This window comes from Streptomyces sp. NPDC001100 (genome assembly GCF_053598575.1).
Map to the genome: position 1 here is coordinate 1 of NZ_JBSFKO010000050.1, position 55,619 is coordinate 55,619.

A 55,619-nucleotide genomic window follows, 5' to 3' on the forward strand; every position below is an offset into this window, starting at 1 on the left:
GCCATCATCACCGTGCCCGCCACCGCGGCCAGCCGCAGCGCGACACCCGCGATCAACGCGACACCGATACCCAGCAGACCGAGCATGAACAGCCAGTTCACCCAGCCCGCACCGGCCCAGTCATGGAACGTGGACTCCATCGGACCCGCAGCCACACCGCTCAGGAAACCCTTCGTCGGCGAACCACCGTCGACCCAGCCCTTCCCGGACGGAGTCGCATAACCGAAGCCGAACGTCTTGTCCAGGAACGCCCACAGGAAGACGAACCCCGTCAGCAGACGCAACGACGCGAACGCGTAGGCACGCACCGTGGTGGTCGCCGTCGTCGTGTCGGCGGCGGCCGGTGCCGTCCCGGTCCGGTGCAGGGACGGGAAGTGGAATCGCAGGTGGTGTTGGGGTTGGTTGTGGACTGCCATGATGCTCATCCCTTTCGAGGGAACGATGCGCTGGATCGGAGGATTCTCGTTGCGCCCTCAATGTCTCGCTGCGGAGCGTGCGGGCGGAGGGGCTGCAAGGCCCGGAGCGAGGGGCCGAACGTCCCTGTCCGCCAGGTCAGTTGGCGGTGGGCACCACGATCACCGGGCTGTGGGAGCGGTGCAGCAGGGCGTGCGCCACCGGGCCCAGCCGCGGGCCGAACCGGTGGGTGCGGTGGTGCGCGCCGACGACCACGACGGCGCAGTCGCGCGTGGCCTCCAGCAGGGCGTGCGCCGGCCCGGTGCGCACCGTGCGGCTCTCGACCTGGACACCGGGGTGCCGCTCGCTCAGCCAGGACAGGGCGAAGCGCGGAACGGAGTCCTCCGCCCTTTCCCGCTGGGCGAGTTGCTCCTGGCCGGGGCTCGTCACCGAGACCGGAGAGGGCAGTTCGGGGGTGACGTGCCGGTGGATCCACGAGTGCAGGACGTGCAGCGGGACACCGCGCCGCTCGGCCTCCTGGAAGGCGTACAGCGCCGCGTCCTGGTCGTTGTCACCCTCCAGACCGAGCAGCACCGGCCGTCCGTCGTCGCACGGATGATCACCTCGGACGACGAGCAACGGGCTGTGCACCTGCGCGGCCAGCCGCAGGCTCACCGAGCCGAACAGCCGGCCGGCGATGCCACCCATGCCCCGGGTCCCCACGACGGTGAGGTCCGCGCCCTCGCTCTCCCGGACGAGCGTGCGCACCGGGCCGCCGACGGCGTCCCTGGTCACCACCGTCAGCTCGGGGTGACGTGCCTCCACGCGCGTGACGGCGGACGCCAGGACCGGCCCGGCTTCGTCGCTGTCGGGCACGGCGTACACCACGGTCAGTTCGACGCTGCGCCGCGCGGCCTCGTCCGCGGCCTGGTCCAGCGCCCGTACGGATATCAGCGAACCGTCCACTCCGACGACCACATGATGGATAGTCATGTCCCGTTTCCCTTCTGACTGTTGTGTGCTCACGCCGTTCGGCGAGAAAGGGCCGCCAAGGCGCACAACGGCTCCGGAGCCGATGCTCGTCCTGCGCGGACGGCCCGGGTGAGGGGCCGCAGGAACCTGATGACACGCCGTACGGCCCCTTCGTGAGGGGCCGTACGGTCCAGGCATCTTCCGGTGCGAACGAGCAGGCGTTCCAGCCGATCGCTCGGGCCGTCATCAGGTCGGGCCGGTGAGACCCACCCCGTACATCGAGCGCCCACCCACGAGTTCGCGTCCCGTCACCAGCTCGGGGTCGATGCGGACGAACACCTCCTGGGACCAGGGAACCCAGGAACTCGGGCCGCTTCGGAGCATGCGGTCGTGCTCGGCCGGGTCGGTCACCACGGTGGCCGACCCGGTGACGACGACGCTCCAGCCGGAGTGCGCGACGGGATCGACCTCGTCGGCCTCGAAGGCGACGACCGAGCCGTCGATCGCGCGCACCAGCTCCGAGGCCGCGGAGGTGCGCAGCAGCACCGCACCGTCGTGGTCCAGAGAGAAGTTCACGGGCAGGACGGCGGGCAGGGCCTGGCGGGTGTGCACGATGCGGCCGACGGGTGCCCGCCCCAGCCGGCGCAGGCACTCGTGTCGTTCCAGTTCGCGGAATCCGTCGTTGGAATACATCAGCCAGTCCGTCTCTCGCCCTGTACGCCGGTTTGTGGTGTCACTCCATGTTTCGCGGCGCGGGGCCGACGGATGAGGGGCCATCGGTCCCGCCCGCGCCGGAGACCGTCCCTCGCCGCGTGGCGATCCGGCGGCCGGTGAGGCTCAGCGGATCGATACGGACCCACTCCTCACGGTGTCCGCCGGCCCACGGCTCACCGAAGGCGCGCTCCGTCAGCCGCCGGATGTCCTGAGGGTCCGTCACGCTCCGGGCCCGGCCGAGCGCCAGCACGCTCCATCCCTCGCCGAACGCGTCGTCGAAGCGGTCGATCTCGAAGGCGACCTGGCAGCCCGCCGCCTGGGACGGTGTGGTGCCGGGAGCGGTCCGGTACACGATCGCGCCGTCGACCACGCTGTAGTTGACGGGGACGACGACGGGTCCCGAGACGGTGGGTACCGCGATCCGGCCCAGCCCGTGTGTCGACAGCAGCTCGCGGCACTCCTGGACGGTCAGCTCGGTGAACGTCGGGTCGGAGCCCGCCCGGCCCTGGCCGGGTGTGAGGTCGCTGCTGCCCCCGGCGAGGTCGGTCACGGTGGTGTCCAGGGCCGCGGCGAGCCTGAGGAGAACGCTCCGGCCCGGAGCGGCACCGGGAAACTCCTCCAGGTACTGGAGGTAGCTCGCCGCCACTCCCGCGCGGTCGGCCGTCTCCTCCCGGGAGAGGCCAAGTGCCGTGCGCCGTACGGCGATCCGGCGCCCGAGATCACCCGTGGGCGATCCCTCCGTCACGCTCAGCGGAAACGGGTCAGGCATGGCTCGTCACGTCCTCTTCTGCTACCGCGCGGACGGCGACTTCCTCGTGCCGCGCCCCGCCGAGCACGACCTTGAGGGCACCGGTGTCCGCGGCCTTGCCGAAGACCTCGTACGCCTCCTCCATGCGCTCCAGCGGGAAGGTGTGGGTGACCAGCTGCGAGGTAGGCAGCCGACCGGCCGCGGCCATCCGCAACAGGGTGGGAGTGGAGTGGGTGTCGACCAGGCCCGTGGTGATGGTGACGTTCTTGATCCACAGGTCTTCGAGATGCAGAGTCGCGGGCCTGCCGTGCACACCGACATTGGCGACGTGACCGCCGGGCCGCACCATCCGCGTGCACAGCTCGAAGGTCTCCGGCACACCGACCGCCTCGATGACGACGTCCGCCCCCATCCCGTCGGTCAGATCCGCGACCAGCTGCTCAGGGGCCTCACGGGCGTCCACCACCGCATCGGCACCGAACCGCTTCGCCGCGTCCAGCCGGGCAGCGGCCAGGTCCACGGCCACGACCCGCTCCGGCGAGAACAGCCGGGCCGTGGCGATCGCGGCCAGACCCACCGGACCGGCACCGACAACGGCGACGGTGTCGCCGGGCCGCACCTGTCCGTTGAGCACACCCACCTCGTACCCGGTGGGGAAGATGTCCGCCAGCAGCACCGCGTCCCTGGCATCCAGGCTGCTGGGCAGCGGATGGACGGAGAGGTCGGCGTGCGGGACGCGCACGTACTCGGCCTGGGTGCCGTCGATGAGGTGGCCGAGGATCCAGCCCCCGCCGCCGCGGCACTGTCCGTACATCGCCCTGCGGCAGTACACGCACCGCCCGCAGGCGGTGATGCAGGAGACCAGGACCCGGTCCCCGGGCCGTACGGTCCGCACGTCGGAGCCCGCCTCCACGACCTCGCCGACCGCCTCGTGGCCGAGGATCGTGCCGGGGCGCACCTCGGGCACATCACCCTTGAGGATGTGCAGGTCGGTTCCGCAGATGGTGACGGCGTCGACGCGCACGATCACATCGGTGGGATCCTCGATGCCCGGATCCGGGACGTCGTCCCAGGAGGACTGTCCCGGACCGTGGAAGACGTAGCCCTTCATGACGTTCCTTCCCCACTCGGTCGACTGCCCCCGCGTGTCCAGCGTGTCCGGGTCCGTCGCACCTCGCTTGGGCCGGTCGGCCCTCATCGGCCGGACGAACGGGCTGTCACGACCGTGCGGCCGCCGGCTGGGCCGAACGGCCCAGGTCGAACAGGTGGACGGGCCCGGTCGGCCCTTCCGGGCGGGACCACCTGGCCGGTTGGCTCGCACCATGACCGAGATCCACACCCCCGCCACCGCCCTGCGCTCCTCGGAACGTGTGATCGCCGGGACGACCGTCGTGGAACTGCACGGCGAGATCGACCTCCTCACGGGGCAGCCGTTGTCGGCACGTCTGGACGCGCTGACCGCGGTCCCGTGCCCCGATCTCGTACTGGACCTGCGCGCCCTGTCGTTCATCGACTGTGCCGGGCTGAGCGTCCTGTACCGGGCGCAGAACCGGATCGCGGCCAAGGGCGGACGGCTCCGGCTCGTCACCGGCAGGACGGCTTTCCTGCGGATCCTGCGCCACGCTCGGCTCGGCGGCGTCTTCGAGATCCACCCGAGGCTGTCCACCGCCCTGGCCGCCGGGCCGGATTCCGGCGGCGCATCCGCCACCGCGGGCTGAACGACCCGTCCGGACCCCGGACCGGGGTGCCGATGGGGTAACCCGGCGGCCCCTCTTCGGCCCATGTCACCCCGCATTCCGGACTGAGACCTTCGTAGGGGAGACCACGACGAGGAGGTGCGGACTCATGGGCAGGAACAGGCGACTGAAGAAGCGGCTGTGGCGGTTGCGGAGCAACCCGTTGCGTCGGCACGACGACATCGTCGAGGCCTGGATCGTCCTGGTGATGTGGGCGGTGGTCCTGGTCGGCGGCGCACTCTCCGGCCTGGTGACGTTCCACGCCGCCGACGAGGTGTTCTCCGCGCAGCGCGCCCAGCGGCACTCGATACAGGCGGTACTCCTCGCGGACACCCCGTCCCCCAGCTCGACGGTCGGCGGAGCACGGGACCTGACCAAGGCGGAGGTCCGCTGGACCACCGCCGACGGCACCAGCCGGACGGGCAGCACGCTGGTGGAGACGGGGAAGAAGGCCGGGTCCAAGGTCGTGGTCTGGGTGAACGCCGCGGGCAATCTCACGTTCGAACCCCCGAGCCGGACCGACGCGACTCTCGAATCCGCCGTCCTGAGCCTGATCGCCACGTTCGCCTTCGCCGGTCTGGCGTTCGGCACCGGGGCCGTCGCACGGTACCGGCTGGATCAGCGCCGCATCGACTCCTGGGGGACGGAGTGGGCACTGGTGGGGCCGAGTTGGGGCCGCAAGACGAGCTGACCCGAGCACACGGCACACCGCTCTCGCGGTGGCTCTTCCCCCTCGGCCGGCGGGATCACCTGACGCGGTCGGCGATGCGGGTCGTGCTGTGGAGCAGGTGTTCCAACGGGCCGCGACGGAACCGCCGGGTCCAGGCGGTCGCCAGGAGCATCGAGACGGCGATGAAGACGAGGAGCGACAGAAGTGCCGGGCCCGCCGACTCCTCCATGCCGACGGCACGGATCGCGAGGATGTGCAGCACATAGGCGGTCAGCGCGGTCGTGCCGACCGCGGTCACGGGGGCGGCCAGTCGGGTGAGCCGGGGCAGCCGGTGCGTCGTCCAGAGGCAGACGGCCACGACGGTGAGCGCGACGCCCGTGTTGCCGAGGACGGAGAACGTCGTCTGGCTGTGCGGTGCGGCCACCAGCAGCCAGGCGGCCGGGGTGTCGTCGCCGAGGTCTCCGACGGTGTCCGACCACCAGGCCGAGGATGCCGGACCGGCGTCCGTCGCCGCCCCGACCGCGGTGAGCGCGTGCGGGACGAGGTGCAGGGCCAGCCATGAACCGCCGTAGCCGAGCACCGTCAGGGCGCCCCCGGTGAGAAGCAGGCGGGCGCGGAGCCCGGCCCGGGAGAGGTCCAGGCGGGCCAGTGCCATGCCCGCGACCACGAACGGCATCCAGGTGAGCACCGGGTACGCGCCGGTGACCAGCAGCTCCATCAGGCCGTCCGTGCCGGTGACCCGGGCCAGTGGATCGGCGGCGACGAGGGCGTCGGCCCAGTCGCCGCTCTCGGCGGACTGCCGTACCGCGTACAGCAGTTGGGGCAGGACGAGGGCGCAGGTGGCGGCGACGGCAGCCAGTGTCCGTGCGCTCAGCCGGTGCAGCGGCAGCACGAGGAGGAAGAGAAGGCCGTAGCAGGACAGGATCACGTCGACGTCCGTGTTCAGCGCGGTCAGGGCGTAGCCCAGTGCCATCAGGACGAGGGCGCGGATGACGATCCGGCCCACGGCCTGCCGCCCCGCACGTCCGGTGCGGGGTTCCGGGCGACCGGTGATGAGCACCAGCGAGAACCCGGCGAGCAGCGCGAACAGCGCGGAGGAACGGCCGCGTGCCAGCTCCATGGCGAAGCCCAGTGGCCCGCCGACGGCGGGATCGGGGCCGACGTGCGCGGCGTACATGCCGAGGACCGCGAGTCCGCGGGCCAGGTCGATGGCCACGAGCCGTCCCGTCGGCGGTGTGCGCGAGGGGGGCGGGGGGTCCGGTGTGTGCGAGGGCGGTGCCGGGGGCGGATGGGGTAGGACCGGCGGCGCTGGTTGTGTCATGCGTTTCAGGATCGGGCGCGGCGGGCTTCCCAACCATCCGGCAGGTGACCGGAGTTGACCCCGCCGACCGGCGGGGCACCCCCGCCGACGGGCGGCGTGCGGAAGCACTCGCGGAACCGGTGGGCGGATCCCGGCGTCGTAGCGATCCGGCAGTGATCGGGCGGGGAGCGGTGCACACATGATCCGGGTTCTGGTGGTCGACGACGAGGCCATGGTCCGTACGGGCTTCCGGCACATCCTCGATGCCGCGGACGACATCGAGGTGGTGGCGGCCGTGTCCGGCGGTGCGGCGGTCCGTACCGTGCGGGAGACGGGTCCGGACGTCGTGCTGCTCGACATCCGGATGCCGGACGTGGACGGGCTCACCGTGCTGGCCGAGCTCCGCCGGCTGCCGGAGCCGCCGGTGGTCGCCATGCTCACGACCTTCGACATGGACCAGTACGTGGCGGCGGCCCTGCGGTCCGGCGCGTCCGGCTTTCTACTGAAGGACACCGATCCCGAGCAACTGCCGTACCTCATACGTTCCTTGGCCGACGGCGGGGTCGTCCTGTCGGCCAAGGTCACCCGCACCGTCGTCGGCGGTTATCTGGACGCCGATCCGCGCGGCCCGGCCGCCCTCGGCATCGGTCGGCTGACCGAGCGCGAGCGGACCGTGCTCGTGCTTGTCGCCGAGGGGTTGTCCAACACCGGGATCGCCGAGCGGATGCACCTCAGTTCCGCGACGGTCAAGGACCATGTGAGCGCAGTCCTGGCCAAGTTGGAGGTGAGCAGCCGGGTCCAGGCGGCGCTGCTCGCCGACCGCGCCGGCCTGCTCAAGGAATCGCCGCCGGCGCAGGAGGGCCGATGAACCCCCGCCGCCCGCCCGCTCCCTGGCTCGACGCCGCGCTGCTCGCCGCCGCCCTGCTGGACGTCTGGGTCCACGTCGACCCCGGCGACCGCATCGCCATGGCCTGCGCCCTGCTGGGCGCCTTCGCGCTCGTCCTGCGTCACCGACTGCCGCTGCCGACCTACCTGTTGGCGCTGCCGGCCACCTTCGTCACGGACTCGGTGTTCGCCACCCTCGCCGCGCTGTACACCCTGGCGTCGCTCTCCCGCCGTCGCGTCCTGCTGGCCGGCTGCGCGGCGGTGTTCACGGTCGGCGACACCACGGCGTGGTCGTGGCCGGTCCCGGAGTTCGCCGACCCGACGGACGCCGCGACGCTCATCACGATCACCTACAGCCTGGCGACGGCGACGGCCCCCGTCTTCCTCGGACAGCTCGTCCAGGCCCGTCGCGAACTGGGACTGCGCCTCACCGAGATCACCGAGGCGCGCGAGCACGAACGCCGGTTGCTCGCCCAGAACGTACTGGCCAAGGAACGCGCCCAACTCGCCCGGGAGATGCACGACGTCGTCTCCCACCAGGTCAGCCTGATCGCCGTACGGGCGGGGGCCCTCCAAGTGGGCAACAAGGACCCGGAGACGAAGGAGGCCGCGGCCGACATCCGGCGGCTCGCCGTGCAGACGCTGGACGAACTGCGCCACATGGTCGGCGTGCTGCGCGCCGCCGGCAGCCGCCCCACCGAACTGACGCCGCAACCGTTGCTCGCCGACCTGCCCCAACTGGTCGACGGCAGCGGCATCGAGGCCGAACTACGGGCCGAACTGCCCCAGGAACTCCCGCCCGCGGTGCAGCGCGCGGTCTACCGAACCGTCCAGGAAGCGCTGACCAACATCCGCAAGCACGCCCCCGGTTCCAGGGCCGCGATCCGTATCGGGCAGCAGGACGGGACCGTGCACGTCGTGGTCGTCAACTCCGCCCCGCAACGCCCCGCGCTCCCCCTCCCCGGCTCCCACCACGGCCTGGTCGGGCTGCGCCAGCGCGCCGAACTGCTCGGCGGCAGCGTCAGCGCGGGCCCCACAGCCGACGGCGGCTACGAACTGCGGCTGGAGTTCCCGGTGCGGGACGCGTCCTGAGACGGCTGATCGGCGGGGTTGCGTGGGCCGATCCGCTCGGTGAGGTGCCGCCGGTGGTTCGGGCACTGGATGACGTCCCCGTAGGGGCAGTTCGGGCGAGCCTCCTTCAGGAGGAGGGTGTCCGGAGAACAGGCGTCCCCCGCCCAGGAGTTGACGTCCGGGCAGTACCCGGTGGACGGTTGCCGACCTCGCTCACGGCCACCGGCCCGCCTCGCGCCGGGAGCCGATCTCGCCGACGGCCAGAACCATGTCTCCGCAGGTACAGGCCACCTGCTCGCTTCGCCGCGGCGCCGGCCTCGGCGCGCCGGCCATACCGACCACGAAGGTGAAGGGTCCGGTCGGCTCCGCCGCGGACTGCTCGACGATCCAGCAGGCGACATCACTCGCCGAGCCGATCCGCACCCGCCGTCGCCAGGCCGCACCGCGGCCTTCGGCCCGACCGGCCCGACGTATCCGTGACCCCGGCCGCCCTACCGACGTCAGCAGATCCCTCCGGACAACACACCCAGGGGACGTGCCGTCAGCCCGTGCTCCATTTCTGGTTGTCCCCGCCGGTACAGCTCCAGAGTTGCAGCTCCGCGCCGTCGGCGGCCCCCGCGTCGGTGACGTCGACGCACTTGTCGGCCTGGACGTTGACCAGATCGTGCGCGGCGGTGAGCCGGAACCGCTGGGCACCGGTGCCGTTGCAGGTGACGAGCTTGATCCAGGCGCCGTCCGTCCGTGAACCGCCGTCGACGTCCATGCACTTGCCCAGGGCGCGAACCGTTCCGTCCGACCCGAACCGCCACTTCTGCCGGGCGGCGCCCGTGCAGTCCCAGATCTGCAGGCGGGTATGGTCCACCGGCTCGCCTCCGGTCACGTCGACACAGCGGCCGGAGCCGTGCCCCCGGATCAGTACGCCCTGGGCAGCGGCGGCGGAATCGGCGGCCGGCGAGGAACTCCCGGACGGCGCACCGCCGTTCTTGGTGCCGCCCTTCGTAGTCGCCGTGGCGTCAGCGGTGTTCTTCCCTGTCGCCGACGAACCGGCCTTCGGGGTCGGCTGCCGGGTGGAGTCGGCTTCGAGAGCGGAGGATTCACCCGACGGCGAGGCTGAGTCGGACGAGCCGGTCACGTCCTCGTGCTGTCCGCTGCCCCGGACGGTGTCCGAACCGGTGCCGGCCGCCGAGCGTCCCTTGCCGTCGTCGCCGTCCATGAGCAACAGGGTGCCGGTCAGCAGGACGGCGGCGGTGGCGGCGACGGCGAGCAGCAGCCTCCTGCGGTGCTGTGCGGGGCGAAGCACGGACCGGCCCGGGGCGGGCCTGATGTCGGCTCGACGGCCGTTCGTGTCCCCGGCGAGGGCGTCGGTACGTCTGCCTGATGTCTCGGTGTCCGGCGCGCGTTCGGTGAATGCCGCGAACTCGGCCGCCGCCGCGGACATGGCCGGCGGAGGCACGGCCCCCGGGTCGGAGGCGGGAGCGGGTGCGGGTCCCAGCGCGGCGGCGGCCTCGGCGATCGCCGACGGTCCCCTCGACCGGCGTGGCAGGGGCAGCGGCGCGGTGTCGGGCCGGTCGGTCCGGGCGGCCGTGGCGGCCTCCGCAGTCGGATCCTCGGAGGAGGCCGTCATGTCGTCCTTCCGGTACTGGGCTGGTGGATTCCTGCGTGGCCGCCACGACGTCGAGGTGTCGAAGACGTCGTGGTCGTCCGTGGTCGCCTGTGCTGGTCCGCGATGGCCTTGAGCGGGCGCCGGCGATCACCGTCCTCACGCTCGACGGCGATTCTGTCGTGCTCACGACCCCCTGCGCAAAGGGCGACACGCGGGGGTCGTCCGGTGCCGGAAGTTCACAGAACCCGGTGTGCAGGAACCGGCGTTAGCGTGACCGAGTCGTTCGAAGATCAGGAGTACGACGCCCACCGCCCCGGACCGTACGAAGCGGCCTCCAGGAGCAGCCGCTGCCACAGGTCCAAGCGGTGCGCCTCGCACTGCGAGCCCCCGGAGAACCCCGCGTCGGGCAGGTCGATCCGGTCCGGGCCCGCCCTCGAACTGCTGGTCGGCCCGTTGCACTTCAGGGCCCTGCTCATCCGGCGGCCCGCCGAGGAGGACCGGATCGAGCGGATGGTCGACACGCTCCTGCACGGCTTGGCCGGACCGGGCTCCGCCCGCACGCGGCCCACCTCCCGGTGACACCGACGACCACGCGGGTGCGAACACGGCCCGCGTCACCGAAGGCGTCGCGCAGTTCAGGTCCCGTTGGCCGGTCCGAAAACTCGCCCTGATCTCCTGGCGTTCCGCACAGGCTGTCTCGCGGGAGGACTGAGGCATGGAGTTGCGCAGCGTCGAGGAGTTGATGGACCTGCTGTACGCCTGCCGGGGCGCCTGGGACACCCCGGACCGGAGCGGCGATCCGGTCGATCTGCACGACCACGCACTGCAGACGGCCGCGCTGCTGCGCCGAAGTCGTCCCGCCGACAAGGAACTCCAGGTCGCCGGCCTGGTCCACGACATCGGGCATCTGCTGCGACCCGGCGACGACGCCGGGCACGCCGACCACGCGGCGGGCGCGGTCCACGCCCTGCTCGGCGACCGGGTCGCCCACCTGGTCCGGCTGCATGTACCCGCGAAGCGCTACCTGGCCACCGTCTCACCGGACCACGACCTGTCCGCGCGGAGCACCCTGACACTCCGCGCCCAGGGCGGCCCCATGTCCCACGCGGAGGCCGCCGCCTTCGAGCGCGATCCGCTCGCCGACGACGCGATCACCCTCCGCCAGGCCGACGACGCGGCCAAGGTCGTCGGCCTCGACGCCGGGGTTCTGGAGGACTGGCGCACGGTCCTGGGCATCGTGGCCGCCCGGAACTCGCGTCTGCCCAACTCCCGCCTGGGGGCTGTCGACTGACGGTCCGTCATGAGATCGTACGGCGATGACGTCGTCGTCGTACGGTCTGCGGGGCCGGGCCGTCCTGGTCACCGGGAGCACGCGCGGGATCGGGCGCGCGGTCGCCGAGGCCTTCGCCGGGGCCGGGGCGCAGGTGTGCGTGAGCGCGCGGGACGCCGGTGAAGTGGCGCGTGTCGCCGAGGAGTTGGGCGGGGTCGGCCTGGCCGGGGATGTCGGCGACCCCGAACACCCGAGGGAGTTGGCCGAGTTCGCGCTGCGCGCCTTCGGGCGGATCGACGTGATCGTCAACAACGCGGCGACGAACCAGCCGTACGGACCGCTGATGGACGTCGATCCGGATGCCTGGCGGACGGCGTTCGCCGTGAACGTCGAGGCGCCGCTGCGGTTGGTCCAGTGCGCGTGGCAGGCGTGGATGCGGGAGCACGGCGGCTCGGTGGTCAACGTGTGCACAGAGGGCGCCGGGCATGTCGGGCCGAATGTGGGGGCCTACTCGACCAGTAAGGCGGCGCTCCTTCACCTCACGCAGCAGCTCGCGGGTGAACTCGCGCCGGGAGTGCGGGTCAATTCCGTCTCCCCGGGACTCGTACGCACCGAGATGGCGCGCTTCGTGTGGGAGCCGGGCGAGGCGGAGGTCGCCGCCGGGCTGCCGCTCGGCCGGATCGGGGAACCGGCCGACATCGCACGGGCCGTGCTGTGGCTGGCCTCCGACCGGGCCGAGTGGATCACCGGGGCGGATCTGCTGGTGGACGGCGGGACACGGGTGCGGGCGGCGTACACGTCGGGCGGGTACGCCGTCCACAACCGGCTGAGGTCGGCGGGGCCGCCCCGCCCGTAGCGGCTCCCTCACGGGATCACGGGAACAGGGCGATCCCTACGAGGATCAGCAGGACGATCCCGGCGACGAGAGCGACGGTGGCCCAGGTACCACGGTGCTTGATCGCGGTCGTGGGCCCGCCGCCGCGCGGGCGGTCCTCCGGCAGCACGGGGTGTGCCGGGCGGTCGCTCGCATAGAACTGGTCGTCGGTCGGGTAGTGGTTGCGCGGGTCTTCGAAGGCCCTCGGATCGATGCCGTGTGCACTGGCCATGGGAACTCCTCGCGCGGTCCTCATCAGGGCCGGGACCCGGCGGTCACCGGGGCCCGGGTCCGGAGCGGCGGGTTACCACTTGCCGGGCGCGTAGTCCTTCAGGAAGACGCCGTACAGGTCCTCGCCCTGCTCGCCGCGCACAATCGGATCGTAAACCCGCGCCGCCCCGTCGACCAGGTCGAGCGGTGCGTGGAAGCCCTCCTCGGCGAGCCGGAGCTTGTCGTAGTGGGGGCGTTCGTCGGTGATCCAGCCGGTGTCGACGGAGGTCATGAGGATGCCGTCGGTCTGGAACATCTCCTGGCCGCTGGTGCGGGTCACCATGTTCATCGCGGCCTTGGCGGCGTTGGTGTTCGGGTGTCCGGCGCCCTTGTAGCCGCGGCCGAAGACGCCCTCCATCGCGGAGACGTTGACGATGTACGAGCGCCCGCTCGTCGCCGTCCTCGCGGCGGCGGCCATGGCCGGGCGGAGCTTGCTGATCAGGATGAACGGCGCGGTGTAGTTGCAGAGTTGGGTCTCCAGCAGCTCGACCGGGGAGATCTGCTCGATGGTCTGCACCCAGGTGTTGGTGTCGACCACGTCGGGGACCAGGCCCCCGGCGTCGATGGCCGTGCCGTCCAGGTGCCGGGCGACGCTGGCGTTGCCCGCGACCAGGGCGAGGTCGGCGACCTGCTGGGCGTCGAGGCCGCTGATGCCGACGGGCAGCGCGGCGAGGCCGTCGACCGCGCCGGAGCCGAAGGCGCCGATGACGTGGTGGGCGGGCAGCTCACCGGCGGGCAGCGGGGCGCTCTCGCCGTCGACGAGGGCGGCGTAGGCGGAGGGCAGCCGCCGTACGGTCTGCGTCGCGTTGTTGATCAGGATGTCGAGCGGGCCCGCCTCTGCCATCTGGTCGGCGAGGGCGACGGCCTGGGCCGGGTCGCGCAGGTCGATCCCGACGACCTCCAGACGGTGCAGCCAGTCCGCGGAGTCGTCCATGGCCTTGAAGCGGCGGATGGCGTCCTTCGGGAAGCGCGTGGTGATCGTGGTGTGGGCGCCGTCGCGCAGCAGCCTGAGCGCGATGTACATGCCGATCTTGGCGCGACCGCCGGTGAGCAGCGCGCGCTTGCCGCTGAGGTCGGCGTGGACGTCGCGCTTCTCGCGGTTCATGCGGGCGCAGTCGGGACAGAGCTGGTGGTAGAAGTAGTCGACTTCCACGTAGCGGGTCTTGCAGGTGTAGCAGGAGCGCGGGCGCTGCAGTATCCCGGCGATCCGGCCCTCCTCCGTCACCGACGACGGGAGCAGTCCCTCGGTCTCGTCGTCGATGCGCTGGGCGGAACCGGTCGCGGTGGACTCGGTGACGGCCTTGTCGTGCGCGGTCTTCGCCGCCCGGCGCTCCTGGCGGCGGCGCTGCTTGACGCTGCGGTAGATGCCCGCGGTGGCCCGGCGCACGGTGATCGCGTCGGGGTGGTCGACGTCGATCTTCTCCAGTTCGTCGAGCACGCTGAGGCAGACGGCCAGCCGCTCGGGGTCGATGCCGGGCCCGTACACGACCTCGTCCGGGGTCGTGGAGCCGTTCTCTGTCACCGTCATCGCGCTGCCGTTTCCTTGGGTCGTCCGCGGCGGCGCTCAGAGCGCACCGGCCGTCGAACAGGGAATTTTACGGAGCGCCGGGCCGCAGCACCAAACCCGTGCCACGTCACGACCCGCAGGCGGTGATGAGTGTCTCCACCTCCTCGGTGAGGGCACGGGCGAACAGGTCGAGATCCGGTACGGCCGCCGCGTCCGCGACGAGGCCGTAGTGGACGTGTCCCCGGAACGTGGAGACGGCGACCGCGAGGGACTGGCCGCGGGCCAGCGGGGCGTACGGGAAGACCGCGGTGACCGGGTTGCCGCCGAGCTTCAGACCGATGCTCGGCAGCGGAACGCTGGTGACCAGGATGTCGAACCAGAGCCGGGCGGCCTGCGCGGCGAAGGGTCCGCCGAGCCGGTGGCCGAGCGCCGGTACGTGGTCGGCGAGCAGGGCGACGGCGCCCGCGCCCCGGTTGGGGCCGGCGTCCTTGTTGCGGTCCATGGCCGTGCGCACGGAGTCGAGCCGCCCGAGCGGGTCGGGGTCGTCGACGGGCAGCCGTATCAGATAGCCGGAGAGCCGGTTGCCCTGCGGCTGGGCGCTGCGCGGGCGGCGTTTGGAGACGGGGATCAGGGCGCGGGGCGCGACGCCCTCGCTGCTGTCGCCGCGTTCGTCGAGCCAGCGGCGCAGGGCGCCCGCGACGACGGCGATGAGCACGTCGTTGACGGTCCCGCCGACGGTCTTGCGGATGCGGTGCACGTCGTCGAGGTCGACGACGACTCCGGCGGTACGGCGGGTGCCCGACGGCTCGGAGGCCAGCGCCGCCGACGAGCGGACGTCGAGGGTCGAGCGGGCGACGGACGCCCCGATGTCGAGGGCCCGGCCGACGTCGGACAACGCGCCCCGCAGCAGCCCGGGCAGCTTGCGTACGTCGGGCAGCAGGCCGCGCGCGGGCTCCTCGGGGCGGGGCCGCCGCTCGGGCATGTCCATCGGGTCGAGGATGGCGGCGGCGAGCGTCAGCGCGCGCAGTCCGTCGGCCAGGGCGTGGTGGAACTTGAACAGCACGGCGAAGGAGACACCGTCCTCGCCGGGCAGCACATGCGCTTCCCACGGGGGCCGGCCGCGCTCCAGCGGGCGTTCCATCAGCCGGCCGGCGACCTCCTGGAAGTCGGCGGTGGGGGCGTGCAGCCGCACGTGGTGCAGGGGGTCGAAGTCGGGGTCCTCCTCGCGGGTGGCGCTCCCGAAGGACAGGGACAGCGGCTGCCATATGTCCCGGATGCGCATCCGCAGTCCGGGAACGGCGGCGGCGCGGGCGGCGAGGAGGTCGGCTGCGTGGGCTCCCGCGGTCGGCGAGTGCGCGGAGAAGACGCCGAGTGCGCCCAGGTGCATCGGGTTCCGGTCGGACTCGATGTTCCAGAACGCCAGGTCGAGTGGAGCGAGCAGGTCGGAAGTCAAAGGCTTGCCTCGCGTCGACTAGGGGTGAGCAAGCAGTCAAGCGCCGACAAGCGATTACGGTCAAGTACGATCAAGCTACGCACAGTTAACAGCAGGTAACGACTCGCCCCCGTCCCGCCCCCGTGGGAGGGGCGGGACTCCAGTGGCGCCTGAGATCACTTCAGTGCCGGTGGTCCCGCCTGGGGTGACGTACCCCACTCCGACGGGTGCGGGCCGACCGTGAAGTCCAGCACCCGCACGGAGCGCAGCAGGCCGGTCGTCAGAAAGGTGCGGTCGTACGGCGTCCCGTCCGTCCGGGCCGCCTGGATGTAGCGGTCGCCGGCGTCTGTGCCGGGCGCCTTGATGGTCAGGGCGCCGTGCGGGTAGTAGCGGCGGTCCAGGGTCAGGTCGACCCGGTCGAAGACGGGCGTGGACAGGCCCCAGGTGGCGTAGCCGGGCTGCACCGGGAAGATCCCGATCGACGACAGCACGTTCCAGGCGGACATCGTGCCGAGGTCGTCGTTGCCGGTCATGCCGGTCGGGCCGTCCGTGAACAGGGTCAGCGCCGCATGGACGACGTCGGTCGTCTTCCACGGCTGTCCGGTCGACAGGTACGTGTACGGGGCGATGAGGTCGGGCTCGTTCTGCGGGTTGTACTTGTCGGCGTTGTAGTAGTCGTAGGGCCCGTTGACCCACACCTCGCGGGCGGTCTTCGCGGGGTCGGCGAGCAGTTGGTCGTAGGCGAAGAAGGAGTCGAGCCGGGCGTTGGCCGCCTGCTGGCCTCCGATGAGGTCGACCATGCCGGGCAGGTCCTGCGGCACCAGCCACTGGTACTGCCACGACGTGCCCTCGTGGAAGCCCTCGCTCTGGGCAGGGTCGGCGGGACCGGCGAAGGCGCCGGAGGTGTCGCGGGCGCGGAAGAAGCCGGTCGACGGGTCGAAGATGTTCCGGTAGTTCTGGGCGCGGGCGGCATAGCGCGCGGCGTCGCCGTCGTGCCCGAGGTCGCGGGCCATCTGTGCGAGCATCGCGTCCGAGAGGGCGTACTCCAGGGTGGCCGAGGCGCCGTGGTCGTAGTCGGAGTCACCGGGCTTCGCGTGCGGGCGGTCCTTGATGTACGGCGCGAAGCCGTTCGCGATGTACTCCTTGTTCGCCTCCCGGCCCACGGCCGCCGAGTCGGCGGGCGGCACGCCGTCGGCGTTCTGCTTCAACGCCCGGTAGGCGCGGTCCTCGTAGCCCTTGAGCAGTCCCTGCTGATAGGCGTTCGTCAGGAACGGTGTGACCGGGTCGCCGGTCATGATGTTCGTCTCGACCGTGCCGTAGCCCCACTTGGGCAGCCAGCCGCTCTCCTCGTCGATCTTGATCACCGAGATCGCCATGTCCCGGGCCTCGCGGGGTGCGAGGAGGGCGAGGAGCTGGGACTGGGTGCGGTAGGTGTCCCACAGGGACCAGTTCTGGTAGTAGGTGAAGCCCTTCGCGCGGTGGATCTTCTGGTCCCAGCCGGTGTAGCGGCCGTCGGCGTCGCTGCCGATGTTCGGCGCGAGGAAGGACCGGTACAAGGACGAGTAGAAGGTCCGGCGCAGACTGTCGGAGCCTCCTTGGGCGCGTACGTCGTCGAGCCGGTCCTCCCAGGCCTGTTGGGCCCGGTGGCGCACGGCGTCGAAGGAACTCCCGCCCTCCGCACGGAGGTTGACCGCCGCGCCGCGCGCGTCGACGTACGAGAGGGCCGTGGTCGCCTCGACGGTACGGTCCTTGGTCGTGTCGAAGCGGACGTACGCGCCGCCGCTCCCGCTCCTCGAACCGGCCGTCACCGTTGGACCGTTCCAAGTGCCGTACGCGGCGAAAGGCCGGTCGAAGCGGGTGATCGTGTAGACGGTGTACGGCTTGGTGTCCTGGCAGAAGCCGCGGCCGGTGATGGTGGTGCGCACGGTCCGGTTGTCGAGGACATCGACCTTCGAGGAGACGCCGCTGTGCAGCGACTGGGCCGCGTTGAGCAGGACGTTGGCCTTGTCGGTGGCCGGGAACGTGTAGCGCTGGACGCCGGTGCGCGCGGTCGCCGTCAGTTCGGCCTCGATGCCCGTTTTCAGGCCGACTTGGTAGTAGCCGGGGCTCGCGTGCTCGCCGTCGTGGCTGAACTCGGCCGCGTACTGGGCGTAGTCCGTCTGCGTCACCTCGCCGGTCGTGGGCAGTACGGGCAGGTCGCCGCCCAGCCCGCAGCCGACGCCGGAGAGGTGCACGAGGGAGAAGCCGCGGATGTGGGTCTGGGAGTAGTCGTAGCCGGTGTTGTGGCCGGTGTCCGGCGAGAACTGCACCATGCCGAAGGGCACGGCGGCGCCGGGATAGGTGTTGCCGTCGTTCTCGGTGCCGATGAACGGGTTGACCAGGTCGGTGAGTTGACCGTCGGCAGAGGCTTCGGCCGCGGCGGGGGCGGCGAACAGCGCGGACACTGCCACCGCCCCCGCCATGCACAACCGCAGGCGCCGGGTCCATCTCATGGGTCCTCCAAGGGAGTTCAGGTGGTGGGGCACCCTGCGGGGGTCGCCTGCGAGGCGTCGCGGATCAGGGCCTGCTGAGCGGCCTTCACCCGTTGCGCGTCGGGCTTGAGCACCCGGCGGTCGTACGTCATCAGGCCATTCAGCTCGCCCTCGACGTCGGAGATCTGCGTGTAGACCGCGCCGTTGCTCCCCTGGCAGGTCAGGGCGTGCACCTCCGCGAGCTTGGCGAGGTAGTCGTCGGTGTAGGCGGCCGGGTCGACGTCGACGTACGACTGCTGGACAGACCACGCGTGTCCCGGCACCGCGAGCCCGAGACCGCCGTACTCCCCGCTGACCAGGGCGCGTTGACCGTCCGGGTGGGGTGGCAGGGCGGGGCTGGGATAGCCGTGCTCGTCGATGATGTCGCCGGTGCCGCCGTCCACGCCGAGGTTGATGCCGGACATGCTGTTGACGAGCCTCGTCGGGTCCCAGGCCTTGGCCTGGTCGGCGATGCGGGCCTCGTCGTACTGGCCCCAACCCTCGTTGAACGTCACCCACATGACGATCGACGGGCTGCTGATGTGCTGGTCGATCATCCGCTTCAGCTCGCGCTCGTACTCGGCGCGGGCGGCGGCGGACGGGTTCACCCCGGCGGTCATCGCCGGCATGTCCTGCCACACCATGAGGCCGAGCCGGTCGGCCCAGTAGAACCAGCGGTCGGGCTCGACCTTGATGTGCTTGCGCACCGCGTTGAAGCCCAACTCCTTGTGCACCCTGAGGTCATGGGCGAGTGCCTCGTCGGTCGGCGCGGTGTAGAGGCCGTCCGGCCAGAAACCCTGGTCGAGGGTGGCCATCATGAAGACGGGCTTGCCGTTGAGGACCGTGCGCGGGACGCCGTTGACCTTCTCGACGGCGATCGAGCGCATCCCGAAGTAGCTGCCGACCCGGTCCTTGCCGACGGTGACCTTCAGGTCGTAGAGGAACGGGTTGTCGGGCGACCAGAGTCGGGGATTCGTGATGGTCAGGGTCAGTGGGCCGCCGGTGCGGCCGTGTGCTGTCGCGACCTCGCGCTTTCCGTCGTACGCCGTCGCCGTGATCGGTACGCCGTCCCGAACTCCCTTCGCCTCGACGGTGAGTTGGCTCTTGGTGACGTCCGGGGTGAGTTTGAGGGAGTCGACGTGGTCGGGGGCGACCGGTTCCATCCAGACCGTCTGCCAGATGCCGGAGGTCGGGGTGTACCAGATACCGCTCGGGTCGAGGCGTTGCTTGCCGATCGGGGGGTTCTCGCCGTTCGCCGCGTCGGTGGGGTCGTAGACGCCGACGATCAGCTCCTGGGTACGGCCGGGCTTCAGGGCGTCGGTGACGTCGGCGCTGAACTTGTCGTAGCCGCCCTGGTGTTCGGTGACCTTCGTGCCGTTGACGTAGACCTCGGCCCGCCAGTCGACGGCGCCGAAGTTGAGCAGCAGCCGCTTGCCCGAGCCGACCTTCCAGTCGCTGGGGACGGTGAAGGTGCGGCGGTACCACATGCGGTCCTCGTGCCGTTCCAGGCCCGAGAGCTGGGACTCGACGGGGTACGGGACGAGGATGCGCTCGGCGAGGTTCCGGCCGACGGGCGGGGACTCGCCCGCTGTGGCTGCCGCGAACTGCCAACTGCCGTTGAGGTTGCGCCAGTCGGTGCGGGTGAGCTGGGGGCGCGGATACTCGGGGAGCGCATTGTGCGGGCCCACCTGGTCGGCCCACTGGGTGCGCAGTTCGTAGGTGGAGTGGTTCGGGCCGGTGCTCCAGAAGGCGTTGATAACGTTGCCATCGGCCGCGGCGAGGCCGGCTTCGCCGTCGTAGCGGATGTCGGCGGTGCCGGGGGCGGTGCCCGTCTTGTTGCCGACGACGGGTTCGGTGAGGGGGACGAGCAGGGTCCGCGAGTCCGCCGGGTCCAACTGAGCCGTCCCCAGCGGCCACTTGGCGCCGCCGATCACCGCTTCGAGGTGGTCGGTGAGGTCGGCCGGGGGTGCGGCGAGGGGCTGGGCGAAGTCGAGCTCGAGGGTGCGGCCGGTGCCGGTGACCGTGGTGGCGAGGGCGCCGTCGTAGTCGTAGCCGTCGGGGAGGCGGAAGGCCGACTGCGGGACGGGGACCTTGGTGCCGCCGGGTTCGGTCCAGCGGAGGTGGAGGTTGGAGCCTCCGTAGTGCTCGAAGTACTCGACCTTGATGTCGTAGGCCGTGCCGGCGGTCAACTCGACGGGGGCGGCGGTCTGTTCCCTGTCCCAGTCGTCGACCCAGTGGTCGATGAGGAGCTGTCCGCCGATCCAGAGGCGGAAGCCGTTGTCGCCGATGATCGAGAAGGTGTGGGGGCCGGACTTCGTCGGGACGATCTTGCCCGTCCAGCGGATGCTGACGTCGTCCGACTGGCCGGTGGTGAAGGCGAGTCGGGGTTCGAGGTTGTCGAAGTCGAGGTTCGGGTCGACGCCGGTGGCCTTGAGGCCGGCGAAGTCGAATGCGCCCGGGGCGGACTGGGTGTAGTACTCGCCCTTCAGGCCGTGGATCTGCACGGGGTCCTCTGCGGTGGTGGCGTTCGCGGTGGGGACGGCGGCCAGGGCGGCGATGCCGAGTACCAGCGCGAGGAGCAACGCGAGTCGGTCTCTGAGACGTCTGATGCGCACGGAACCTCCATAACAACGTTGTCATGGGCAGCAGTTGGCATGACAACACGGATTCCGCATTCCGTCCAGGGACATGACAAGCTTGGGTCATGGCACGGCAAAGCCCCGGTGCGGTCGGGACGCACCGGGGCCGATGTCCGCTGCTACGTGACCAGTTGGCCCTTCCCCAGGGCGATGACGCCGCCCTTGGAGACCGTGTACAGGTCGGCGTCGCGCTCCGGGTTGACGCCTATCGTCGCGCCGGGCGGTACCTCGACGTTCTTGTCCAGGACGGCGCCCCGGACCACCGCGCCCCGCCCGATGTGGACGTTGTCGTGCAGGATCGAGCCCTGGACGACCGCTCCCGGATCGACCACCACGCCCGGGGAGAGCACCGAGCGCGTGACCTGGCCGCGGATGAGGCACCCGGAGCTGATGATCGACTCGCTGGCCATGCCGCCGGCGTTGAAGCGGGCCGGGGAGAGCTGGCCGGAGTGGGTGTAGATGGGCCAGTTGCGGTTGTAGAGGTTGAAGGCGGGGCGCTCGGCGATGAGGTCCATGTGGGCGTCGTAGTACGCGTCCAGGGTGCCGACGTCCCGCCAGTAGCCCTGGTCGCGGGTGGTCTCGCCGGGGACGTGGTTGGCGCTGAAGTCGTAGAGCGCGGCCTCGCCCCGGTCGGTGAGCGCGGGCAGGATCGAGCCGCCCATGTCGTGCACCGAGCCGATGTCCTCCGCGTCCCGCTGGAGGGCCTCTATGAGGGTCTTGGTGGTGAAGATGTAGTTGCCCATCGAGGCGTAGACGCACTCCGGGTCGTCGACCAGGCCCGGCGGGTCGGCGGGCTTCTCCAGGAAGCGCTCGACCGTCTGGCCGTCCGAGCCCGGGGTGATCACGCCGAACTGCGAGGACTCCGCGCGCGGAACGCGGATTCCGGCCACGGTGACGCCCGCACCGCTGTCGATGTGCTGGGCGAGCATCTGCCGCGGGTCCATGCGGTAGACGTGGTCGGCGCCGAAGACGGCGACGTACTCGGGGCGCTCGTCGTAGATCAGGTTCAGCGACTGGAGGATCGCGTCGGCGCTGCCGAGGTACCAGCGCGGGCCCAGGCGCTGCTGGGCGGGCACCGGGGTCACATAGTTGCCGAGCAGGCTGGACATGCGCCAGGTGGTGGTGATGTGGCGGTCCAGCGAGTGCGACTTGTACTGCGTGAGGACGCAGATGCGCAGGACGTCGGCGTTGACGAGATTGGACAGCACGAAGTCCACGAGACGGTACGTCCCGCCGAACGTGACCGCCGGTTTCGCGCGGTCCGCGGTCAGGGGCATCAGTCGCTTGCCCTCACCACCCGCGAGCACGATTCCGAGCACCGAAGGACCACCACGACGCATGGCCGCTCCCCTCACCCTGGTTGATCCCAGCCTGCCCCTGAGCAGCGCACACTAAGCCTGTTTGAGGATCTCCGCGTAGAGCCGCGCGGTGCGCAGCGCCACGGCGTCCCAGCCGAACTCGCCCACCGCGCGCTTCCGCCCCGCCTCGCCCATGCGCTTCGCAGTCTCCGGGTCGGCGAGGACGGAGTCGAGGGCCGTCGTCAGGTTCTCCTCGAAGTTTTCCTCGACGGACACCAGCAGGCCGGTCTCGCCGTCCGCGACCACCTCGGGGATGCCCCCGACCCGAGAGGCGACCACGGCCGTACCGCAGGCCATCGCCTCCAGGTTGACGATCCCGAGGGGCTCGTAGACCGAGGGGCAGGCGAACACGGTGGCGTGGGTGAGGAGCTGGACGACCTCCGGGCGGGGCAGCATCTCGGGGATCCAGTGCACGCCCTCGCGGACCCGGCTCAGCTCCTCGAAGAGCTCACGGAACTCCCGGTCGATCTCCGGCGTGTCGGGCGCGCCCGCGCACAGTACGACCTGCGCGGCGGGGTCGAGACCGCGCACCGCGCGCAGCAGATGGGGCACGCCCTTCTGGCGGGTGATGCGGCCGACGAACAGGACGTAGGGGCGGTCGGGGTCGATGCCGAGCCGGGTGAGCACGTCGGTGCCGTGGTCGGGGCGGTAGAGCGTGGTGTCGATGCCGTTGTGGATGACCCGCACCGTGGCGGGGTCCAGCGACGGGTAGCAGGCGAGGATGTCCTCGCGCATGGCTCCGGATACGGCGACCACGGCGTCCGCGGCCTCGATCGCGGTGCGCTCGGCCCAGCTGGAGAGGGCGTATCCGCCGCCGAGCTGCTCGGCCTTCCAGGGGCGCAGCGGCTCCAGGGAGTGGGCCGTCATCACGTGCGGGACGCCGTAGAGGAGCTTGGCGAAGTGGCCGGCGAGGTTGGCGTACCAGGTGTGGGAGTGGACGAGTTCACGCCCTTCGAGGGCGGCGGCCATGGAGAGGTCCACGGAGAAGGTCCGCAGGGCGTCGTTGGCGCCGTCCAGAGTCGGCCAGGAGCGGTGGCGTACGACGCCCTCGGTGCGGCCCTCGCCCCAGCAGTGCACGTCCAGGTCTACCAGGGGCCTCAACTCCCGGGCCAGGAACTCCACATGGACGCCCGCGCCGCCGTACACATCCGGCGGGTACTCCCGGGTCAGCAGTCCCACTCGCACCCGTAACCCCTTGATCTCGGCGGCTGATTGCACTCATGGTCACCCAGAAGCGGCTTTCGCGGAAGAGCCGGGCGGCTGTGTGAAGGAGCAGTCCCCGCAGACCCCGCCGCCGGGGACCCGGTAGTAGAGGCAGCAGCTGCGGCGCCGGAAGGCGGTTCCGGTGAGGGTTCCGGTGCCGTCGAGGAGGGGGTGGGCGAGGAGTTCCGCGGTGAGGGCACGCGCGCGCGTGGCCACTTCCGGACGGCCACGCGCGCGTGCCCAGCGGTCGAGTTCGCGGGCCGCGCCCGCGAGCGCGGAGGCCGCGTTGCCCCACAGGAGGCCCGCGGACATGCGGTGGTGGGCGACCAGGGCGGCGGTCAGGGGTTCCAGGTGGCCGTGGAGCACGACGTCCGCCAGGGCGTCGACGGGCAGCGGGCGGACCTCGGCCAGCCACAGGTCGTCCGGGGCACTGCTGCCCGCGTCCCAGTGCAGCAGGTGCGGGTCGAGGTCCGGGATGCGGCCGTAGAGGGCGGCGCAGCCGAGCGCCGCCGACCACAGCCGGGCCGCGAGGGCCTGTTGTGCGATCGAGGCGGCAATGCGCAGCTCAGGGGCCTGGAGACGTTCCGCGACGGCATGGACACGGAAAGTCAGGGAATTTCGGTAAACATCCGACACCGGGTTTTCGTAGGTCGTCGCGAGTGTCGGCAGCGGGCCGTCCGGGGCTGCGCCCGTGCGTAGTACGAAGAAGCCGCCGAGGGGGCGGAGCGCGGCGAGTTCGGGGTCGAGGTCCACGAACAGCAGTAGTACCAAGGCTCCTAGGGGTTCCACCCAGGGGGTGTCCCCCTGGTGTCACCCACCTTGGGGAGGACAAGGGGGGTTTCGTACTCCATCGGCAGTACTACCCAATCGGTGCTCAGGTACGACGACGGGAAGAACATCGAGCGGCATCGTGTTCTGTATGAAAGCCGACCGTTCGCCGCGTGGTGCCAGAGGTGCCCGCCTGACGCAGAGGAGCTGCCGATGAGCGCCCTCGCGTTGTCCATCCTGCTGTCGCTCGTCTCCGCCGTGGCCTACGCGGGTGGAGCGATCGTGCAGGAGCGGGTCGCGGTGTCCTCTCCCGACCAGGAGTACGCGCCGCTGCGCCGCCCGAGCTGGTGGGCGGCGGTCGCGCTGAACGGCAGCGGCGGTCTGCTGCACGTGGTGGCGCTGGCCTACGGCCCGCTGAGCCTGGTGCAGCCGCTGGGTGCGCTGACGATCGTGTTCGCGCTGCCGATGGCGGCCCTGTTCGTCGGCCGCAAGGCCGGTTCCACCGCCTGGCGCGGCGCGATCATGGCGACGATCGGTCTCGCCGGTCTGCTCTCCCTGGTCGGCGCCTCCGACAGTCACTCGCTGAGCACCGCGCAGCGGGTGTCCGTGGCGGTGTTCACCGGCACGGTGGTAGCGACCCTGATGGTCGCGGGCCGCGCGGCACACCGGCACCCGGCGGTGCGCAGCGTGCTGCTGGCGACCGCGTCCGGCATAGCGTTCGGCATGTCCTCGGTGTTCACGAAGACGGTGACGGTCGACTGGGACAACGGCGCGATATCGGCGACCGACATCCCCTTCCTGGCCGTGATCGCCGTGTTCGCGGTGGCCGGTCTGATGCTCTCGCAGGCCTCCTACCGGGGCGCGGGCCTGGCGGCTCCGCTGGCCGTCCTGACGGTCGTGAACCCGGTGGTGGCGGCCGTCGTCGGCATCACGATGTTCGGCGAGACCTTCCGCTACGGCACGACGGGCACCCTGCTCGCCCTGAGCGCCGGAGTGGTCGCGGCCGGTGGCCTGATCCTGCTGACCACGGAGCGGCTGGAGAGCGAGCACGCACCGTCCGCCACGGCGGCTCCCGTCGCGCCCTCGCCCATCGAGGAGTTGCTCGACGCCCTCCCTGGACAGCCCGTCGACGTGAGCGCGAACGTCGACGCGCGCGGCACGGACCTCACGGTCGCCGCGCGAGCCGGCGAACTCCTCGTCCCGGCCCCCGCGGCGATCCCGGCCGGCGAGGGTTACGAGACCCTGGAGCCGGCCGGCAACGCCGAACCGCAGGGCTACTTCGGCCCGTTCCACGCCGGGCTGTACGTGATGATGCCGGTCCACGACCGGCATCGCACCCGAGTCAAATCCTGACGCCACCGGCCCGCAGATAGGCGAGCGGGTCGATGTCGCTACCGAAGTCGGGCCCCGTCCGCACCTCGAAGTGCAGATGCGGGCCCGTGGTGTTCCCGGTGGACCCCGACCGCCCGATGCGCTGCCCGGCGCCGACGGACTGCCCGTCCCGCACCGAGATCGCGGACAGGTGCGCGTACTGCGAGTAGCGCCCGTCGGCGTGCCGGATCACCACCTGGTAGCCGTAGGAGCCGCCCCAGCCCGCGGTGACCACCTGCCCCGCCTCGATGGCCTTCACCGAAGTGCCGGTCGGGACAAGGAAGTCGACGCCGGTGTGGTAGCCCTTCGACCAGGCGGAGCCCTCGGCGTGGTACGCCGTCCCGATGGGTGCGTCGACGGGGGCGACGAGGGAGCGACTCGTCGACTTCTTCGTGGTGGTCTTCTTCTCCGCGGTGTCCGAAGAGGCCTTCTTCGTCGCGGACTTGGTGGTCGCCCTGGTGGCCGGCTTCGTCGTCGTACGGGCCTTCGCCCCGGCCTTGGCGTCCAGGCTCAGCCGCTGGCCCGGCAGGATCAGGTCCGGGTCGTCGCCGACCGTCGTGCGGTTGGCGGCGTAGAGCTCGTGCCAGCCGCCGTCGACGCGCTCGGTCTCGGCGATCCCGGAGAGGGTGTCGCCGCGCACCACCGTGTACATCTCGACGGTGCCCGCGCGGGACTGCGGTGTGGTCTGCGGCTGTACGTCCTTCACGGACCGCTTGACGGTCTGCGTCTTGGCGTCCTGGGCCTTGGTCTTCGCCGTGTCGGTGGCCTTCGTGCCGCCGACGTGGATGTCGGGGGTGCCGCCGCCCCGGGTGAGCCCGGCGCGCACCGAGCACACCGGCCAGGCGCCGGGCCCCTGGCCCTTGAGCACCTTCTCCGCCACGGCGATCTGCTGGTCCCGGGTGGCCAGATCCGCGCGGCTCGCGTACGCCGTGCCGCCGTAGGCCTCCCAGGTGGACTGGGTGAACTGGAGCCCGCCGTAGTACCCGTTGCCCGTGTTGATGCTCCAGTCGCCGCTGGACTCGCAGGCGGCGACCTTGTTCCAGGTGCTCACATCGGCCGCCTGGGCACTGCCGGCACCGGCGCCGACGAGAGGGATCGCGATGCCCGCACCGCCCGCCGTGACCGTGAGCAGCGAGGAACGGTTGATCCTGTTCGGCTGATACCGGCGGTGCCGGCCGCGTACGGCCATGGAGAATCCCCCTACGACATACGTCAGGAGGGCCAAAAGTAAGCGCCCCGAACAGGCCATGACAAGACGGCAACCAGCCGCCCTGTGGCTCAAGTGGCGAGCGGGCCGCTCCGGTTGCGGTCAGCACGTGCGGTCGGGGTGCCGGCAGGCCAGGATGGACCGAGCGGCAATACTGGCGGGGCACGACCGGTACCACCGATGTTCAGGACCTTCCTGATCTTTGGGCCTGATCTTCCTGATCTTTAGGAGCCAACCGAATGAGCACATCAGCGCAGATCGGCGTCACGGGCCTCGCGGTCATGGGCCGCAACCTCGCCCGTAACTTCGCGCGCAACGGCTATACGGTCGCCGTGCACAACCGGACCGCGTCCCGCACCCACGCCCTGGTGGAGGAGTTCGGCGGCGAGGGCGACTTCATCGCGGCGGAGACGGCCAAGGACTTCGTGACCGCGCTGGAGCGTCCGCGTCGCCTGGTCATCATGGTCAAGGCCGGTGAGCCGACGGACGCGGTGATCCAGGAGTTCGCCCCGCTCCTCGAACCCGGCGACATGATCATCGACGGCGGCAACGCGCACTTCGCGGACACCCGCCGCCGCGAGCGCGACCTGCGCGAACAGGGCATCCACTTCGTCGGCATGGGCGTCTCCGGCGGCGAGGAGGGCGCGCTGAACGGACCGAGCATCATGCCGGGCGGCCCGAAGGAGTCGTACGACTCGCTCGGTCCGATGCTGGAGAAGATCTCCGCGAAGGCGGAGGACGGGGCGCCCTGTGTGACCCATGTGGGTCCCGACGGCGCCGGGCACTTCGTGAAGATGGTGCACAACGGCATCGAGTACGCCGACATGCAGCTGATCGGCGAGGCGTACCAGCTGCTGCGCGATGTCGCCGGGTACTCCCCCGCGCAGATTGCCGACATCTTCCGCACCTGGAACACGGGCCGGCTCGACTCCTACCTGATCGAGATCACCGCCGAGGTGCTGTCCCACGTGGACGCGGCCACCGGCAAGCCGTTCGTGGACGTCGTCGTCGACCAGGCCGAACAGAAGGGCACGGGCCGCTGGACGGTGCAGATCGCCCTCGACCTCGGCGTCCCGGTCTCCGGCATCGCGGAGGCGGTCTTCGCCCGCTCGATCTCCGGGCACGCGGCACTGCGCGAGGCCTCACGGGGTCTGGCCGGACCGACGGCGACCCCGCTGGGCGAGGCCGAGGCGGGGGCCTTCGCGGACCGGGTCGAGCAGGCGCTGTACGCGTCGAAGATCGTGTCGTACACGCAGGGCTTCCACGAGATCGCGGCGGGCAGCGAGGAGTACGACTGGAACGTCGACCTCGGCGCGGTCTCCTCCATCTGGCGCGGCGGCTGCATCATCCGCGCGGCCTTCCTCGACCGGATCCGCACCGCGTACGACGCCCGCGCGGATCTGCCGAGCCTGCTCTCCGACGAGACGTTCGCGCAGGAGATCGCGGCGGCGCAGGACGACTGGCGCGAAGTAGTCGTCGCGGCGACCCGCCAGGGCGTCCCGACGCCCGGCTTCTCGGCCGCCCTCGCGTACTACGACGCGTTGCGCGCCGAGCGGCTGCCCGCGGCGCTCACGCAGGGGCAGCGGGACTTCTTCGGGGCGCACACGTACCGCCGGGTGGACCGGGACGGCTCGTTCCACACCCTCTGGGGCGGTGACCGCTCCGAGGTCACCGCCTGACCCCGTGCGCTGCTGTGCCGAGCCCGCCTGCCGGGGATCCGGTCAGGCGGGCTGCCACAGTTCGATCCGGTTGCCCTCGGGATCGGTGACCCAGCCGAACCGTCCGACGCCGTCCATCTCCTGCGTCTCCACGTCCACCTCCGCGCCCTTGGCACGCAGTTGCGCGAGCATCGCGTCGAGGTCGCGGACCCGGAAGTTGAGCATGGTCTGCTGGGTCCGGGATCCAAAGTAGTCGGTGTCGGCCGGGAAGGCCGCGAACACCGTCGGCCCGGCTTCCTGCTCCCACAGCCCTTGCTCGTCGGCGTCCAGCCCGAGGCAGTCGCGGTACCAGGCGCTGAGGGCCGCCGGGTCGCCGGCCCGCATGAAGTGTCCGCCGATTCCAAGCACACGTTCCATGTCGGCCATCCTGCCAGGAGGGCGGCCGGGGCGACGGGCTCAGCGGGGCCGGGCGCCGTGGCCGACTCCCGGCGGCCGGCGGCCGGCGGCCGACTGGCAGGTACCCGGCTCCAGCGGCCGGCTTCATGCGCCGGCTCGGGCTAGCGGCTTCCGGTGAGCGGCTTCGTGCGGCCGGCTTCATGCGGCCGGTTCGCGCTAGCGGCTTCATGTGGCCGACTTCAGGTGAGCGGCGGTCCCGGCTCCGGGTTCGGTACGGGTTCCGGGCCCGGCGGGATCGGCGACGGGGAGGGCTCCGGGGTCGGGCCGGGTGGGACCGGAGACGGGCCGGGGACGGGGCCGGGGCCCGGGCCGGGCGGTGGCGTCGGCCGGGGCGCCGGGGGTTCCGGGTCCGGGGTCGGGCCAGGACCCGGCGTGGGGCCGGGGCCTGGAGTCGGTCCCGGGGGTACGGGGTCGGGGCCCGGGGTCGGTCCCGGCGGTACAGGGTCGGGATACGGGTTGGTCATGGTGTCCTCCAGCCTGTGGGTGCGTCGGCTCTGGACTACTCCCCCGCCTACCCGTCACTCGCGCCGCCACTCACCCGGGCGGGCTCACCCGACACGCGCGCCGGGGAGGCGGCGGACGGGGCCGACGCGCACCATCCGGGCGCCGGCGGGCCCATCCGACGCACAGTCCCAGGGTCCTGCGGGACTCCCCGGTGCACAGCTCCCGGGCCCCGCCGAACTCACCCGGCGCGCAACCTCCGGACCCCACCGGACTCACCCGACACACGTGGCCCGAATTCCACCGGGGTCACCCCACACGCGTGGGGCCCACCCCGCCGAACTCACCCGAATCGCACCGCCCGAGCCCCCGCCCCCAGTCCCAGCCGTGGGCTCGACAGCACCGGGACCGAGGTGGTCGTCAGATGCTGGGCGCCGGCCATGGACCCCTGGGCGAGAACGATCGCGTCGGCGTCCCCGACCGTGTCCACGGCATCGGCGACCAGACGGGCGCAGCCCTCGGTGTCGCCGGCCTCGAAGCGGGCCCAGGCGCCGTCGACGAGCAGGGTGCGGACGGCGACGGGGCGGCCGATGCGGCGGCCCTCCTCCTCGACCAGCGCCACGGTCGGCCCCAGGGTGCTCTCCAGCGTGGCGGCTACGACGACCCGTGCACCGGCGGCAACGGCCGCCGCCGCCATGGGGCGGTCACCACGCAGCACCGGCACACCGGCGTCGGCTCCGGCCGACTCGGCCACCGCGCCGATGGTCGAGCAGGTGCACAGCACCGCCCGGGCCCCTTCGGCGACGGCCTCCTCCAGCACGTCCCGTACCGCGTCGGTCACCGCTTCCGGGCCCTCGCGGCGGGCCCGTGCGAGCAACTCCTCGTCGACGAAGTGCCGTAGTTCCAGGCCCTGGTGGTCCTCGTCGCGCAGGGCGTCGAAGACCGGGACGTGGGCGGGCGAGGTGTGGAGCAGGGCGAGCACGCGGGCGGGACCCTTCCTTTCGGAACCGTTACCCAGGTCCGTTACCCAGGTCCGTCTAGAAGCGGCCGGGATGCGCGGTCAGCCACTCCATCGCCGCCTTCTGCAGCGCGGGGTCGGCGGCCGGGGCCTCGTCGGGGTGGCGGGCCGCCCACTTCACGACGTAGGGGCAGAGCGGGGCGACGACGACGCCCTCACGCGCGGCGATGCCGTACAGCTCGCGGGCCAGTGAACCCGCGATGCCCTTTCCCTCGTGGGCCGGTTCCACGATCGTGTGGACCGGGACGAGGGCTCGCTGGGGGGATTCGAGGACGAAGTACTCGATGTGGCCTACGACTTCGCCGTCGCCGATCGCCTCCAGGCGGCCCGCCGCCCGGTCGTCGCGGATCTCGATCTCGCTCATGGGCCTTCTCCTGGTGTGGTGGTCAGGCGGTGACGGCCTGCGGGCTGCGCGCCTGCTCGGAACCCGGCACCGGCTCGGACGGATCGGCGCCCAGGCCCACGATCCGGTTGGCGGAGTCCACGTGCACGACCCGGGGCCGAAGCGCCCGCGCCTCGGCGTCGGACACCTGAGCGTAACTGATGATGATCACCAGGTCTCCGGGATGCACGAGGTGGGCGGCGGCCCCGTTGATCCCGATGACACCGGTGCCCCGCTCGCCCTCGATGACGTACGTCTCCAGGCGGGCGCCGTTGCTGATGTCGACGATGTGGACCAGCTCACCGGGCAGCAGATCGGCGGCGTCCAGCAGGTCGGCGTCGATGGTGACGGAGCCCACGTAGTGCAGGTCGGCCTGAGTGACGGTGGCACGGTGGATCTTGGATTTGAACATGGTACGCAGCATCGGGGACTCCCGGAGACTCGGCTCCCTGCCTGCGTTCTTGCAGGTCAAGGGCTGTTTCCTCATCCTACAACGAGTCGCGTGCACGGGCAGCTCTCCCCGGGTTTTTCAGGACTCATACTGACCACTTGCCGACTTTCCCGACACCTCGTCAGGCGACTGCCCAGATCGTCGGCCACCTCCGGAATCGGCTTCCCGGTCTCCGTCACGATCCGTACCGCCCCCTCACGGAACTCGGCGTCGTACATGTGCTTCCTGGATGCCACGACCCCCAACTATCCCTCCCGTCACGGTCTCCACAGTAGGAGGGGGGATGCAGTGGAGACGCCGGCGCCGCCGAGGAGGGCGACGAGGGGCTTGGACACGGCTTCGAGGGTAGGCCGGGTGATCCGGATCGGGCGAACGGATATCAGGCCGCCCGTCCGGGCCGGTCCGTGCGCACGGACCGCTGCGCCCGCCCCGGTCAGCCCACCCTGTGACCGTTCTCCAGCTCCACCGTGCCCGAGCCGTCGGCCAGTACGTCCAGCGCGGCCAGGACGCGACGGCCGAGGGAACCCGGAAGGTGCTCGGCGAACTCCTCGCGCGGGATGAGGCGCCAGGACGGCAGTTCCTCCTCCTGGAGGCGGGTCGCCTTGAACTCGTCCTCGGTGAGCACCCCGCCGTCTTACAGGTTAGGCGACCAGCGGCGGGCGGCCCGTCCTGGGCACCCGGTCCACCGCGAGCAGCCGCCCCAGCTCGCGGTCCAGTCCGATCTCCTCCGCGGTCTCGCGGCGCGCGCCCTGCCGCGGGCTCTCGCCCTCGTCCGACTCGGCGGTGCCGCCCGGAAGCACCCAGCCCTCACTGTAGTTGGGCTCGACCAGGAGCACCCGGCCGTCCGCGTCCCGGAAGAGCGCGGCGGCTCCGGCGATGACGCGGGGGAGACCGGCGATGTAGGCGGCGAAGTCCTGGGTGGTGGTCATCCCCGAAAGGTAACCAGCCCAGCCACACAGGCCGGGTATGCGCGTCTGTCGGCATCAGTCCCCGCCGATGCGCGGCAGTGCTCGGAGATCGCGCCGGCGCGCCTGTAGGCGGGACGACCGTCTTCGGCCGTGACGCCTACAAGCAGCGCAACACCGTCGAGCGGTGCATCAACCGCCTGAAGCAGTCGCACGACCTGGCCGCTGGATACGACGAGACCGCCACCGTCCAGCTCGCCGGACTCCACCTCGTCGCCGTCTTCATCCGGTCGGCAAGGTGACCCGGGCGGCTGCGTTCAGGCCTGCACTCGCTCGAGCCAGGCGTTGCAGGCAGCCGCGAACAGGGCGGGCTGCTCGATCCAGGGCATGTGGCCCGCGTCCGCGATGATCTCGAGCTGCGAGGTCGGCAGAACCGCGTGGGCGCGCTCTCCCTGGGACACCGGGTCGCACTGGAAGTCGTCGTCGCCGTAGATGAACAGGGTGGGAGCGGTGATCTGCGGGAGTTCCAAGAGCAGGTTCCTGCTCTGGAACCCCGACGCCTGTGTGTACGCGAGGACGTGGCCGTCGAACTCCATCGCAGCGAAGGCGTCGGCAGCGAGCTTCGGGGCGTGGAAGTAGAACGCCCCGGTTGCGTCGAGAACTTGCTCGATCGTTGGCTGCGCGCTCCCGCCCGCGCCGCTCATCAACGCCATCGCGTTGTCGATGTAGGTCGGGTGCTCCAGGTAGAACGGCTGCGTCCGCCGCTCGTTGATCCGTCGCATCATCTCACCCATGCGGACATCGTCCGCGGCGATGATCGCGTCGATTGCGATGATGCCGAGGAGTCGCTCACTGTGAGCGATGCCGTAGGCGAGCACCTGGTGACCGCCTCCCGAGTGACCTGCGAGAAACACGCGGTCCTGCGCGAGGTGGATGCGGAGAGCGTCAATGTCGGCGACGAAGTGTTCCAGGGTGTACTGGCCCGGATCCTCCGGCCCGGTGGACTTCCCGCTGTGCCGGGTGTCGAAGTAGACGACCGTGCAGCGTTCCTCGAGTCCCGGCATCGGCACGTAGGAGGCAACCGCGGGGCCCCAGCCGGGAGACGGGAAGAGGAGAACAGGCCCGGCGCCGCGCACGGTGTAGTGCAGGGTGAAATCATTGATCTCGGCCGTGTGCTCGCCATTGCTCAGGTGGGGGTTGGAGCTGCTTGAGAAAGCCATCACTCGCTCGTTTTCTCTAGATTTGCCTTGTGCACCACGTTGCGTGGAGCAGTGGTTTCTTGGGTGACGCGGGAGACCAGTTCGAGCCAGCTGCTTTCCAGCCGCTGCAGGGGTAGGTTGCATTGGTTGCTCAGATGCCAGAGAAGGGCGGGCTCCAGGTAGGCCAGCAGCGCGTGGCTGAGCAGTTCCGCGTCTGCTTGCGGTGCAGCCAGGCTCAGCAGGACGCTGACCCGCTCGTGGTACGAGCGGCGAGGTGCGCGCCGGTAGCGTTGGTGGGGGGACGGCTCGGCGGCTAGCTGGAGCTCCATCTCCTGGGCATAGCGTCGTATGGCGGCCACGCCGAATGCACGAAGCTGCTCGATGGCCTCATCACGGCCGTCTGGCTGGTCCAGGCCGCTGAGGTGAGCAGCCTGGAAGGTGTCCTCGGAGTGCTGCAGCAGGGCTTGCATCAGCCCCGTGCGGTCGCCGAATCGCCGAAAAACCGTGCCTTTGCCCACACCTGCCGCGGTGGCCACCGCTTCCATGGTGAGCTGCTTCAGTCCATGCTCCCGCGCTATCTGTGCCGCGGCGTCGAGCAGGCGGGCGTGATTCCGTGCGGCGTCCACGCGCAGCCGGCTGCCGTCCTCGCGAAGACGCGGTGACCGGGGCGGGGATGGCGTTTCACTCTGGTGGTCGCCTGCCAGGCTCGGACAGGGGCATTCCTGCGGTGGGGGAGAGGTCTGTCGGGGCGGGGCCGTCTGCGTGATCGTCTCGACGAGGTCGAGCGCGAGTCCGGCAGTGTGCAGCGCGGCTGCGTCGGGCTTCTCGACCAGCGGCAGCAGGTCGGCCAGAAGGGTGGCGAAACGTCCGCCGTTCTCGTGGATGGCCGCCATCGAGCCCTCCCACAGCACGGTCCGGATACTGACCGCGCTGAGCGACCCGGTCCCGGCGGCCGACTGTGCAAGAAGCTCGGCCAGGCGATACTCGAGACCGGTCGGCTGCCACACGCCGTGGCGGAAGTCCCGCATGAGGGCTTTGAGCCGTTCCTGAACGCTGTGTGAGTGCTGCGGAGGTCGGGGCTCATCGGGGGTGGTGGACACGCGGAACGCTCCCGAACGGATCGTGGAGTGCGGGCATTGAAGGCTTGGGTGCGGCCGGCCCGCCAGTGGCGGTTTCGTTTCGTGAGTAAGGGGGTGCGGCTCGCGTCTGCCGCAGTGTTGGTGGGGCCCGGCAGTACCGGGGCGGTGCCCTGCAGAGGGGGGCCACCCCGGTGAGACGGTCGCGCCCTGGAGTCAGTCGCCGGGAAGCAGGACGGTTGCGTCGCCCTCGAACCAGGCGTTGTCGATCGTCAGCCGGCTGATGCGCCATGTGCTTCCGTCGCGCGTCAGGTCCGCGTCGTAGCGGTTCATCATCAGCGCGTGCCGGGTCCGGTCGGGCTTGGGGCCTTCCTGGGGCAGGTAGTGCTGAGCCATTGCGTAGCAGTTCACGTGGGCGGTGTCGCCGTGCACGGTGGCGCGGATGTTGCTGATCACGTGGCTGGTGTCGAGCGGGCCGACCGCCGGGATGAGCGCTCCCACGACGGTGTCGCGCGGCTTGAGCGCGGGGAAGTCGAGGCCGATCTTGCTCGTGGCCGGTGTCAGGTCGACCATGGCGTCCTCGGTCAGTGAGGAGGTGAGCAGATCGGCGTCGCCGTGGTCGAGTCCGGCCGTGTAGCGGTGCAGTGCATCGGCGATCGCGGCGTGGTCGATCAGAAGCTGCAGTTTGTCGTCAGGCATCGGGCGCTCCTCGGGGGGAATGTTGTGGTTCAGGCGGAAGAGGTTGTCCGGGTCGAAGCGTCTTTTGATGCTGCGGAGCCTGGGGTAGTCGGTTTCGTCGTAGGCGGCGCTCACGTCGGAGGCTTTGGTGTCCTGGGCGGCCATGAAGTTCAGGTAACGTCCGCCGGTGGACCAGGGGCGCATTCGCTGCAGAACCTGGTCGGCGTAGGCGTTCATCGCGGTGAAGTCGTCGGGCGCCCCGACACCCACGATCCAGAGTGCGAACTGGGCGTCCCGGTGTCCGACGGCGTTGTCCGCGGTCCGGGCCAGGGCGCCGCCGAGGTGACGCAACTCGACGAAGTGCACCGGGCAGTCGGCCGTCGGCCCAGCAGCGGCCAGGATCTCCTCGACGGCCTCGGCGGTCAGTGAGTGGAGCATCGCGGTGCGCTCCATGAACGGTGCCGGATCCGCTGGATCGTTGTGGATCTGCGCGAAGGACGCGTACGGCATCGGACCCAGGGTGTCCGCGAGGACAGACGCGGCCGCCCGCAGTGGTGCAACCAGCCCGGCGGCCTCGGCTGCCGGGCCGAGGTAGGAAATGCGGACGTGCACGGCGAACCGGTCGGCGAGGAAGGGGGGCACGCCGGGCAGGGCCGGCAGGCGCAGCAGGGCGATCGACGAGCTCAACTCGTCCGGCGCCCCGGCCGTGACCTGGGCATAGGCGTGCAGGACGGCTGCTGCGTCGGCACCGTCGAAGAAGAGTCCGCCTGCCCAGAGCTGTTCCACCGGGAAGAGGGCGAACTCCATTGCCGTGACGACACCGAAGTTGCTCTTGCCGCCGCGCAGTGCCCAGAACAAGTCGGGTTCCGAGACGGCGTCGACACAGCGCAACTCGCCGTCTGCTGTCACGACCTCCAGAGAGGTGACGTGGTCGGCTGCCCACCCGTGAGCGCGGCCCATGGTGGGGCTCAAGCCCCCGCCGAGGGTGTAGCCGATGACGCCGACGAGCGGTGAGGAGCCGTTGAGCGGGGCAAGCCCGAACGGGGTGGCCGCGTCGATCACTTGCTGCCAGCGGGCTCCCGCCGTCACGCGGGCTGTGCGGGCTGCGGGGTCGATGCTCACCTGCGCCATGCGGTGAGTGGTGATGAGGACCGCGCCATCGGCTGGGACGGTCGCCTGATGGCCGGTGGCCATGACGGCGACCGGGAGACGTTGCTGTGCGGCGAAGCGAACGGCGACTTGCACGTCGGCGCTGTTCGCGGCTCCGACAACGACGCAAGGGCGGTGGGCCACGGCAAGGTTGAAGGGGGCGCACTCCGCGGCGAACCCTTCGTCTTCCGGTCCGAGTACGGGCCCGGCGATCTGCGCTGCCAGACCGGCGCGCTTGAGTGGATTGAGCATGCGTACATTGCATCGGGCGCCTGTCGACATGGTGTCGATGGAGTGTCGACGCGGGCGTTTCACCCGTGGGAGCCTCCCTCCGAGCGGGGACGCGCTGATACTGGATCTGCTTGATCCAGAGCACGTGAGAACACCGCCGACGGCGATGAAGGACTGCACAGACAGGTTCAGTGCCGATGCCGTGGACCTGTCCGGGCCCACAGCCGGGCGTGACGTACAGGAGCATCGCCGCCGACCTGGGCATCGACAGGGAAACCCTGCCGCAACTGGGCGCTGCGGGCGGAAACTCCGCGACGGCCCGGACGCTGCCCGGGACATCAGGACAGCCGTCCGAAGCACGCAAGCGACACCGGCCGCGGATCCGGACAAGCCAATCAGGACAAGCGGATCCAGCAGCTCGAGACAGGGTGGCCGAGGCCGGTGCTGAACACCCGCCGCCGGCACTCCGCCAACGGCCACCTCACCCCAACGAATACGAACGACGACACCACGTCGCTGGACTCACGCTCGCCGCGTGACCAATGAACGTGTGTCCACCACCATGAGGGAAGGCCCACGGGGCCTGGGCGGGTGCGTCGCCTCGCGCCTCCGCTGCAGGAATCAGCGCAGCGAGACCGACACCATTTCCGCAAGAGCGTCCGGAAGATCGGTGATCTGGTCCAGTAGCACGCGCTGGTCCTCTTCACCGACCGTGTTCTTGCCGGTCAGGCAGTGGCGAAGCAGCCGGTGCAGCGCATGTTGGCAGTATTCGTGTCCCAGCCCGTTGAGGGCCTGGCGCCTCGCGAACGCCTTGACGAGCCCGAGAAAGTGGTAGTCGCAGTTCTCGCCGACCTCCACCACATGAGCGTCGACGAGGGCTTCCATGACGGCAGTGGCTTCGTTGACCGGCAGGTCGAGCACGGCCGCTGCCATGACGGCGTCCAGTCGGCTGCAGTCGGGTACGGCGGCGAGATGGAAGGCGTTGCGGTGGAAGGCGTCCATGCGCGCCTGAGCCTCACGGAACGGCCTGTCGACGATCTTGCAGTCCTCATGCATGACGACTGGCTGGCGCAGATCGTCCTCGAGTTGGGCCAGGATCTGGTCGATCGTCCACGACGGCCGGGCATCCAACCGAGCGGCTGCCACATGCACCGAGAGCGGCTGGTAGGAGCAGGCCTGCACCAGGCGACTGGCTGCTTCCTGCTCTGCGAACACCCGTCGGGTCCCGGAGATGGCAGCGAGCAGTTGCAGCGCGTCCTCGGGCTGCAGAACGCCGAGACGCAGCCAGGGGATGCCGGGCAGGTCGATGATGCGGCGCGGACTGGTCATGATGACGGCACAGCCGGGGGAGGCCGGCAGTACGGGGCGCACCTGCTCACCGCTGGATGCGGCGTCCAGGACGACCAGCAGGCGGCGGCCGGAAACCGTCGTACGCCACAACGCGGCACGTTCGTCCAGCGATGTCGGCAACCGGGACACCCCGACCGCACGCAAGAACTGGCCGAGCACCTCCAGCGGGTCGACCGGATTCTTGACCCCGCCGAGGTCGGCGAAGAGCTGCCCGTCGGGAAACAAATGGCGTTGGGTGTGCGCAACACGCACGGCGAGCGCTGTCTTGCCCATCCCGCCCAGACCAGTGATGCCGACGACCGGAGCGTGCGCAGCATCACGCAGCGTCAAGGACAGTTCAGCGATCTCCGCGCGGCGCCCGGTGAACACTGCCGGGTCCGCCGGGAGCTGAGCTGGCGCAGGTGCGAGGGGCGAGGACAGCTCACGGCCCGCAGGGCCGGGCGAATCCTCACCCTCGCGCAGGATACGGTCGTGGAGGGATCGAAGTGCCGGCCCCGGGTCCACGCCCAGCTCGTCGCGCAGGAGCCGCCGTGTGTGCTGGAAGGCGGCCAGCGCTTCGGCCCGGCGGCCGACACGGAACAACGACAGCATGAGCTGTTCGTGCAGCCGCTCCCGCAGCGGTTGCTCCCTCACGGCTGCCCGTATCTCGGACGTCAGATCAGACTGTCCGCCGACCTCCAGCTCAAGATCGAACACCTCTTCCAGAGCAGCCAGCCTCAGTTCCTCCAGCCGGTCGCGCTCGAGGTCGAAGAAGGGGCCCCGGACACCCGACAAGGCTGGTCCCTGCCACGTGCTGAGGGCTTGACGCAGGAGATCGGCAGCACTCGCCGTGGAGCCGGCGCGGCGTGCCCGGTGAGCCTGGGCGGTCAGCTCCCGGAACCTCCTCAGGTCGAAGGTTCCGTCACGAACGGTGAGACGGTAGCCGCTGCCGGTCGATTCGATGACTGCCATGTCACCGAGAACCGGGCGCAGACGATAGACGTAGGTGCGAACGGTGCCCCGAGCGCCGCGAGGCCTGTGCTCGCCCCACAAAGCCTCCAGAATCGCCTCGGTCGCCACTGGGCGCCCTTCATGCAAGAGCAGCAGCGCGAGTAGTCCACGCTGCTGCGGAGATCCGAGATCGACCTCCTCATCCCGCCGCCATGCACGGACAGGACCAAGAATTGCCAGACGCATCACGCGACCGCACCCTATCTTTCTCATACCTGCGCCGTTGCGGCCCGGCCGGCGAGAGCGCCGTGCGGGGCCGTCCGGCGATGTCTGCGTCCCGGTTCACCGCTGACTGTCCCCGCCCACGCCTGCGTGCCCGACCACCTGCGTCGGCCGGGCACTTGAGCAGCGTCGGATCCATGCCCGCGGTCGTACCGGAACCCACAGCGCTGACCCGCGGAGAAGGGCATGGCGAGATGGCCCGTTGAACGACAGTGCTCACTGGACCGGACAGCAGCCCCTCGGATTCAGCGTCCACCCACCTGCACCCGCTCCACTATTCGGGGAGGGCGGACACCATGGTCAGGTACAACGCCGTCCGGCCGTTACGCGGCGTGGGAGGCGAGTGCTTCCTTCACGGCGACGAACCCGGCGGCATGCTGGACGATGGGCCGGTATCCCAGTTCGGTCACGGCTTTGTCGGTGCGCAGCGTGCACGGCTGTCCGATGAACCACCGGGCGGGTACCGGCACCACATGGGCGGCGGTCTCGGCGTCCATGTCGGGGATGGGCGCGTCGACGCCGTAGAGCGAGAAAATTGTCTCCAGGAAGTCCCGCAGGATGACCGGATGCTGGTCGGTGACGAAGTACGCCTGGCCCCCCCGGCCGTTCCGCCATCCGCGTATCAAGCCCTCGACGGCGTTGTCCACGTACGTCACATCGGTGGTGTGCCGGCCGCCGTCGATCCAGGCGAACTGCCCGGCCTTGGCCGCAGCGGCCAGGTTTGCGGTCAGGCTGCTGTCAGGACCCCAGACGAACCGCGGTCGTACGGAGACGGTAGTGAAGCCCGGTGTGTTGGCATCCAGTACGACCTGCTCGGCAATGGCCTTGACCGCACAGTAGGCGGCTTCCGAGTCCGGCCGCAGCGGTGCGGTCTCGTCCACGTCCAGCAGCGGTTCGCCGGCCAGGAGCGCGGACTCGCTGCCACAGTTGACGAAGGTGGCGACCCCCGCGGTACGGGCCGCTTCCACAGCCGCTCGGGTGCCACCGACCGTCACCTCCTCTTGGCGCTCGCGGTCGGCGTTGATGTCTGTCTCGGCGGCGAGGTGGAACAGTACGTCGCTGCCTGCCACCGCGTCCTGCCAGCTGGCCGGCTCCGTCAACTGGCCCCACACCGGCTCCGCGCCGAGGGCCGCGACCTTGTCGGCCGACGCTTCACTGCGGACCAGTGCGCGGACCGTATGGCCTTCTCCGACCAGTCGGCGGATCAGGGCCTGTCCGATGAAACCTGAGCCACCCGTAACGAATGCCTGTGACATGGGAGCCTTCTCTCTCTCGTGTAGGACGCTTCCCGCTCGCTGCGGGCGGGAGGCCATGTGGTGTAGAGCGATCAGGAGCTGCCTGGTGTTCCCTCGGATTCATTCATAAGTCGACGGCAATCCATACATTTTTTGGATGCCGCAGCCTCGTCCGATCACCGGATGCCTCATCGAAGGCACAAGCCTTCGGCCAGTCGCGCAGGTGGCGGGCGAGAGAGCACGGTGGACCACAGGCGCGCTGACGCGCAGGCGTGGGCGCGTGTGCGCCGCAGGGGGCACGCCATGGTCGAGCGCGGCCCTCGCCTCCCGTCCTCGAGTCCGGCGAGGGAGGGGCCGACGGACTTGCCCACGAGAGGGAACATCTCACGGATGCGGTCACCTCGCCGCGCGTGGACGGGGTGCTCCGCCGGCGGCAGCACATGGGCCGGAAGCGCCTCGGACGGGCGATGCCGGGACCTTGGCCTTCGCCGTGCTTCTCGTGCATGCCGGCGTACACCTGAACGTGGTCGGCGAGGTGCAGGGATACGTCCCCACCTGAAGAGAGTCTCGTGCAGGCAGGGGAGTCGTGGCCGCCCGATCTCCGAGAGTGCGGGACAGGGCGGCCAGTCGAGGGCGCCCTTCGGGGGTCGCTCGGCGATGGGGCAACGTCCCACCCTGTCCCGTGGCGGGCCATCGGGCGGCCCGGGCCCTGTGGCGACCGCCGACTGGCCCATGTTCGCGTGTCCTGGCCAGGGAGAAGACCCCGTCCCCCGACAGTGAGTGCGGCCACTCGGGCGGTCGGGGTCACTGTGCTGTCTTTGGCGCCGTGCGGGCGGAAACAGCCAGGAGGACGAGGGCGAGTCCGGTAGCCACCGCGCCCATCCAGATGGGGGAGATGTAGCCGAGCCCGGCTGTGATCAGCAGTCCGCCGATCCAGGAGCCGAGCGCGTTGCCGAGGTTCACCGCCGCGATCGGGGCGCCGGACGGATCGCCCCGGCGGCGTGTGCGTGGCGCATCACCTTCTGCTGGTAGGTGCATCTCCTGAACCAGGGTCGCGTCAGCAAGCTGCGCCTGTTTCACCCGCGCCGCCGCTGCGACAAAGTTCGGCGGCCGGTCGAACTTTCCTCGCCCTCACCGCATCGTGCGGGTATGAACACTGCGAAACACAGTCCCGGACTCCGAGCGACCCGCGGGAGCCCCGTGGGCGAGGCACGGACCGTCGTGGTCGATGGTGCACGCGAGGTCCACCGGGGTGCCGGTGAGAGGCCGGTGTGCCTCGTGCACTCCGCAGGCCTGGGCGTGCACCCGAAACACCCGCGGATGCCTGGGCTGGAAGCGGGCTGACTCTCGTGCGCCAGAGACAAGCCGCGGGTAAGGGGAAGACGTCCTTCTCCCAGTGCTGGCCGGATGGGCCGGAGGTCGCTGAGGCAGGCCGTGTGCGGGACGCGGTCAATGTGTGCCAGATGAAGGTCCCCGACGACGAGTCGTTCGGGCGCTGTCTGAGCGCATCCTGCCCGCCGAGAAAGACCGCGGGCCTGGGGCACCTGCGACCCGAACCGTCTCCCGGCCCCGTGGGACGTAAGGGGCCGGCTCGATGCGATCAAGGGTCTGACACCGGTGATCGTCGGTACACACGACTTCATCTGCCCGCCCGGCGTCGCGCACGAAATGCATGGCGGAATCCCAGACGCACAGCTGTCCGAGCCACGCGAGAGCGGCCACTTCGGGCACATCGAACAGCCGGACGAGTTCGCCGCCATCGTGTCGGACTTCGTGAACAACCAAGAGATGGAGAAGCAAGCATGACAACCACCGTGCCGATCGGCCTGGCCGAGGAGACGGAAATCGAGGCGTACGCCGACTTCGCAACCGGCGCGCCGACGCCGGTGCGGGACTCGCTGGGCATCGGCTGGCTGCGCATCGGCTCGGCGCTGGCTCTCGCGGTCCACGAGGACCCGAGCCGCTTCTTCAACCGCGCCGGCGGATTCGGCCCATACGAACCGATCACCGCAGACGTTGCGGCGCAGGCCTGCGACTTCTACCGGGAGCACGGTGTACCCGAGGGCGCATGAATGATCGCGCCGCCGCTCCTGCCGACGGACTGGGCCTCGACCGCCGACAAGCTGAACCTCACCGAAGGCAGCCGTTTCGTCGAACCGGGATGCGACACCGGGACCGCGCTGTACGCGCCCGACGGCGTCGCGGCACTCGACCCCGGTCTGCGCATCGGGCCGGTCGAATCCCGAGGCCGGAGGAGTCGCGCCTTGGGACCTGCAGGTCGCACACCGCTCGTAGTCACTCACCGGCGACGGCTGGGCCTTCGTCGAGCTGCGTCTGTACGCTGCGGGGGACGCGCACTCCGCGACGGCGCAGCCCCGCGATGAATCGTGCGACGAGCGGATCGTCGTTGGCAGAGGTCACCGCCATCAGTTGTCTGGTCCACCGCGGGGAGAACGGCCTCACCACGCCAGGAAAGCCCGCACTGACCGCACTCACCGGACAGACCGCGACGCCCAGGCCCGCTGCGGCGAGTTGGGGTGCCGTGGCAGTAACGGACGTCCGCATGACCGCCTCCGGGTGGACCCCGGCCCGGGCGAAGGACTGGTCGAGCCATGCACCGAGGCGGTTGTGCACCGTGTAGTGCACGAGTGGCGCGCCATCGAGGTCCTGGATCCGCACTGAGGCTCGTCGGGCAAGTGGATGGCCGGTGGGCGCAGCCAGCACGATCTCCTCCTCAGCGATGGCAGTGACCTCGAAACGGTCGGACGGGGGGTCTGGCAGCACCGCGACGTCAACCTCGTCGGACTCGACCAGTCTCAGTGCCTCGTCCATGACGGCGAGCTCATGCAGACTGATGGCCACTTCCGGGTGACGTCGGCGCCAGTCGCGGAGCACCGGGGCGAGCAAGGCGACGGTAAGGCTTTGCGCACAGCCGATCCGCAGCGATCCGCCCCCGGCTTCTCCCACCGCCCGGGCCGACCGAACAGCGGCGGCGGCCGCCTCGACCGCCCGTCGGGCATCAGCGACCGCGGCCCGGCCCGCGGTGGTGAGCCTGACCCCGCGTGCCTCACGACGCAGGAGGGCCGTGTGGACTTCGCGCTCCAGTGAAGCGATCTGGTGGGACACGGCCGGTTGCGAGGAGTGCAGCAGCAATGCCGCCTGAGTGATCGATCCGGTGTCCGCGACAGCGATGAGGCATTCCAGGGCGCGAAGAGAAGGCATCCAAATATTCTATGGCAACAAGTTAAGGTATCAGTGCTCCGACGGTGAGCTGGACTTCGAAGCTGATGGTCTGACCGGCGAGGACGGTGTTCGGCGTCTGCCAGGCGAGGGCGCCGAGTTCGAGCCGCGGTTGTGCACGGATGTCAACGGGGGCCGGGCCCGCGAAAAGGATGCCGTCGAATCCGGTCGCCGAGACGTCGCCAAGCACCCGGATGCCGCATTCTCGCAGGCTGGTCAGACATCCCATGGCGTATGGATGTCAATCGGCTGCGGTGAGGGTCGCATGGTGTGACCAGGCGGTGGCCTCGTCATAGGGCGTGCGGGTCTTGAGGCAACCGTGGAGGATGCCGACGAGGCGGTTGCCGAGCTGGCGCAGGGCGGGGTTGTAGCCGGCGTCGCGGGCGCGCTGCTTGTCGTAGTAGCGCCGGGCGCCGGGTGAGGTGTTGATGGCGGAGAACGCCTGTCTTTGGAGGGCGTCGGCGAGGCGGTCGTTGCGCGCGTAGCGGGCCTGGACGCTGTGCGTCCTGCCGGAGGCGCGCGTGATCGGGCTGGTGCCGGCATAGTTCTTGCGTGCCTTCGCGGAGGTGTAGCGGGTGGGGTCGTCCCCGAACTCGGCCAGCACCCGGGCGCCGGTGATCGCGCCGATGCCGGGCAGCGACCGGTAGATCTCAGCGTCCGGGTGCGCGAGAAAATGTGCGCTCACCTGCTCCTCCAGGGCGGCTATCTGCTCGTTCAGGGCGATCAGCAGCCGTGCGTGGGCGACCGCCGCCGCGCCGTAGGCGGCGGCGACCGGGGCCGCGACGCCGAGCTGCGGCTCACGCAGGGCCGCCTGGATCGCGGCGGCCTTCTGGTCCCGGTGGTGGCGTCGGTGCCGGGCCAGCTCGGCGGTGATCTGCGATTTCGTCAGTTTCATGGCTTGCTCTGGCGTGGGTGCCCTGATCAGCAGTTCCAGGGCGTCGGTGCTGGTGAGCTCCAGGGCGGCGTAGGCAGTCAGCGCGCCGGGGAAGTACTCGCGCAGCGTGCTCCGCAAGCGCTGGAAGGTGCGGGTGCGCTCCCAGATCAGGGTCTGATGGGCGCGGGCGATGACGCGGACGGCCTGGGCCTGGTCGCTGTCCCCGGCGACGGTGCGCAACTGGCCGCCGTCGATGCGGACCATGTCGGCGAGCGCGTGCGCGTCGCCCTTGTCGCTCTTGGCTCCGGAGGTGCCGTACCGCTCCTTGAACCGGGCCGCCTGCTTGGGGTTGACCGCATAGACCCGGTAGCCGGCCGCGATCAGCGCCTGGACCCACGGGCCGCGGTCGGTCTCGATCCCGACCGCCACCTGCGCGGGCTCCAGCTCCTTGCTGCCATGCCGAGCGACCAGGGCGTGCAGCTTGGCGATGCCCTCCACGCCCTCGGGCAGCCGGGCCGCGGCCAGCCTGCGGCCCGTCGCGTCCTGCAACTCGACGTCGTGGTGGTCCTCGGCCCAGTCGTCGCCAATGAACAGCATCAGCACCCAACCCTTCGCTCTCGTGCGGAACTTGCACAGCCGGCGGAAGGCACAGCTCGCGCCCTAATGGATCCAGTGCTCACGCCGAACCTGCCCGGCGGGCACGCCATCCCATCAGTAGTCAGGCCTCCCGGCCGACCAGCGGGGGCACGGTCTGACCACAGAACTCGCAGTGGTTCCGGGCTGGTGAGTGCTCACCTGCTGGCGGCTACAGACCGCAGTCTCTCCTACGGCCCGCTGAGTCCCATTAGGGCGGGTTGACGGGGTTTCAGGTTCGTTCGTTTGGCCGGTGCCTGGTCGGCGTGCGTAGAGGAGGGGTGGGGAGATGCCCCGTCGTTCCGCTGCGATGCCCCCCAGGGGAATGGCCGAAACGGGAGAGCCTGACGGTTGCGGCTGCGGACGGGCTGCTCGTGCTGTCCGCCTGCCACGGACGCGGGTGCTTGACGGTGGGCGGGACCTGGGCCGCATTGGCAGCACGGGTTCCCGCTGCACGCGGCCGTCGCCGTCCGCCCGTCCCCCGGAAGGCTCCTGTGGCGGCGCGTTTTGCCCGGAACAGGAGGGATGGATCTCTCTGTCGTGACGCTCGTTTGACGCTCTGGACGCCTTCACGCGGGGCCAGGAGCTGAGAAACAGGTCCTGACCTGGTATTTTCCGGCAGCCGCTCAGGCCGACGTCTTTCCCCCGACCAACCGTCTCCGGCGCCCGTCGGCCTCCAATTCGTCGAGGAGGCGCTCCACCACGATCGGCGTGACCGTGTTCAGCTTCCGCGAGCCGACTCGGGGAACTATGTGGACGTTGATGGAGCTGTCGGCGTGCTCTCCCGTGGAACAGTCCGTGATCTTCCGCTGCCGCGGCCTCCACTGCTTCGCGCACTCCCCCACCGTCTTCTGATACTCCCCCAGCGTCTCCTGACCCAGCTCGCGGCGCGCCTCCGCGACGGACGGCGCCGTCCGCATCTTCTCCCTGTAGATCTGCGTGAGGCGTTCAACGGCGTCGTCCTGCGTGGCAAAATCGCCCTCTTCGGTCTGCCTACCCAGTCCGTTGCGAAAGCGGATCGTGTAAGGGTGAGGGCACCGAGTCGGCTTGGTGCAGTCGCAGTCGTTGAAGAACGACCCCATACCTCGGGCGAGCTGGCGAGCCATGTATCAGACCTTCAGGGTCACAGTCGGGCATCTGTCCAGATCCGACCGTGGCGGCCCCCGGGTCAGCGAGCCGGGACCCCACCGGACCCATGCTGACCTTCTACTGACCTGGACGCGCCCATGATGCCCCTGACGTGCACAGATGACCAAGCGTTAGATCTTGGACTTGAACATGGTACGCAGCATCGGGGCGCTCCCAGAGGTAGGCTCCCTGCCTGCGTTTTTGCAGGTCAAGGGCTGTTCCCTCACCCTACAACGAGTCGCATGCACGGGCAGCTTTCCCCGGGTTTTTCAGGACTCGCGCTGGCCACTTGCTAACTTTCCTGACACCTCGTCAGGCGGCTGCAGTGGACGTCCCCCTCTGTCGCAGACGCCACCGCGACGACGGCCCGAGCCTACCCAGCACCATCTGAAGGACGTCAGTGAGCATCGCCACACGGACAGTCTGGACGGTCATCAGGTGCGAAGTCACTCGACCGGGAGTCGGGCCACGTGCCGCCTTACGGTCGACTGGCCCACCCCTCTCTCTTGCACATCCGCGCGGTACCCCTGATGCCGACCGATCCCTTCGAAGACACCGCCTGGCCGGTGGCTCGTACGCTCGCTGCCTCGCCCGGCCACCTCGACGACACCTGGCACGAGCACGACCGCACCGCGCACGGTGAGTCCGCGCTCCTCGGACTGCCCCCACTCGTCGGCTACGCTGCGCGCCGCGCTCGTCCTTCAACTGCGCCTGTTCGATGTCCCACACCCGGCCTGGACACGCAGCCGCCTGACCCGCCGCACAACAAGAGATCACCCTTGGACAAGACCGCCCCGTGAGCGAGGTCCGCGCGACTGCGCCCGGCACTGTCCACGGCAGCGGCGAACAATGCTTCGTCGGCCAGCGGCGAACTCGGCCTCAGGGAAGTGCCGAACGTCGTGACAGCCGCGCTCGACGGGCGAGGTTCTGCAGCCCCCGGCCGTCACCAAGAACTGCTGTGTCGAAGAACTGCTGTGTCGACGGCGCCGGCCAAGGAGTCCTGCTCGCCACGCACCGCAGCGGCCAGGGCGACAGTTCCGGCGATCCCCGTCTGATGCGACCACGGCCGTGGTCGCGTCGACCAAGGCGTAGCCGCCCGCCGCCGAACGCCGCGGGCGGTCCTCCCTGGAGCGAGCTGCTGACATGGCCGACCCGCGAGGCGAGCAGGTCGGACACTGTCGGTCAGGTGCAAAGGCCGTTGTCCGAGTTGTAGTAGATGTCGATAGAACCGCTCCAGGTCAGGCACTGACCGTCGTCGGGAGCGTCCTTGTAGACCGGCCCCGCGTAGCTGGTGTACGAGCCGGAGTCCCTGGCCTCGCCGCTGCTGTAGGGCCAGGTGTCCAGCGTGACCTCCATGAACACGCGGGCGCCCGGGTTCGTGCGGACGGTTACCGCGCAGACCTTGCCGACAGCGCTGTTGAAGGTCACGAATGTGGTGGCCGGGACGGCGGACTGCGACGAGTGGATCGGCGTAGCCCTGATGACGTCGTATCCGGTGCCACAGGCTCCGTTGTACCGGGTGGGCGTGGCCGCCGAGGCCGGTGTGGTCGCGGCGAGCGTCCCGCCCAGGGCGAGGACGGCGAGCGCGGTTGCGGTGGCCGCCTTGCGACGGATCGACTTCATGATGGTGTTCCCCCTGTTGTGATCCTGGGCAGTGTGCCGGGGACGGCTGGTCATGGCCGTCCGCGCGGGATGAGACCCGCGTGGCCTCTGGAGCCTGCGCTGTTTCCATCCGCAGGCTGTCAGCCGGCCGGCAGATGTCGCCATCTGTTCGAACCTCGTCGAAGTAAGCGGTCGCCTCCGGAAGCCCTACGAGGGGTGCTATGAGCCAGATTGCGGGATTGCGTATCAAGGCCGGATGCCTCAAAGCCGGGGCACTCAGAGCCGCCGGAACTTCTTCGGCCGGGACCAGGACGAGATCCCGGCGACGGCGCTGTGCGAGCCGCGTGCGACGCCGGTACGAGCCACCTGACCCCTATGATCGCGCGAGCCAACGGCCCCACCGTTCGCTTGCTCTTCCTACGACGTGATGCGGCCGGCAAGCGGCGTCGCACTCAGGTCGCCCTCACCGTGGCTGGGCTGCTGCTCTTCGCCGGGCGCGGGCAGCGGGTCACACCGCTGGATCTGACGACCCCCATGGACATCGCGGTCGCCGACTACGACCACGATCTCCACCCCGACCTGGCGACGTACACCTACGAGGGCGACGGCGTGTACGACGGCTTCGAAGTCCTCCTCGGTGAGGGGACCAAAGGGCTCGGTGGGAACACCCACCGGTACACGGCCGAGGCGGGGGCTTCGGGGTACGACCCGCCGGGGCGCCTGCCCCACTCCGGTCTGACACCCTTCTACCCGTCGTGCGCGCGCGTCGGCTCGAACGGCTGACACCCCGGCGGGTACCTCGATCACGGACCTGACAGCTCAGCAATCCGTACAACCACCGTCTCCCGACCCCAAAGGCATCTGTGACCAGGCCGATCGGGGGTAGTCGGTGACCATGACGACACGTGTGACGCTCGGGGTGGAGGAAGAGTTCTTGCTGCTCGACAGCCGGACCGCCCTGCCGGCGTCACGCGCCGGCAGGCTTCGGACGGCAGCGCGGCGAGAGCCGGGACTCAAGCGAGAGGAAGTCGACACCGAACTTCTGCAGGCCATGGTGGAGGTTGCGACCCCGGTGTGCTCCGATCTCGACGAGGTCGCCCGGCACCTCGCTCGGTTCCGACGCCTGGTGAGCGGGGCCGCACAGCGTGTGAACTGCCGACTGGCCTCGACCGGCGGCGCACCCTTGATGGGGGAGGAGACGGTGCCGGTGACCGGAACACCGCGGTACCGGGAGATGCGGGCGGCCGCCACGCAACTGGTGGACGAGCAACTGATCTGCGGCACGCACATTCACGTCGCCGTGCCCGACCGGCAGGCCGGCGCCGTCGCTCTCGGCCTGCTGCGCCCCTGGCTGCCGGTACTGGTGGCGCTGGGCGCCAACTCCCCGTTCTGGAACGGGCGCGACACCGGGTTCGCCAGCTGGCGCACCGTGGTCTTCGGTCGCTGGCCGGTCAGCGGCTCGCCCCCGTTCTTCTCCGGCGCCGCCCACTACGAGGAGCACGTGAGCGCCCTGCTGGGCACCGGCGTGATCGCCGACCGGCACCAGCTCTACTGGCACGCCCGGCTGTCCGACGAGTACCCGACGCTGGAAGTCCGGGCACCCGACGTCCAACTGGACGTCGAGAGCGCCGTCACCCTCGCCGGGCTCGCCCGCGGACTGGTGGTGACCGCCCTGCGCGAGGCCCGCCGGGGAGCCCGCCCCTTGAACCCGTCGCCGAGCATCCTGCAAGCAGCGGGCTGGCACGCCGCTCGCCACGGACTGACCGCCGACCTGGTCGACCCACGCACCGACAGGCCCTCGCCCGCCGCCGACGTGGTCGGCGCGCTCCTGGGCCACATCACACCCGCGCTCAAGGAACTCGGTGACGTCGACCGGGTGACAACGGGCGTGCAGCAGCTGATCCACCAGGGCTCAGGGGCCACCAGGCAGCGGGCCGCGCTCACCCGAAGCGGCACCACGGGCCTGCTCGACCTGATAGCGCCCGAGCCCGCCGAACGAGACGGAACAGAACGCCCTTGAGAACCATGGCCGGTTGGGCTGAAAGGGACTGCAGCAAGCCGCTGATCCAGCTGGCCGCTACGTGGTTGTCGTGGCCGATGAGGGGGACTCGGATGGTCATCAGGAGCCCACTGTCGACCGGCCGGAAGGAAGTGCGAGCGGCTCAGCAGACGATTGGGGAGTTCTCATGCAGAAGGGAGCCCGACCCGCCCCTGGTGCCCGAGATTCCCTACGACGCGGCGCCGGGCCCCCGCGTTCATCGGTGCGCGTGTACCAGGTCAGCCCCCCTGCTCAGTTCGGCGCGCTCCCGCTCGCTCGTTCCACCCCATACGCCGTGGACCTGACCGTTGTCGATCGCCCAGTCCAGGCACTGTCGAATCACCGGGCAGACGAGGCAGACACGCTTGGCGGCAAGTTCCTGTCGTAGCGCCGGTCCCGTGGCACTGAGGGGAAAGAACAGCTCCGGGTCCTCATGAACGCAGGCAGCCCGCTGGGCCCATTCCATGAATGCCTCCACCGGAGTGCCTGCACCGGTCCCCTCCGCCGCACGGTCCGTCCTCGGTCGCGGGGCGCGGCGGGACAGCGTGCACTGGAAGTGGTGGGAGTGTGTGTGACTCGCCCGGTACGGAGCACCCGAGGAGTGGGGACACACATCCCCCACGTCGATTCCGAGGTGAGGAGAGCGGTCATGCCTGCAGGTTCCAGCCCCAAGCGGGAGCGGCAGTACGAGCACATCAAGGAGAGTGCGGAGAAGCGGGGAGCCTCCGCCGGGCGCGCGAAGGAGATCGCCGCGCGGACCGTCAACAAGGCACGGGCCCGCTCCGGCGAGGCGAAGCAGCCGGGCAAGGTCTCCACCCAGGACAAGAAGTCCGCCTCGCAGCGCGGGGGCGAGCGCTCGCACCGCGGACCGGTGAGTCCGACCAGGGATCAGCTCTACGAGGAGGCCAGGAAGCGCAACATCCACGGCCGCTCCTCCATGAACAAGCAGCAGCTGGCCAAAGCCCTCGGCCACTGACCCCGTCGTATACGTCCGCATAGGTCCCGGACCCGCGGTCCGGCGACTTCGTCACGGAGAAAGGCGCATCCCCATGGCTGACAAGCCCCTCAACGGCCACCGCGTACTGGCGCTCGTCACCAACTACGGGGTCGAACAGGACGAACTGCTGGTGCCGCTCGCGCGACTGCGCGACGACGGCGCGGACGTCACCGTCGCCGCCGCGACGGCCGACCCAGTCCAGACCCTCGTGGGAGACAAGGACCCCGGCGAAACCGTGCAGCCCGACGCCACCTTCGACGTGGTGGACCCCGGCGACCACCAGCTCCTGCTGCTCCCCGGCGGCACCCTCAACGCCGACCAGCTCCGCCTCGACGACAAGGCCCTCGCCATCGTCAAGGCGTTCGCCTCCTCGGGCCGCCCCATCGCCGCCATCTGCCACGGCCCGTGGGCCCTGGTCGAAGCGGACGTCGTCCGGGGCAAGACCCTGACGTCCTACGCCTCGCTGCGCACCGACATCCGCAACGCCGGAGCCGCGTCCTGGGTCGACGAGCCGGTGGTCAGCGACACCGAGGGCGGCTACACCCTGGTCACCTCCCGCACACCCAAGGACCTGGACGCCTTCGTCGACGCGATCGACAAGGCCCTGGTCGGGTCCTGAACCATCGGACTCCGCCCTGCCCAAGGCCGTCGCCGGCGTACTGCGGTCGATCGGCGGCGCGATCGCCACCGTCGTCACTCTGCCCTTCCGCGTCGTCGCACGGCTCTTCGGCGGCGCCTCCGACAGCGCACACGGCGGTCGCTGAGAACACCGATGCGCAGCGCTCACCGATGCCGGGGGCGATGCGCACGGTGACCTGGAAGTGCTGGCGTCCTTACGCGGGGGCGTGCACACGGCGGTGTCCCCGGACCTCGGCGGACCGATGCGCCGATTTTCCTGCCCCAGGTGAGGACGAGGTGAAGGACAGGTCATGCCGCGAGCGCGGGAAGAAGCCCGTTTCAGACACCCCCGGCACGAGCGCCGCGGAGAGCCTCGGCTGCCGGCCGTGGCTGCAACACTCGTCGCCATCGCGCTCTACCTCTTCCTGCCCCAGCGGCTCCTGATCGCGCCTCGCTATGTCCTGCCGGCTCTGGAGTGCGTGCTCCTCGTACCTCTCGTAGCGATCAACCCGTGCCGGCTGACCCGACAGACACGGGCGTTCCGCGTGCTGTCGCTGACGCTCGTCGCCCTGATCGGGGCCAGCAACCTCTTCGCGCTGGGAATCCTGGTCCATGAGCTGGTGTCCGCCGGGGTGAAGGACGGCCGGGAGCTGCTGGTGGCCTCGTTGCAGATCTGGCTCACCAACATCATCGTCTTCGGCCTGGCCTACTGGGAGCTGGACCGGGGCGGCCCGGTCAGCAGGACCCAAGTGCCGCGTGAATCACTGCCGTTGGCGGACTTCCGGTTCTCGCAGGACGAGAACGCGGGAGCCGTCCAGGAGGTCTCCGACGGCTCCAGCAAAACGGCCGACTGGGTGCCCACGCTGATGGACTACCTCTACGTGTCGGTGACCAACTCCACCGCCTTCAGCCCCACGGACACCATGCCGCTCTCCACCCGCGCCAAGTTCCTGATGAGCGTGGAGAGCGTCACCGCTCTCCTCACCTCGCTCCTCGTGATCGCCCGCGCGGTCAGCATCCTGCACTGACGGTGTTCCGATCCGCTCACTGGCAGGCCTCGCCGTCGCCGCGCACTCGTCGAGGACGGCTCCCGGCGCGACTTCGCGTAGCCCATCGCCGTGAGGGAACTCGGCTGCCATGAACGCCAAGGCAGGAATCGGGGGCTCGTACTGGCTGGAGACCGCACCGCCCACCGAACCACCCGCTCCCCCGCCGTCACATGACCTCTCCGTCGATGTCGCGGTGATCGGCGGCGGCATCATGGCCGGCAGCCCGCTCAGCGACCTCGTCCGCGGATGCGAGCGCGAGTGGAGCGGCCTCCACGATCCGCGTCGCCTGGTCTCCGTGGTCCGCGAAGGGGGCTCGTTCCTGAAACAACAGGCCTACGTGGCCCGGCATTTCGTCGGCGACCGGCTGCCACCTTTGACGGACCCGGCGCCGACACCGGAGGACATCCCTCGCGGCGAGGGTTTGGAGAAGCGCGACATCTGAACGGCGCGGCGTTTCACACCCGTTGCCCACGGGAACCCGGTGAACACCCCATCGAGAGCTCGACCGACTGCTCGACCGACACAGAGAGAAGTTGAAGCGCCGTGACCGCGCCCACCGCCAAACAGAAAGTCCTGAACGTGGCCAGGACCGGCTGGTCGAAGGCCCGTGACCGTCGCGGCAAGGGCATTCGCACGTGCGTCCGCGCGGTGGAGACCGGCGGATCCCCCACGGTGCGCACGAGCGCGGAGGGGAACATCGTCCGGGGCGAGGACTGACCGGCCTCCTGTCACCTCCCGTGCCTGCCCGGTCGCCGGGCCACGGGCACCCGTCCCCCTCGCACGGACCACGCGTTCCCTCACAGTCCTGCGAGACTGCCCTACCGCACGGCCGACCTGCGGGACGCCTCCAGGTAGCTGATGCCGCTCCCGCAGGTCAGGTGATCTACGCGAACGACACCTCGGCCTGTCGGCGCGAACTCCGTACGCCACACGCGCGAACTCCGTACTCCACACGACGGAGTCGCCGCCCTGCCGCTCCTCGGGCACCCAGACTCCCGGCAGCCATCGGGTGCACCCTTCCCAGGGGGTATCCAGGGGGTATGGAGCAAGGCGTCATTTGCGCTCCTTCTTGGGAAACACGTACTCGTCGAGGATCAGGCCGGCGGCGACCGCCGCCGGGATGGCGACGAGGGCGCCGATGATGCCGAGGAGCGCCCCGCCGACCAGCACCGCGAGCACGGTGACCAACGGGTGGACGTCCACGGCGAACTTCATGGCCCTGGGCACGATGAGGTAGTCCTCGACGACGCGGAAGACGACGTAGAAGACCGCGGTCGCGATCGCGATGGGCAGGGACACCGACAGTGCGACGAGGCTGACGACGATTCCGGCGAGGGTGGAGCCGACGATCGGGATCAGGTCCATCAGGGCGGTGAAGACACCCAGCGCGGCGGCGTACGGGACACCGGTGGCCGCGCACCATCCGAAGGTCGCCACGCCGGCGATCCCGGAGGTCACGAGGTTGCCGAGCATGAACTTGCCGATCCGGTTCATGATCTCTTCGGCCACGCCCTCGACACGCTCACGGCGGCTGGCCGCCACGAAGCGGTAGCCGAACTGCTTGATGACCGGCAGGGCCGCCATGCAGTACAGGGTCACCGTGATCACGATCGCCGTGGACGTGACGGTGCTCAGCACGATCTGGCCCGCGCCCAGGACGCCTCCCGCCAGGCCGCTCGCCCCGCCGCCCGAACCGATCTGCTCCTTGGCCTTCTCGACCAGATGGAAGCGGTCCTCCAGGCGACCGATCGTGGACTGGTGGTTGTGGACCTGTTCCAGCCAATCGGGCACCGCGTCCACGAGCGCGTTGATCTCCTTGGCCACGGGAGGGATGACCAGGGCCAGGAAGCCGCCGAGTACGACGACGAATCCGGTCAGCACGATCGTCACGGCCCAGCCGCGCCGCAGCCCCCGGCGTGTGAACCAGACGACGAGCGGTTCCAGACTGATCGCGATGAACACGGCCAGCAGGAGCAGGGTCAGCATCGAACTGACCCGCATGACGGTCTGCACGGCGAGCCACGCCAGGCTCGCCCCCAGGCCCAGGGCGAAGCCCACGGTCACCCACGACCGGCTGCGTCCGCCGCGTGAACCTCCGGGTGGGGGCCGCTGCGGCACCTTCCGGAACTCCTCTCCTGCGTCCACCGGGCCGGGGTCGGAGCCGTTCACGTCCGTCCCTTCCGGAGCGGCGTGCTCGTCCCGGGCGGACTCGGACTCGGACTGGGCAGACATCGCGACGGCTCTCCTAGATGGCCTCGTGGCCTCGAATGGGCGTGGGTGTTCCGGGTACCCAGGGAGTCCGGTCGTACCGCGTCCGTGCGCCGCCCGGCGCGTCGTGTGCCGGCCGGCACACGGAACTGGGGAACGCTGGTACGACATCCGATCTCTTGTGGCGGGAGCCGAACACCGTGACCGATCTCGATCCCTTCACCGACCTGCTCGACTACCCGATGTACGTCGTGACCGCCGAGGCCGACGGGGAGCAGGCCGGCTGTCTGGTCGGATTCGCCTCGCAGTGCTCGATCGAGCCCGCCCGGTTCATGGTCTGGCTGTCCAAGGCCAACCGGACGTACCGGGTCGCCGAGCACGCCGAACGCCTCACGGTGCATCTCCTCCGCCGCGACCAGGACCGGCTGGCCCGGCTCTTCGGCGGCGAGACCGGCGACCGCACCGACAAGTTCACGGACGCCCCGTGGCATCCGGGTCCCGGCGGAGCACTGATCCTCGACGAGGCTCCCGCCTGGTTCGTCGGCCGGGTGGAGAACCGGGTCGACGGCGGCGACCACGTCGGTTTCCTGCTCGCACCGGAGACGGCGGAAAATCGCACGGCCGGCCGCACCCCTCTGCTGACGCTCAACGACGCCCACGCCATCACTCCGGGCCACCCGGCAGACTGAGCAGCACCCCGTCGCGGCTACGGACACGAGCCTGAGGTGTCGCGCGGAGTCGCCGTCCTCTACCTCTACTACCTCTACCTCGTCGGCGCGGTTGTTCCTCGGCCCCGGCTCCCGGCCCGGTACCCGGGCGGCCAAGGCGAGAGGCGCGGCGGCGCATGGCCGGGCCCGGGCGGGATACCCCAGTGGTATGCCACCGACACCCGGCCCCGGACAGCAGGTAGAACGCAACTCGCCCGACAGGCCCGGCAAACTGCCGAAACGGTCCTGGTGGGCGGTCCTCAGGGGCACGGTCAAGGAGTTCCAGAACGACGAACTCGCCGACCGCGCCGCCGCGTTGACGTACTACGGGGTCCTCTCGCTCTTCCCCGCGCTGCTGGTCCTGGTCTCACTGCTCGGCATCGCCGGCAGGTCGACGACCCAGCGGGTCCTGGACAACATCGAGAAACTGGCGCCGAGTTCGGCCCGGAACATCATCGGCGACGCCGTACGCCAGCTCCAGGCCACCGGCGGACTCGGCTCCCTCGTGGCCGTGGTCGGCGTCGTCGTCGCCGTCTGGTCGGCCTCCGGCTACATCGCGGCGTTCATCCGGAGTGCCAACGTC

At 70.3% G+C, this 55,619-nt stretch carries 55 protein-coding genes and 1 pseudogene (1 of these 56 running past the window's edge); 22 read left to right on the forward strand and 34 right to left on the reverse strand.

The genetic code is table 11. The annotated features are described in order from the left end of the window. From ACWDEW_RS43480 to ACWDEW_RS43500, 5 genes are all read right to left on the reverse strand, one after another. Positions 1–416 (reverse strand): hypothetical protein (locus ACWDEW_RS43480; protein WP_450521072.1); only part of this gene is annotated, 416 nt, incomplete at its 3' end. Between the two features lie 136 nt (positions 417–552). Further along, positions 553–1,386 (reverse strand): universal stress protein, encoded by an 834-nt coding sequence (locus tag ACWDEW_RS43485; protein ID WP_450521074.1) that lies wholly within the window; start codon positions 1,384–1,386, stop codon positions 553–555. Positions 1,387–1,611: 225 nt separating this feature from the next. Then, a complete protein-coding gene (locus ACWDEW_RS43490; protein WP_450521075.1) occupies positions 1,612–2,058 on the reverse strand; it encodes a pyridoxamine 5'-phosphate oxidase family protein in 447 nt (148 codons plus the stop codon). A 40-nt stretch (positions 2,059–2,098) separates the two neighbouring features. Further along, positions 2,099–2,848, reverse strand: coding sequence for a helix-turn-helix domain-containing protein (locus ACWDEW_RS43495; RefSeq protein WP_450521077.1), 750 nt, complete (start codon positions 2,846–2,848; stop codon positions 2,099–2,101). Next, complete coding sequence (locus ACWDEW_RS43500) at positions 2,841–3,938, reverse strand: zinc-dependent alcohol dehydrogenase family protein (protein ID WP_450521079.1); 1,098 nt, start codon at positions 3,936–3,938, stop codon at positions 2,841–2,843. Before ACWDEW_RS43500 ends, ACWDEW_RS43495 begins: the two co-directional genes overlap by 8 nt. A 211-nt stretch (positions 3,939–4,149) precedes the next feature. On the opposite strand from ACWDEW_RS43500, the gene ACWDEW_RS43505 reads away from it, so the two are divergent. Together ACWDEW_RS43505 and ACWDEW_RS43510 are read left to right on the forward strand one after the other, a co-directional pair. Further along, complete coding sequence (locus ACWDEW_RS43505) at positions 4,150–4,545, forward strand: STAS domain-containing protein (protein WP_450521081.1); 396 nt, start codon at positions 4,150–4,152, stop codon at positions 4,543–4,545. Between the two features lie 127 nt (positions 4,546–4,672). Further along, on the forward strand, positions 4,673–5,254 hold the full coding sequence (locus tag ACWDEW_RS43510) for an Rv1733c family protein (protein ID WP_450521082.1): 582 nt from the start codon (positions 4,673–4,675) through the stop codon (positions 5,252–5,254). Between the two features lie 55 nt (positions 5,255–5,309). Here the strand turns inward: ACWDEW_RS43510 and ACWDEW_RS43515 are convergent, their stop codons facing one another. Next, positions 5,310–6,554, reverse strand: a complete 1,245-nt coding sequence (locus ACWDEW_RS43515) for a DUF418 domain-containing protein (RefSeq protein WP_450521084.1) — start codon at positions 6,552–6,554, stop codon at positions 5,310–5,312. 178 nt (positions 6,555–6,732) lie between these two features. Here ACWDEW_RS43515 and ACWDEW_RS43520 point away from each other — a divergent pair, with 178 nt between their 5' ends. Both ACWDEW_RS43520 and ACWDEW_RS43525 read left to right on the forward strand, forming a co-directional pair. Further along, the gene (locus tag ACWDEW_RS43520; RefSeq protein WP_450521086.1) at positions 6,733–7,401 is read left to right on the forward strand and encodes a response regulator; all 669 of its coding nucleotides are present in this window, start codon (positions 6,733–6,735) and stop codon (positions 7,399–7,401) included. Then, positions 7,398–8,510: a sensor histidine kinase gene (locus ACWDEW_RS43525; RefSeq protein WP_450521088.1), complete on the forward strand. Its 1,113-nt coding sequence runs from the start codon at positions 7,398–7,400 to the stop codon at positions 8,508–8,510. Before ACWDEW_RS43520 ends, ACWDEW_RS43525 begins: the two co-directional genes overlap by 4 nt. Positions 8,511–9,030: 520 nt before the next feature. Here ACWDEW_RS43525 and ACWDEW_RS43530 read toward each other — a convergent pair. Next, positions 9,031–10,113, reverse strand: a complete 1,083-nt coding sequence (locus ACWDEW_RS43530) for a ricin-type beta-trefoil lectin domain protein (RefSeq protein ID WP_450521090.1) — start codon at positions 10,111–10,113, stop codon at positions 9,031–9,033. Between the two features lie 249 nt (positions 10,114–10,362). On the opposite strand from ACWDEW_RS43530, the gene ACWDEW_RS43535 reads away from it, so the two are divergent. From ACWDEW_RS43535 to ACWDEW_RS43545, 3 genes are all read left to right on the forward strand, one after another. Then, on the forward strand, positions 10,363–10,671 hold the full coding sequence (locus ACWDEW_RS43535; RefSeq protein WP_450521092.1) for a hypothetical protein: 309 nt from the start codon (positions 10,363–10,365) through the stop codon (positions 10,669–10,671). 136 nt (positions 10,672–10,807) lie between these two features. Further along, positions 10,808–11,383, forward strand: a complete 576-nt coding sequence (locus ACWDEW_RS43540) for an HD domain-containing protein (protein ID WP_450521094.1) — start codon at positions 10,808–10,810, stop codon at positions 11,381–11,383. A 25-nt stretch (positions 11,384–11,408) separates the two neighbouring features. After that, the gene (locus ACWDEW_RS43545) at positions 11,409–12,218 is read left to right on the forward strand and encodes an SDR family oxidoreductase (RefSeq protein WP_450521095.1); all 810 of its coding nucleotides are present in this window, start codon (positions 11,409–11,411) and stop codon (positions 12,216–12,218) included. Between the two features lie 16 nt (positions 12,219–12,234). Here the strand turns inward: ACWDEW_RS43545 and ACWDEW_RS43550 are convergent, their stop codons facing one another. The 8 genes from ACWDEW_RS43550 to ACWDEW_RS43585 form a co-directional block, all read right to left on the reverse strand. Beyond that, positions 12,235–12,468 carry a hypothetical protein gene (locus ACWDEW_RS43550; RefSeq protein ID WP_450521096.1) on the reverse strand — a complete coding sequence of 78 codons (234 nt, stop codon included), beginning with the start codon at positions 12,466–12,468 and terminating at the stop codon, positions 12,235–12,237. A gap of 72 nt (positions 12,469–12,540) precedes the next feature. Next, entirely contained in the window at positions 12,541–14,034 is a 1,494-nt protein-coding gene (locus ACWDEW_RS43555; RefSeq protein WP_450521098.1) for an SDR family NAD(P)-dependent oxidoreductase, read from the reverse strand. A gap of 106 nt (positions 14,035–14,140) precedes the next feature. Continuing rightward, positions 14,141–15,466: a wax ester/triacylglycerol synthase family O-acyltransferase gene (locus ACWDEW_RS43560; protein WP_450521100.1), complete on the reverse strand. Its 1,326-nt coding sequence runs from the start codon at positions 15,464–15,466 to the stop codon at positions 14,141–14,143. Positions 15,467–15,621: 155 nt separating this feature from the next. Further along, entirely contained in the window at positions 15,622–17,937 is a 2,316-nt protein-coding gene (locus ACWDEW_RS43565) for a GH92 family glycosyl hydrolase (protein WP_450521102.1), read from the reverse strand. Positions 17,938–17,954: 17 nt separating this feature from the next. Beyond that, on the reverse strand, positions 17,955–20,570 hold the full coding sequence (locus ACWDEW_RS43570) for a PA14 domain-containing protein (protein WP_450521104.1): 2,616 nt from the start codon (positions 20,568–20,570) through the stop codon (positions 17,955–17,957). Positions 20,571–20,713: 143 nt separating this feature from the next. Continuing rightward, positions 20,714–21,934 carry a glucose-1-phosphate adenylyltransferase gene (gene glgC / locus ACWDEW_RS43575; RefSeq protein WP_093623686.1) on the reverse strand — a complete coding sequence of 407 codons (1,221 nt, stop codon included), beginning with the start codon at positions 21,932–21,934 and terminating at the stop codon, positions 20,714–20,716. Between the two features lie 51 nt (positions 21,935–21,985). Next, positions 21,986–23,137 carry a glycogen synthase gene (glgA, locus tag ACWDEW_RS43580; RefSeq protein ID WP_450521193.1) on the reverse strand — a complete coding sequence of 384 codons (1,152 nt, stop codon included), beginning with the start codon at positions 23,135–23,137 and terminating at the stop codon, positions 21,986–21,988. Between the two features lie 39 nt (positions 23,138–23,176). Next, on the reverse strand, positions 23,177–23,926 hold the full coding sequence (locus ACWDEW_RS43585) for a (2Fe-2S)-binding protein (RefSeq protein WP_450521105.1): 750 nt from the start codon (positions 23,924–23,926) through the stop codon (positions 23,177–23,179). A gap of 210 nt (positions 23,927–24,136) precedes the next feature. Here ACWDEW_RS43585 and ACWDEW_RS43590 point away from each other — a divergent pair, with 210 nt between their 5' ends. After that, on the forward strand, positions 24,137–25,276 hold the full coding sequence (locus tag ACWDEW_RS43590) for a DMT family transporter (protein WP_450521107.1): 1,140 nt from the start codon (positions 24,137–24,139) through the stop codon (positions 25,274–25,276). On the opposite strand, the gene ACWDEW_RS43595 is transcribed toward ACWDEW_RS43590, so the two are convergent. Next, positions 25,266–26,483 carry a transglycosylase family protein gene (locus tag ACWDEW_RS43595; RefSeq protein WP_450521109.1) on the reverse strand — a complete coding sequence of 406 codons (1,218 nt, stop codon included), beginning with the start codon at positions 26,481–26,483 and terminating at the stop codon, positions 25,266–25,268. The genes ACWDEW_RS43590 and ACWDEW_RS43595 overlap by 11 nt on opposite strands. A 257-nt stretch (positions 26,484–26,740) precedes the next feature. Here ACWDEW_RS43595 and gndA point away from each other — a divergent pair, with 257 nt between their 5' ends. Next, on the forward strand, positions 26,741–28,180 hold the full coding sequence (gndA, locus tag ACWDEW_RS43600; protein WP_450521111.1) for an NADP-dependent phosphogluconate dehydrogenase: 1,440 nt from the start codon (positions 26,741–26,743) through the stop codon (positions 28,178–28,180). A gap of 42 nt (positions 28,181–28,222) precedes the next feature. Here the strand turns inward: gndA and ACWDEW_RS43605 are convergent, their stop codons facing one another. From ACWDEW_RS43605 to ACWDEW_RS43625, 5 genes and pseudogenes are all read right to left on the reverse strand, one after another. After that, positions 28,223–28,576, reverse strand: coding sequence for a VOC family protein (locus ACWDEW_RS43605; RefSeq protein WP_450521113.1), 354 nt, complete (start codon positions 28,574–28,576; stop codon positions 28,223–28,225). Positions 28,577–29,399: 823 nt separating this feature from the next. Next, complete coding sequence (locus tag ACWDEW_RS43610; protein WP_450521115.1) at positions 29,400–30,038, reverse strand: aspartate/glutamate racemase family protein; 639 nt, start codon at positions 30,036–30,038, stop codon at positions 29,400–29,402. Between the two features lie 55 nt (positions 30,039–30,093). Continuing rightward, on the reverse strand, positions 30,094–30,438 hold the full coding sequence (locus ACWDEW_RS43615; protein WP_450521117.1) for a GNAT family N-acetyltransferase: 345 nt from the start codon (positions 30,436–30,438) through the stop codon (positions 30,094–30,096). Between the two features lie 22 nt (positions 30,439–30,460). Continuing rightward, positions 30,461–30,880, reverse strand: a complete 420-nt coding sequence (gene panD, locus ACWDEW_RS43620) for an aspartate 1-decarboxylase (protein ID WP_200717505.1) — start codon at positions 30,878–30,880, stop codon at positions 30,461–30,463. Positions 30,881–31,340: 460 nt separating this feature from the next. Beyond that, positions 31,341–31,836, reverse strand: a pseudogene (locus ACWDEW_RS43625) (NUDIX domain-containing protein). A 77-nt stretch (positions 31,837–31,913) separates the two neighbouring features. On the opposite strand from ACWDEW_RS43625, the gene ACWDEW_RS43630 reads away from it, so the two are divergent. Continuing rightward, positions 31,914–32,114 (forward strand): hypothetical protein, encoded by a 201-nt coding sequence (locus ACWDEW_RS43630; protein ID WP_450521119.1) that lies wholly within the window; start codon positions 31,914–31,916, stop codon positions 32,112–32,114. Between the two features lie 15 nt (positions 32,115–32,129). On the opposite strand, the gene ACWDEW_RS43635 is transcribed toward ACWDEW_RS43630, so the two are convergent. The 6 genes from ACWDEW_RS43635 to ACWDEW_RS43660 all read right to left on the reverse strand — a co-directional run bounded on the left by ACWDEW_RS43635 (position 32,130) and on the right by ACWDEW_RS43660 (position 40,905). Beyond that, entirely contained in the window at positions 32,130–32,948 is an 819-nt protein-coding gene (locus ACWDEW_RS43635; RefSeq protein WP_450521121.1) for an alpha/beta fold hydrolase, read from the reverse strand. 83 nt (positions 32,949–33,031) lie between these two features. Continuing rightward, positions 33,032–34,111 carry a TetR/AcrR family transcriptional regulator gene (locus ACWDEW_RS43640; protein WP_450521123.1) on the reverse strand — a complete coding sequence of 360 codons (1,080 nt, stop codon included), beginning with the start codon at positions 34,109–34,111 and terminating at the stop codon, positions 33,032–33,034. Positions 34,112–34,303: 192 nt separating this feature from the next. Next, positions 34,304–36,166 carry a nuclear transport factor 2 family protein gene (locus ACWDEW_RS43645; RefSeq protein WP_450521125.1) on the reverse strand — a complete coding sequence of 621 codons (1,863 nt, stop codon included), beginning with the start codon at positions 36,164–36,166 and terminating at the stop codon, positions 34,304–34,306. Between the two features lie 600 nt (positions 36,167–36,766). Further along, a complete protein-coding gene (locus ACWDEW_RS43650) occupies positions 36,767–38,671 on the reverse strand; it encodes a BTAD domain-containing putative transcriptional regulator (RefSeq protein ID WP_450521194.1) in 1,905 nt (634 codons plus the stop codon). A 359-nt stretch (positions 38,672–39,030) separates the two neighbouring features. Next, entirely contained in the window at positions 39,031–39,963 is a 933-nt protein-coding gene (locus ACWDEW_RS43655) for an NAD-dependent epimerase/dehydratase family protein (RefSeq protein ID WP_450521127.1), read from the reverse strand. Positions 39,964–40,746: 783 nt separating this feature from the next. After that, complete coding sequence (locus tag ACWDEW_RS43660) at positions 40,747–40,905, reverse strand: hypothetical protein (RefSeq protein WP_450521129.1); 159 nt, start codon at positions 40,903–40,905, stop codon at positions 40,747–40,749. 654 nt (positions 40,906–41,559) lie between these two features. Between ACWDEW_RS43660 and ACWDEW_RS43665 the strand changes: the two genes are divergently transcribed. Both ACWDEW_RS43665 and ACWDEW_RS43670 read left to right on the forward strand, forming a co-directional pair. Beyond that, complete coding sequence (locus ACWDEW_RS43665) at positions 41,560–41,748, forward strand: alpha/beta fold hydrolase (RefSeq protein WP_450521131.1); 189 nt, start codon at positions 41,560–41,562, stop codon at positions 41,746–41,748. Continuing rightward, positions 41,745–42,014 carry a hypothetical protein gene (locus tag ACWDEW_RS43670; RefSeq protein WP_450521133.1) on the forward strand — a complete coding sequence of 90 codons (270 nt, stop codon included), beginning with the start codon at positions 41,745–41,747 and terminating at the stop codon, positions 42,012–42,014. Before ACWDEW_RS43665 ends, ACWDEW_RS43670 begins: the two co-directional genes overlap by 4 nt. A gap of 223 nt (positions 42,015–42,237) precedes the next feature. On the opposite strand, the gene ACWDEW_RS43675 is transcribed toward ACWDEW_RS43670, so the two are convergent. The 5 genes from ACWDEW_RS43675 to ACWDEW_RS43695 form a co-directional block, all read right to left on the reverse strand. Next, positions 42,238–43,164, reverse strand: coding sequence for a LysR family transcriptional regulator (locus tag ACWDEW_RS43675; RefSeq protein ID WP_450521134.1), 927 nt, complete (start codon positions 43,162–43,164; stop codon positions 42,238–42,240). A gap of 22 nt (positions 43,165–43,186) precedes the next feature. Beyond that, the gene (locus ACWDEW_RS43680; RefSeq protein WP_450521136.1) at positions 43,187–43,372 is read right to left on the reverse strand and encodes a hypothetical protein; all 186 of its coding nucleotides are present in this window, start codon (positions 43,370–43,372) and stop codon (positions 43,187–43,189) included. Positions 43,373–43,423: 51 nt separating this feature from the next. Continuing rightward, complete coding sequence (locus ACWDEW_RS43685) at positions 43,424–44,653, reverse strand: IS110 family transposase (RefSeq protein ID WP_450521138.1); 1,230 nt, start codon at positions 44,651–44,653, stop codon at positions 43,424–43,426. 662 nt (positions 44,654–45,315) lie between these two features. Continuing rightward, entirely contained in the window at positions 45,316–45,795 is a 480-nt protein-coding gene (locus ACWDEW_RS43690; RefSeq protein WP_450521140.1) for a hypothetical protein, read from the reverse strand. 1,204 nt (positions 45,796–46,999) lie between these two features. Further along, positions 47,000–47,440, reverse strand: a complete 441-nt coding sequence (locus ACWDEW_RS43695; RefSeq protein ID WP_450521142.1) for a hypothetical protein — start codon at positions 47,438–47,440, stop codon at positions 47,000–47,002. Between the two features lie 447 nt (positions 47,441–47,887). Here ACWDEW_RS43695 and ACWDEW_RS43700 point away from each other — a divergent pair, with 447 nt between their 5' ends. Together ACWDEW_RS43700 and ACWDEW_RS43705 are read left to right on the forward strand one after the other, a co-directional pair. After that, positions 47,888–48,202 carry a hypothetical protein gene (locus ACWDEW_RS43700; RefSeq protein ID WP_450521144.1) on the forward strand — a complete coding sequence of 105 codons (315 nt, stop codon included), beginning with the start codon at positions 47,888–47,890 and terminating at the stop codon, positions 48,200–48,202. A gap of 112 nt (positions 48,203–48,314) precedes the next feature. After that, entirely contained in the window at positions 48,315–49,439 is a 1,125-nt protein-coding gene (locus ACWDEW_RS43705) for a carboxylate-amine ligase (protein ID WP_450521145.1), read from the forward strand. 235 nt (positions 49,440–49,674) lie between these two features. On the opposite strand, the gene ACWDEW_RS43710 is transcribed toward ACWDEW_RS43705, so the two are convergent. Beyond that, positions 49,675–49,923: a WhiB family transcriptional regulator gene (locus ACWDEW_RS43710; protein ID WP_450521147.1), complete on the reverse strand. Its 249-nt coding sequence runs from the start codon at positions 49,921–49,923 to the stop codon at positions 49,675–49,677. Positions 49,924–50,106: 183 nt separating this feature from the next. Here ACWDEW_RS43710 and ACWDEW_RS43715 point away from each other — a divergent pair, with 183 nt between their 5' ends. From ACWDEW_RS43715 to ACWDEW_RS43740, 6 genes are all read left to right on the forward strand, one after another. After that, a complete protein-coding gene (locus ACWDEW_RS43715) occupies positions 50,107–50,433 on the forward strand; it encodes a plasmid stabilization protein (RefSeq protein ID WP_450521149.1) in 327 nt (108 codons plus the stop codon). Positions 50,434–50,506: 73 nt separating this feature from the next. Further along, entirely contained in the window at positions 50,507–51,073 is a 567-nt protein-coding gene (locus ACWDEW_RS43720; protein WP_450521150.1) for a DJ-1/PfpI/YhbO family deglycase/protease, read from the forward strand. A 16-nt stretch (positions 51,074–51,089) separates the two neighbouring features. After that, complete coding sequence (locus ACWDEW_RS43725; RefSeq protein WP_450521196.1) at positions 51,090–51,218, forward strand: LPFR motif small protein; 129 nt, start codon at positions 51,090–51,092, stop codon at positions 51,216–51,218. A 240-nt stretch (positions 51,219–51,458) separates the two neighbouring features. After that, entirely contained in the window at positions 51,459–52,100 is a 642-nt protein-coding gene (locus tag ACWDEW_RS43730) for a hypothetical protein (protein ID WP_450521152.1), read from the forward strand. 109 nt (positions 52,101–52,209) lie between these two features. Further along, the gene (locus tag ACWDEW_RS43735) at positions 52,210–52,563 is read left to right on the forward strand and encodes a hypothetical protein (RefSeq protein WP_450521153.1); all 354 of its coding nucleotides are present in this window, start codon (positions 52,210–52,212) and stop codon (positions 52,561–52,563) included. Positions 52,564–52,664: 101 nt separating this feature from the next. Continuing rightward, entirely contained in the window at positions 52,665–52,838 is a 174-nt protein-coding gene (locus ACWDEW_RS43740) for a hypothetical protein (RefSeq protein ID WP_450521155.1), read from the forward strand. A 336-nt stretch (positions 52,839–53,174) separates the two neighbouring features. On the opposite strand, the gene ACWDEW_RS43745 is transcribed toward ACWDEW_RS43740, so the two are convergent. Next, positions 53,175–54,353, reverse strand: coding sequence for an AI-2E family transporter (locus ACWDEW_RS43745; RefSeq protein WP_450521157.1), 1,179 nt, complete (start codon positions 54,351–54,353; stop codon positions 53,175–53,177). A 176-nt stretch (positions 54,354–54,529) separates the two neighbouring features. Here ACWDEW_RS43745 and ACWDEW_RS43750 point away from each other — a divergent pair, with 176 nt between their 5' ends. Then, complete coding sequence (locus tag ACWDEW_RS43750) at positions 54,530–55,018, forward strand: flavin reductase family protein (protein ID WP_450521159.1); 489 nt, start codon at positions 54,530–54,532, stop codon at positions 55,016–55,018. Positions 55,019–55,205: 187 nt separating this feature from the next. Beyond that, positions 55,206–55,619, forward strand: partial view of a YihY/virulence factor BrkB family protein gene (locus ACWDEW_RS43755; protein ID WP_450521161.1) — the 5' end (the start) only. It continues 573 nt past the right edge of the window; the window shows 414 of its 987 coding nt (coding positions 1–414); its start codon is at positions 55,206–55,208; its stop codon lies off the right edge, out of view.

Bases quoted from the DNA above. Each gene is read 5' to 3' on its own strand.
- ACWDEW_RS43485 (WP_450521074.1), bottom strand. From the start codon at position 1,386: ATGACTATCCATCATGTGGTCGTCGGAGTGGACGGTTCGCTGATATCC.
- ACWDEW_RS43490 (WP_450521075.1), bottom strand. From the start codon at position 2,058: ATGTATTCCAACGACGGATTCCGCGAACTGGAACGACACGAGTGCCTG.
- ACWDEW_RS43495 (WP_450521077.1), bottom strand. From the start codon at position 2,848: ATGCCTGACCCGTTTCCGCTGAGCGTGACGGAGGGATCGCCCACGGGT.
- ACWDEW_RS43500 (WP_450521079.1), bottom strand. From the start codon at position 3,938: ATGAAGGGCTACGTCTTCCACGGTCCGGGACAGTCCTCCTGGGACGAC.
- ACWDEW_RS43505 (WP_450521081.1), top strand. From the start codon at position 4,150: ATGACCGAGATCCACACCCCCGCCACCGCCCTGCGCTCCTCGGAACGT.
- ACWDEW_RS43510 (WP_450521082.1), top strand. From the start codon at position 4,673: ATGGGCAGGAACAGGCGACTGAAGAAGCGGCTGTGGCGGTTGCGGAGC.
- ACWDEW_RS43515 (WP_450521084.1), bottom strand. From the start codon at position 6,554: ATGACACAACCAGCGCCGCCGGTCCTACCCCATCCGCCCCCGGCACCG.
- ACWDEW_RS43520 (WP_450521086.1), top strand. From the start codon at position 6,733: ATGATCCGGGTTCTGGTGGTCGACGACGAGGCCATGGTCCGTACGGGC.
- ACWDEW_RS43525 (WP_450521088.1), top strand. From the start codon at position 7,398: ATGAACCCCCGCCGCCCGCCCGCTCCCTGGCTCGACGCCGCGCTGCTC.
- ACWDEW_RS43530 (WP_450521090.1), bottom strand. From the start codon at position 10,113: ATGACGGCCTCCTCCGAGGATCCGACTGCGGAGGCCGCCACGGCCGCC.
- ACWDEW_RS43540 (WP_450521094.1), top strand. From the start codon at position 10,808: ATGGAGTTGCGCAGCGTCGAGGAGTTGATGGACCTGCTGTACGCCTGC.
- ACWDEW_RS43545 (WP_450521095.1), top strand. From the start codon at position 11,409: ATGACGTCGTCGTCGTACGGTCTGCGGGGCCGGGCCGTCCTGGTCACC.
- ACWDEW_RS43550 (WP_450521096.1), bottom strand. From the start codon at position 12,468: ATGGCCAGTGCACACGGCATCGATCCGAGGGCCTTCGAAGACCCGCGC.
- ACWDEW_RS43555 (WP_450521098.1), bottom strand. From the start codon at position 14,034: ATGACGGTGACAGAGAACGGCTCCACGACCCCGGACGAGGTCGTGTAC.
- ACWDEW_RS43565 (WP_450521102.1), bottom strand. From the start codon at position 17,937: ATGAGATGGACCCGGCGCCTGCGGTTGTGCATGGCGGGGGCGGTGGCA.
- glgC (WP_093623686.1), bottom strand. From the start codon at position 21,934: ATGCGTCGTGGTGGTCCTTCGGTGCTCGGAATCGTGCTCGCGGGTGGT.
- ACWDEW_RS43590 (WP_450521107.1), top strand. From the start codon at position 24,137: ATGAGCGCCCTCGCGTTGTCCATCCTGCTGTCGCTCGTCTCCGCCGTG.
- ACWDEW_RS43595 (WP_450521109.1), bottom strand. From the start codon at position 26,483: ATGGCCGTACGCGGCCGGCACCGCCGGTATCAGCCGAACAGGATCAAC.
- gndA (WP_450521111.1), top strand. From the start codon at position 26,741: ATGAGCACATCAGCGCAGATCGGCGTCACGGGCCTCGCGGTCATGGGC.
- ACWDEW_RS43605 (WP_450521113.1), bottom strand. From the start codon at position 28,576: ATGGAACGTGTGCTTGGAATCGGCGGACACTTCATGCGGGCCGGCGAC.
- ACWDEW_RS43615 (WP_450521117.1), bottom strand. From the start codon at position 30,438: ATGAGCGAGATCGAGATCCGCGACGACCGGGCGGCGGGCCGCCTGGAG.
- panD (WP_200717505.1), bottom strand. From the start codon at position 30,880: ATGCTGCGTACCATGTTCAAATCCAAGATCCACCGTGCCACCGTCACT.
- ACWDEW_RS43645 (WP_450521125.1), bottom strand. From the start codon at position 36,166: ATGCTCAATCCACTCAAGCGCGCCGGTCTGGCAGCGCAGATCGCCGGG.
- ACWDEW_RS43650 (WP_450521194.1), bottom strand. From the start codon at position 38,671: ATGCGTCTGGCAATTCTTGGTCCTGTCCGTGCATGGCGGCGGGATGAG.
- ACWDEW_RS43655 (WP_450521127.1), bottom strand. From the start codon at position 39,963: ATGTCACAGGCATTCGTTACGGGTGGCTCAGGTTTCATCGGACAGGCC.
- ACWDEW_RS43670 (WP_450521133.1), top strand. From the start codon at position 41,745: ATGACAACCACCGTGCCGATCGGCCTGGCCGAGGAGACGGAAATCGAG.
- ACWDEW_RS43675 (WP_450521134.1), bottom strand. From the start codon at position 43,164: ATGCCTTCTCTTCGCGCCCTGGAATGCCTCATCGCTGTCGCGGACACC.
- ACWDEW_RS43685 (WP_450521138.1), bottom strand. From the start codon at position 44,653: ATGCTGTTCATTGGCGACGACTGGGCCGAGGACCACCACGACGTCGAG.
- ACWDEW_RS43690 (WP_450521140.1), bottom strand. From the start codon at position 45,795: ATGGCTCGCCAGCTCGCCCGAGGTATGGGGTCGTTCTTCAACGACTGC.
- ACWDEW_RS43695 (WP_450521142.1), bottom strand. From the start codon at position 47,440: ATGAAGTCGATCCGTCGCAAGGCGGCCACCGCAACCGCGCTCGCCGTC.
- ACWDEW_RS43705 (WP_450521145.1), top strand. From the start codon at position 48,315: ATGACGACACGTGTGACGCTCGGGGTGGAGGAAGAGTTCTTGCTGCTC.
- ACWDEW_RS43710 (WP_450521147.1), bottom strand. From the start codon at position 49,923: ATGGAATGGGCCCAGCGGGCTGCCTGCGTTCATGAGGACCCGGAGCTG.
- ACWDEW_RS43715 (WP_450521149.1), top strand. From the start codon at position 50,107: ATGCCTGCAGGTTCCAGCCCCAAGCGGGAGCGGCAGTACGAGCACATC.
- ACWDEW_RS43720 (WP_450521150.1), top strand. From the start codon at position 50,507: ATGGCTGACAAGCCCCTCAACGGCCACCGCGTACTGGCGCTCGTCACC.
- ACWDEW_RS43735 (WP_450521153.1), top strand. From the start codon at position 52,210: ATGAACGCCAAGGCAGGAATCGGGGGCTCGTACTGGCTGGAGACCGCA.
- ACWDEW_RS43745 (WP_450521157.1), bottom strand. From the start codon at position 54,353: ATGTCTGCCCAGTCCGAGTCCGAGTCCGCCCGGGACGAGCACGCCGCT.